Here is a 57,671-nt window from a genome sequence, read left to right as displayed (position 1 = left end):
ACGGACATGGCGCAGGAACTCGCGGACGTTCCGATGCTCGCCCACACGCACGGTCAGCCGGCCACGCCGACCACCATGGGCAAGGAAATCGCGGTGACCGCACACCGCCTGGCCCGCCAGTTCAAGCGGATCAAGGACACTGTCTACCTGGGCAAGATCAACGGTGCGACCGGCACCTACGCAGCCCACTCGGTCGCGGTTCCCGGCGCCGACTGGCCGGAGATCGCCCGCAGCTTCGTGGAAGACCGCCTGGGGCTTACGTTCAACCCGCTGACCACGCAGATCGAATCGCATGACTTCCAGGCGGAGCTGTACTCCGACATCGACAGGTTCAACCGGATCGCCCACAACCTGGCGACGGACTTCTGGACCTACATTTCGATGAACTACTTCAAGCAGATCCCCGTTGAGGGTGCGACCGGTTCGTCAACGATGCCGCACAAGGTCAACCCCATCCGCTTTGAGAACGCAGAAGCGAACCTCGAAGTGTCCTGCGCTCTGCTGAACACCCTGGCCGACACGCTTGTCACCAGCCGCCTGCAGCGCGATCTGACGGACTCCACCATGCAGCGCAACATCGGTGTGGCGTTCGGCCACTCGATCCTGGCGATGAACAACCTGGTCAAGGGCCTGAAGATGCTCGACATCAACCGCGACGCCCTCGATGCCGACCTCGAAAGCAACTGGGAAGTGCTCGGCGAAGCAGTCCAGTCGGTCATGCGCGCGGCCTACCTGCGCGGTGTTCCCGGCATGGAAAACCCCTACGAAAAACTCAAGGAGCTCACGCGCGGCCACCGCATCGGCCAGGCTGACCTGCAGGAATTCACTGCGGGCCTGGGTCTGCCGGAAGACGACGCCGAACGTCTGAAGGAGCTGCGCCCGCAGACCTACATCGGTCAGGCCCGCCAGCTTGCCGCCGATCACGCCGAACGCTGGAGCGCGCTGAAGAACAGCTGACCGTGCTGCCCACTGTCAGCTGACCCCAGCACAAACTGACGAGGTGCCGCTCACCTGGAGCGGCACCTCGTCAGTTTTTCTGTGCGTGCGGTTCTGTGTGTGTTTCGGTTCCGTGTGCGAGAACCGGATCACGAGGCCCGGCGTGCGGCCCGCTCCACGAGGAAGCGGTCATAGGCCAGCCGCACGAAGGACTCCGTGAAATCTGGGTGGTCGACGGTTTCGCGCAGCATGTCCGCGATTTCGTGGAAGTAGTCGGCGGCGTGCAGCGGCACAACCGCGAGTTCTTCCGCGACAGCGCGCGTGAAGACCGTCGTATCGAAGGTTCGTCCGTCAGTGAGTTCAACGCTGTTGCGCAGCCACTGCCACAGCTGACTGTGGGACAGTTCCGCCGCGGCGGTGCCGATGATTCGGCCGTCTTCGCGGTACTCGCCCAGGCCCGACAGGTAGGTGTCGGTGTAGCCGAGCACACGGCGGATGTTGGCGTGAACATCGTCGATGCTGATGTTCGGGATGCGGGCACTCACGATGAGGGCGGTGCGGCCGGGGTCTGTGGTCGGCTGGGTTTCGCCGGCGGCCACGTGGGCGCGGGTGGTGTTCAGGAGTTCGCGGGCTTCTTCGACGAGGGCCGGATCGCCCACGCGGATGCGGGTCATCTCAGGCCGCGTGGAATCGTATTCGGCGCTGAACAGGGCACCGTGTGCTGCGCTGAGAGCTGCCGCGCGGTCCAGCAGAGCGGTAACGGACGGTTCGTCGTAGTCAAGCGTCGTCCAGTCGTCGAACGAAATGTCTGCGAAGTCGCGGGCTGCGGAAATGAGCGAGGACATGTAGGCGCGCACACCGGTTGTGACGGTTTCGCAGTGCTCGCGCAGGGCGAAGAGGATGTCCTCAAGGAAAGAGGCACCGCCGAAGGTGTCCACCTGGACGGTGGCGCGGATGAAGCCGCGCTCAAAGCCCATGCGGTCTTCCGCGTAGGCGAAGACGCTGTTCCACAGGGCAGCTTCGGCTGCCGTTTCGATGCCCGGCAGGTGCACCCGCAGGTGTTCACCGCGCATGTACAGGCCGGCTGCGTTGTGGAAGAAGAACAAGCCGAAGTCAACCAGACCGGCAACTGAGCGGACGCGCCGACCGGAGTCGGACTCCCACACCAGGTGAGCTTCGCGGGCGTGGAGGTCACGCGGGCGGATGCTCACCTTCGGCATCTGCCGGGTGCGGATGCTTACCCGGTGACCGTTGTGCGGATCGACGGCGAAAGCCTCTCCCCGCACAACGGCCCTCAGGTTCTGCTGAGCGGTGACGACGTTCTTCCACCGGTGGCTCAAACCGGTGTGGAAGTCAGCCACCCACAGCTGTGCTCCCGAACGCAGCGCGTCGGAAATCTGCTGACCCAGAGCAGGAGCAACCACCTCGACAAAGCCGATGCTGCGGCTGTCAGTGCCACGCGAGGTGTCGCCCGAGATCCCGGCGGTGTGCGGGACGTCCGCGTCGGCAGTGCCAGCTGGGGTGTCTGGGGAGGAACAGACATCCTGACCGGCACCGACAACGCGGAAGCCCGGCATCGTGCGCGGATCTTCGTCGGACTCTCCCGAGGCGGACTGGACCGAGACCGGCTGCCCCGAGGCGGGCAGGCGACCCACGTCTGAACGCGACCGGGAGACCTGCCGACCGTGAAGCACTGTGCGCAGTTCGGTCTCGAACTCACTGTGCAGAGCCGCAGCGAACTCGAGAGCCGGAGTGGAGAGCACTCGGCCGAACTCGGAAGTCTGGGTTCCGCGGACAATCATGCGAGACACGGTGTGATCCTTTTCTGGGTTAACGTCGGCCCTGGCAGGGGCTGTGGCTTGGCTGCCTCCGTGGTGTGACTTGGCTGCCGCCGTGGAGTGGCTTGGCTGCCTCCGTGGCTGCCAGAGCCGACGTTCTAGGGGTTCTTCTGACGTGGGTCAGAACTGAGCGGACTCGGTGGAGCCCTTCATTGCGGTGGTCGAGGACTGCGGGTTGATGATGTTGGCAACCTGGTCGAAGTAGTCCACACCGACCTCGCGCTGGTGGCGGGTTGCGGTGTAGCCGCGGTCTTCGGAGCCGAATTCGCGTTCCTGCAGTTCGACGTAGGCCTTCATCTGTTCGCGGGCGTAGCCGTGCGCCAGGTCGAACATCGAGTAGTTGAGCGCGTGGAAGCCGGCCAGGGTGATGAACTGGAACTTGTAGCCCATCGCACCGAGTTCGCGCTGGAACTTGGCGATCGTGGAGTCGTCCAGGTGCTTCTTCCAGTTGAACGAAGGCGAGCAGTTGTAGGACAGCATCTGGTCCGGGTATTCGGCCTTGACCGCTTCGGCGAACTGCTTGGCGACTTCGAGGTCAGGCGTCGAGGTCTCCATCCAGATCATGTCGGAGTACGGAGCGAATGCCTTGGCGCGAGCAATGCAGGGCTCGATGCCGTTCTTCACACGGTAGAAGCCTTCCGCGGTGCGCTCACCCGTGATGTAGGGCTGGTCGCGCTCGTCAACGTCCGAGGTGATGAGGGTCGCTGCTTCCGCATCGGTGCGGGCGATGATGAGCGAGGGCACGTTCTCGACGTCGGCTGCAAGACGGGCCGTGTTGAGGGTGCGGATGTGCTGTGCGGTCGGGATGAGCACCTTGCCGCCCAGGTGGCCGCACTTCTTTTCCGAGCCCAGCTGGTCTTCCCAGTGGACACCTGCAGCACCGGCGTTGATCATGCCGCGCATGAGTTCGTACACGTTCAGCGTGCCGCCGAAGCCTGCTTCAGCGTCAGCGACGATCGGAGCGAACCAGTCTTCGACGGTCTTCTTTCCGTCGGCCGTTTCGATCTGGTCGGCGCGCATGAGGGCGTTGTTGATGCGGCGCACAACGGCGGGAACCGAGTTGGCCGGGTACACCGACTGGTCGGGGTAGGTCTGGCCTGCGAGGTTCGCGTCAGCGGCAACCTGCCAACCGGACAGGTAGATGGCCTTCAGACCGGCCTTGACCTGCTGGACGGCCTGGTTACCGGTAAGCGCGCCGAGTGCGTTGACGAAGTCTTCCGTGTTGACCAGTTCCCACAGGCGTTCGGCACCGTGGCGGGCGATGGTGTGCTCTTCGATGAGCGAGCCGCGCAGCTTGACGACGTCTTCAGCCGTGTAGTCGCGTTCGATGCCCTTCCAGCGGGGGTTTTCGTCCCAGTCCTTCTGGATTGCCGAAGCGTTGTGCAGGTCAGTCATGGTTTCTCCTTTGTGAGCCGTTGTGAGCCGTTGCACCGGGGAAGCTGGTGCCTCTGGGGCTGTGCCGTTGTGGCTGTGCCTTGGGCGGTGCTGCCGGTTCCGGTGTTGGATTCAATCTTTCTCTGTGATCCAGGTCTCCGGAAGACTTTCTGAGGAGAATTTCAGCTATTTTTCTGCTGTATAGAAATTACTGTCTTATTTTGCATTTGGTGCGATACTGGCCCTATGACGAGCTCACCTGAAAACAGCTTTCTGCCCTCCGGGGCCAGCCAGTCTGACCCTGCGGAAGCTGACGCCCTGTCCATTGGCCTCAACCTGCGGCACTACCGCGGGCAGGCCGGGATGACGATGGCGGAACTGGGTGCGCTCGTGGGGCGCGCGGCATCGCAGATCTCTGCTTTTGAAACCGGCAAACGCGCACCCAGCCTCGACATGCTCGGCACTTTGGCCAGCGCACTGGATGTTTCGGTTGACGACCTCCTCAACCCCACCCCGGCTGATCCTCGCGCGGCGCTGGAACTCGAAGTTGAGCGCCGCCAGAATTCTTCGCTGTACTCCGTCCTGGGCCTGCCGACTGTTCGGGCCAAATCACTGGGCAATGACGAACTCCAGGCGATTGCCTCATTGCAGCGAGCCCTGGCGACAGTCTTGGAACAGCGGGCCGCAACACCAGAGGAGGCTCGCCGAGCCAACCGAGTGCTGCGCGAAGAAATGCGCGCCCAAGACAACTATTTCCCGGACATCGAAGCCGCCGCAGCACAGCTGCTTGGCGCCATTGGGTCGGGCGACGGCCCCCTGTCACAGGCACAGACCGCCGCAATCGCCAACCACTTGGGCTTTTCCCTGCACTACGTGCCGGACCTCCCGGAGTCCACGCGGTCAGTGTCGGACACGCGCAATAAGCGGCTGTACCTGTCGAACGATTCACAGGCACTGGGCGATCCGCGCTCCCATGTGCTCACCGCTTTGGCGTCGCACGTGCTTGGCCACACGCCGCCGAAAAACTTCCAGGATTTCCTCCGCCAGCGCGTCGAAGTGAATTATCTGGCCGCAGCGCTGCTCGTGCCAGAAAAATCAGCCGTTGAACAGCTGCAGAACGACAAGAAAAACCGGCGTATTTCTATTGAGGAGCTGCGTGACCGTTTTTCGGTGTCCTACGAAACGGCCGCACACAGGTTCACAAACCTAGCTACGCGCCACCTGGATCTTCCGGTGCACTTCATGAAGGTCGCCAAGACGGGAACCATCCACAAGGCGTACTCAAATGATGGGCTACCCTTCCCCCAGGACCCCCTGGGGTCTGTCGAAGGGCAGTTTGCGTGCAAGCGGTTCACGTCGCGTGCCGTGTACCGGGTGGAAGACCGTTTCAGCCCGTATTTTCAGTACACGGACACCCCGGAGGGAACCTTCTGGTGCACCGCTCGAGTGCTGCCCGGAGGTGAGTACTCGATCAGCGTCGGCGTGCCGTTTGCCCACGTCAAGTGGTTCATGGGGCAGGAAACGCCCCACCGGTCGGTATCGAAGTGCCCGGACCCCAGCTGCTGTTCGCAGCCCCCTGAACAGCTCAGTGCCAAGTGGGAAGACGCCTCGTGGCCGGCAGCCCGAACCCACGCCTCGCTCCTTGCCGCGGTCCCACCGGGAGCGTTCCCCGGTGTTGACCGCACCGAGGTCTACGCCTTCCTCGAGCGCCACGCGCCGACGGACACGGCAATCAATGCGAACAATGCAAGCGCGCCGATGGACCAAAGGATCACGTCGAGGTAAGTGAAGTCGTAGAACTGCCCAGGGCCGCCATAGGCTGTGATGGGCAGAGAGAAGATCGACATGAGCGTCGGCAGTGACAGCACTGCAAACAGGGTGAACAGCTTCCACGGCTGCGCGCAGCCGCTCAGTTCACGGGCGCGCAGGGCGCACGTGAGCGCCGCGGTCATAAGCAGCAGCGCCAGGATCTGGGAGGCAGGGAAGGCCACATTGTTGTTGAGGATGCCTTCGAGGAAGACCCCGAACACAGTCACGGCAAGCACTGCAGCATAGAGAATCGCGCACAGAAGCCAGGCCGAAGCTTCGGCAGACAAGGCTGCGGGAAAGGCTGCGGCCAGGCAGATTGCTGCTGCAATGATGAGTGCCGGCAGGGCCACCAGCATGAGGAAGCCGGGAAATTCGCCGAACAGCGCCTTCTCTGCGCTGGTGTCAAGCAGCACAAGGACACTGCCGATAACCGCGGACAATCCTAAGCCGATGAGCGCGCCCTTGCGTCGCGAGGATTGGCCGTGCTGCTGCCCCGGTGCGGCGAGGACCATTGCGAGACCTGCCGCTGCGAACACGGCAGTTCCGATAAGGGCGAATCGGTAGGAAACAACGTCGAGGAGCCCATCACTGAAGCCGTTGATGCTTGCCGCAATGACAAACAGAGCCCCGGAAACAAGCCACAGTGAGCCACCGGGCTTTCTACTCGAATCACGCATTGATTTCCCTTTCCACACCGGGGAGCGCAGCTCTGGTTCGGTGCTTCTCTGCACTCAAGCTGCGCTTCTCAGCGGCGTTTCTCAGCGGCCTCGGCGCTCCTGTGCTGCCGAAGTCAGATTCGCTCAGCTTAACCTACAAGCGGCGAGTCAGCCGCGTTTTGCGGCGACGATTTCGCGAGCCTGAGCTACAGCGTCCGGCAGTGACGCGATGATGTAGTCGTCTTCGCGCAGTGATGACAGGACGCCAGTCGAGGTCGCCAGGTGTTTGTGCCGTTCTTGCAGACCCTTGACGATCACGGTGATCTTGCGCCTGCCGAAGACTTTGATGAGTTCGGCGAGCACGCGCGCTCCGGAAGAGTCCATGAACCGCAGCTGGGACAGTTTGAGGATGACGACGTCAACGTCGTTGATGCCCTCAATTGCTTCGACAGCGGTGAGGATGCGGTCGCCGATGCCGAAGTACAGCGCACCGTCGAAGCGGACGATCGCAATGTGCTTGTCTTCCGGCTGGTGGGGTTCGGGAATCTCTTCGTGTTCCACGGCAGCGGTTTTCGACAGGGCGCGCAGTGCGAACACTGCGGTGACCGCAATGCCGATGAGCACTGCGAAGATCAGGTCGAAGGACACCGTGATGAGTGCTGTCAGGGCGAAGATGAACGCGTCCTGCCGGCTGCTTCGGATGATCTTGCCGGCGTTGTGGTAGTCGACCATGTTGACGGCTGTCACCAGCAGAACACCGGCGAGCGCGACCATCGGGATCTGGCTGACCAACCCGGAGGCCAGGTAGACGACTCCGGCAAGGAAAAGCGCGTGGACGATGGCGGCCAGGCGGGTGCGTGCTCCCGCGCGGACGTTCACGGCGGTGCGGGCGATGGCACCGGTGGCGGGCATGCCGCCGAAGAAGCCGGAAGCGACCCCGGCCAAGCCCTGGCCGAGCAGTTCACGGTCACCGTCATAGGCTCCGGCCGATGTCATGCCGGAGGCCACGCGGGCTGACAGCAGGGATTCGATGGCGGTGAGTGCTGCAACCGCGAATGCGGGGCCGATGAGTGCTTGCAGCAGCGCAAGATCAGCGTCCGGCGCACTCGGTGCGGGAAGTGATGTGGGCAGTTCCCCGATCACGGCGAGAGGCGCCTCGACAACCTGAGCAATGACCGCTACCGCGATGATCGCGAGGATCGAACCGGGCAGACGTTCGTGCAGGCGGGTTGACCCGACCATGATGATGGCCACGACGGCGACCATGGCCAGCGACCACAGCATCTGGGTGGTGTTGATGTGGGCGAAGGATTGGACGGCCGCGATGATGGCATTCGTCGACTCTCCCGGCTCTGACCCCAGGGCCGCGGGCACTTGCTGCATGAAGATGATGATCGCGATGCCCAGCGTGAAGCCCTCGATGACGGGCCACGGGATGAAGGCGACCACGCGCCCCAGTTTGAGTACGGCGGCGGCGATCACCAGGATTCCGCCCATGATGGCCACAATCGGCAGTGCTTGATAGCCGAATTCGGTGGCGATCGGCAGGAGGATGACGACCATGGCGCCGGTCGGGCCGGACACCTGCACGTGGGAACCGCCGAAGATGGCGGCGACAAAACCTGCCACGACCCCGGTGATGAGCCCCATTTCGGCGGGTGCTCCACTGGCAATTGCGAAGGCGAGCGCCAAGGGGATCGCAACAATGCCAACGGTGATGCCGGCCATGATGTCGCGCAGCCAGCTGGAGCGCAGCTCAGCGTAGTCAGACAGGCGTGGGGACAGACGAGCCACTCGCAGTGCCGCTGCTTCTGCCCGCTGCCCCATGAATCTGCTCCTTGTGCCTGCGCTGTATCCGGTGTCTGCGCTGTGCCCGCGCGTCGAACCTGCTGCGGGCCCTGGTGAGGGACCCTCACCTGGAGTTTATAGGCGGACCGGGCAGGCACCTCGTGATGTGGTGCAGAAAACCACGAGGTGCCAGATGGCTCGGTCTTCTTTCGCGGGCGGGTGCGGGCCCGCTGGTGGCGCACCTGGTGGTGGGGCCATACAGTGAGGGCATGGATCCCAGAATTCACTTCTCAGCAGAGTCGCTGGCGAAGATCAAAGAGCGTATGAGCGGCGTTGAGCCGGACACTCCCCGACCGTCGGCCACCGTGATCTTGTTGCGTGATGGCGAGCGCGGACCGGAGGCGTACCTGCAGAAGCGCCAATCGTCGATGGTGTTCGGCGGCCGGCCCGTTTTCCCTGGTGGGAAGGTCGACGCTGCTGACAGTGCAGAAATTGATGCGTGGCATGGGCCCTCGCCTGAGGAATGGGCGCAGCGGCTGGGTGTCAGTGCGGATGAAGCGCGGGGCCTGCTGGTTGCGGCGGCGCGGGAGACTTTTGAAGAGTCCGGTTATCTGCTGGCCACGGCTGCTGATGGCGGCGAGCTGACCGCGCTGAACACTGATGAGTGGCGGGCTGACCGGGAGGCGGTTGATGCCCGAGAAATGTCCTTTGCTGATCTGCTGCGCAAGCACGGTTTGGTTCTGCGCACTGATTGGCTCACCCCGTGGAGTGTGTGGGTGACACCCGAGGTTGAGCCGCGCCGCTTCCATACGTGGTTCTTCTTGGCCGCTTGCCCTGTTGGGCAGGAGGTTCTTGGGGTGTCGGCTGAATCAACTGTCGACGGGTGGATCACGCCTGAAGACGCTGTGCGCAAGAGTGCCGCCGGTGAGCTGCAGCTGATGCCCCCTCAGCTGTGCACTTTTGTCGAACTGTACGGGCACGCTGGTGTTCGCGAGGTGCTTGCGGGCAATCGTGACGTGCTCGAGGTGCGGCCGTTCGTCGTGGAGAACAGCGACGGGTCGGGGCACCTGGAACTGCCGGAAAAGCTCATTCGTCTGGCTGACGAGGTGGGGCGGGCAGTTCTGTAGGGACGGGGCTGCCGTGCTGGGGACCGGGTCTATTTGTTCTTTTTTGCCCTCTTGGCTTCTCGGCGCTGCCGGGCTCGGGCACGTTTCTTCTTGCGAATGTCAACAACCCAACGCGGCACAAAAGGCCATGGCAGCGGGATTCCCAAAATGCCCGTCATGCCGATGACCGCGATGACGAAAACCGCCATGAACGGAAGAGCAATGATCGTTTCGAGGGGCTCAGGGAAGCTCATGCCACCCAGCAACAGCGCCACCCCGAGAACACCGAAGAACAGCGAACCGTAGGGAACCAAATACAGGGAGGCATCACGGTCCGTGACACCGCTCTCCGCCCCATTAGCCGAGTCGTACCACTTTTCGGTTTCAGGCTGTTTTCGTATGGCCTGCATGTAGTAGGTCCAGCCGAGACCCCCGCCGAGAATCAAGCCGAGCGCTAGAAGCAGCTCGGTGGTATCCAGACTCATTAAACGGTGACCTCCGGCGGATGCTTGGGGCGGTGCTGAACAAAAACCTACCAGCGTTCGGCGAGGGCCACCTAGCCAGAAGAATCAGAGCGCCGCGCCCTCCCGCCACAGGTGCGCAATGGAGAGGCTCGCCAGAAAGTCGACGTTCTTCATCGACTCACCGTGGGCCTGCTCGATCTGGCTTAGGCGATACCGCACGGTGTTCGGGTGAATGGACAGCGCTTCTGCGCACTTATCAACGCTCTGGTCATGCTGAATATAGGCGCACACCGTGGAGACCAGGTCCTGTTTGTCGGCGATGACGGCCGCAAACCGGTCGAACTGCGAATAGTCCAAACGCGAAGGACGCTGTGCCAGCAGCCACTCCAAAGGTCGAAGCTCAACAACGGTCTGCACTTTTCGCCCCCGGTTGATCGCCATCCGCTCAGCGCGGATTGCCGCTGCCGCATGATCCGGAACCGTGCCCAGGTCGTCGAACACCTCGGAAACCCCTGCCGATTCCACACCCTCGATCTCACGGAGAGCGTCCACAATGTTCAGGTCAGCGCTGATGAGCATGCGAAAGGTGGAGCGCTCATCCCCGCTGATTGACTGATGGATCAGCGCGATTCCCCCGTCGGCGGCCAACTTCTCGGTTTCTTCGACAAGCGAGGCCGGTTCGACATTCACCGTGCCGCGCACGTAGACCACGGGAGAGTAGACCGTGAACCCCAACCGCTCCAGACTGTCCCAGTAATACGGCACGCGCGCTGTCAGAACACCCGATTCCAGCTGGCGGAGAATCTGCTCGGACCAGCGCACACGCTCATAGGCAGCAAATGCTGCTACACCGTCAAGACTTGCCAACACTGCCTCAAGACGCTCAAGCAACCACAGGCCGTCATCCTGCATAAAACCTTCGTCCGACCCAACGAGAACCGCACAGTAGCGGCTGCCGCGAATCGTCACAGCGCGCACCAAAGCACGCCACCGCCCCAACTGCAGCTGCCCCTCGGCAATGCCGTTATCCAGAGAAGCCGCAAGCAGATGCACGGGCGCCCTCCCGGCAGCGCGAACAGGATTGGCCGAGTGGTCGAAGATAATCGCCCCGCCGTCGACATAGGCATTGAGCTGGCGAACTACAGCGCCCAGAGGATCGGGCGAACCCATGGCCCGCAGCAGGGCCTCAACAGCGGCGAGCCTTTCTTCAGCGTCCATGGCACCTCCCCTTTCGACGCCTTTGGAGAATCTACAAAAACGGCCGGGGAAGACTTCGTTTTCACCATTGAACCACGGTGTGCTCCGAACCACACTGGGAGGCACATCATGAAACAAAGGAGTATTCGTGAAACCACTTCGTGTCGCTGTCGATGTCGGAGGAACCTTTACCGACGTCTGTATTTTTGACGAAAAAACCAAGTCGATGCGCGTGACAAAAGTCCCGTCGACTCCCTCAAACCCCATGGAGGCCATTCTCAACGGCGTGAAGCGCGGTGAGATCAACCTCGAAGACGTTGAGCTTTTCTCCCACGGCACGACCGTGGCAACCAACGCGCTCATCACCCGGCGGTTCCCCGAGGCCGCGCTTGTCACCACGAAGGGCTTCCGGGATGTCATTGAGATCCGCGACGGCACAAAGGACGACCTGTGGGACGCCTACAAGGACGTGTCCCCGCCGTACATTCGCCGCCGCGACCGCTTCGAAGTCACCGAGCGGATCGATTACTCCGGCCGTGTTGTCACACCCCTGGATGAAGACGAAGCGGTCGAACTTGCCGGCCTGCTGCGTCGTCGCGGTGTGAAGACCGTTGCGGTGTGCTTCATCAATTCGTACGCGAATGCGGAAAACGAAAATCGGATGGTCGAAATCCTCCGTCGTGAACTTCCCGACGTCGCGGTGACGAACTCGGCGGAAGTGCTGCCGGAAATCTTCGAGCACGACCGCTTCACCACCGCCACGGCCAATGCGCTGCTGGGCCCGCTCGTGTCGGACTACGTCGAACAGCTTGACGAAAAGCTCACTGACGGCGGCTACGACGGTGACCTCCTGCTGCTGCACTCCGGCGGCGGATCCATGACTCCCCCGCTGGTGAAGAAGCTGCCGGTGCGCCTTGCCGCATCTGGCATTGCTGCGGGCGCCATCGCAGCCCAGCACGTCGCCCTGCAGTGCGGTTACGAAAACGCGGTCGGGCTCGACATGGGCGGCACCTCGACCGATATTTCTCTGGTCGACCGCGGCAACCTGCGCACCACCCACAGGTGGGAAGTCGAGTTCGGCCACCCCATCGTGTTCCCCAGCATCGAGGTACTCACCATCGGCGCCGGAGGTGGATCCCTGGCTCACATCGACATCGCCGGCTCCCTGCGCAACGGACCCCAGTCGGCCGGTGCTGACCCCGGTCCGGCCTGCTACAGCCTCGGCGGTGATGCCCCGACGAACACGGACGCCAACCTGTTGCTGGGACGGTTGGGCACAGACCTTGCCGACGGCGCTATGTCACTCGACAAGAGCCGCTCGAAGACCGTCATCGAGCGTGACATCGCGAAGCCGCTGAACATGGACACGGACGATGCCGCAGAGGCGATCCTCCAGGTTGCCAACGCCAACATGGCTGATGCTGTGCGCCTGGTGTCCATCCGCCGCGGGCTCGATCCGCGTGAATTCGCGCTTGTCGCATTCGGCGGTGCGGGTGCACTCCACGGTGCTGATGTTGCTCGTGAACTCGGCATCCCCGCCGTCATTGTTCCCCCGAACCCGGGCGTGCACTCGGCTATGGGCTGCCTGCTGGTCGACATCCAGCACGACCTGTCGGAGATGTTCGACGCTGACGCCAAGAACGCAGACACCGACGAACTGTCCGCCGCCTACGGTCGTTTGGAAGACGAGGCGTGGGAGCGACTGCGCGCTGAGGGTGTCGCTGCCGAAGACTCGACAATCCAGCGCGGCATTTCGATGCGCTATCACGGCCAGTGGCGTTCGCTGCAGGTGCCGATCACGCAGGAAGGCGGCCTGGCTGAGGCCATCCAAACCTTCCACGAAGAACACGAGCGCCGCTATTCGTTCCGTCAGGACGACAAACCGGTTGAGATCTACCAGATCCACGTCAAGGCCATTGGACGCACACCCAAGCCGAGCTTTGTTCCCGAAAAGGAGAAGACCACCTCGACTGCCGAACCGGTTTCCACCCGCCAGGTGCGCTGGAACGGTGAATGGACCGACACTCCCATCTACAACCGCGATGAACTCGGTTGGGGCATGGTGATCGAAGGTCCGGCCATCATCGATCAGCTGGACAGCACCACGGTCGTTCCGCCGTACTGCACGGCTGAAATCGACGAATGGCACAACATCCGCATCACTTTGGACAATGGAGTTGAAAAGTGACCACCGCACAGCACGAACTCGATCCAGTCACCTTTGAGGTTCTGAAGAACGCTTTTGCAACGAGCGTTGACCTCATGAGCGAGCAGATTCTTCGAACCTGCTATTCCTTCGTCATCTATTCGCGCGACTTCAGCTCTGCTCTGTGCGATGCCGAAGGCAACACGGTCATGCAGGGAAGCGGCGATATCGCCGTGCACGTCGGCACGCTGCACTTCCAGTGCAAGGCGGTGCTTGAACAGTTCGGCGATGACATCAACGAAGGTGACGTCTTTGCCGTCAACGACCCCTATCGGGGCGGCACGCACTTCAATGACGTGAGCTTCATCCGCCCGATCTTCGCAGAGGGCAAGATCATCGGCTACGCACAGAACAAGGGCCACTGGGCGGACATCGGCGGCAATGTGCCCGGTTCATTCGACGTCAATGCAACCGAGCACTTCAGTGAGGGCCTGCGCATCACGCCTGTGCGCGTATGGCGCAAGGGCGAGTTCCTTCACGATGTTGCTCAGCTTCTGGTGTCGAACACCCGTGATCCCGAAAGCGCTCTCGGCGACCTGCGTGCCCAGTCGAAAGCAACCGACGTGTGTGCCCGCGAAGTCATTCGCCTGGTCGACAAGTACGGCTTCGACACGGTGAAGGCCGCCATGCAGGAAACCCAGGACTACGTGTGCCGCACAGTTCTGGAGAACCTCAAGCAGCTGCCGCAGGGCACGTGGGAGACGACTGACTACCTTGACTTCGACCCGGCCCACGGCGAAGGCATGGTGCCGATCACGGTGAAGCTCACGCTTGATGACGAAGGCATCCACTATGACGTTTCGGGCGCACCTGCCGTGTCGACGTTCCTCAACTCCGGCTACGGCACCACGTTCTCGGCCATCTATGCGGGAACAAAGTCCTTCTTCCCCGAGGTGCCGCTCAACTCCGGCTTCTATGAGGCGGTGACCGCCGAGATCGGCGAAGAGGGCACTGTGATCAATGCCGGCTGGCCGCACGCTGTGACCGGCTTCTGCTCCGGTCCGTATGAAAAGGTCATGAACGCCTGCTTCGAACTGTGGTCTCAGGTCATGCCGGACCGTGCCATGGCATGCGCGTTCAACCTGGAGTATCTGCTGGTCGGCGGCCATGATGCGCGAACCGACGATGACCAGTACTTCATGTGGTACGACTGGATGGCCGGCGGCTGGGGTGGGCGCTCCACGAAGGACGGTTCGTCTGCCACCGCACCGGTTTTCGGCACGGGTCTTGCCGTGCAGCCGATCGAAGGTCAGGAGCGTTTGAGCCCGGTTCTCACAACCGAGCACGCCATCGCCACCGACTCCGGTGGACCGGGACAATTCCGCGGCGGATGCGGTATTTCGAAGGGCGGTATGCTCACCGATGCTGCGCGTACCGTCATGAGCTACTGCTGTGACCGCGGACGGTCTGTCACGTGGGGAATCAACGGTGGCCTGCCGTCGATTCCGCACGGCGTGTGGCTCAACCCTGACACTGAGGACAGCCGCTACCTGGGTGCCACGTTCTCGAATGTTCCGGTTGGTCCCGGTGACACGTTCACCCGTCCGTCTGCTGGCGGCGGCGGCTTTGGTGACCCGCTGAAGCGCAAGCCGGAGGATGTGCTTGAGGACGTCATCGACGAATACGTTTCGCTTGAGCGAGCCGAACTCGACTACGGCGTTGTCATCACGCCGATCGACCCTGAACTCGACAAGTACGAAATCGACTTCGATGCAACCGAAGCTAAGCGCGAAGAAATCCGCTCGCAGCGCGATGGCTGGTTGGAAGAAGACGCTTCGTCTGTGGCAGAGCGCTACAGCAAGGGCGATCTGAGCGTCCACGATGTCATCCGCCGCTACGGAGTTGTGCTCGACTGGGGCACCGGTGAGCTCTACCCGAAGACAACAGAGGAATACCGGGCGCTCATGCGCAAGCGCTCACAGACTCACTGGAGCTGACAGATTTGGAGCTGGCTTGGCCGGGATGTCCTCTGAGGAGGATGTCCCGGCCAAGTCGGTTCCACCTCGGCCGCCCTACTTGTTCTTTTCTGCCCTCTTCGCCGCCCTCTTGGCTGCTCGGCGCTCGCGGGCTCGGGCGCGCTTCTTCTTGCGGATGTCGACGACCCAGCGCGGCACAATAGGCCACGGCAGCGGGACTCCCATAATTCCGATCATGCCGATAACCGGAAGGGCGGCAGCCACTGCGTACACACAGAAAAGCACCGGTTTGACCGAGTCTGGGATAGTGAAGCAGGACAGCAGCATTAGGAACCCGAAAAGAAAGAAGAACAGTGAACCGAAGGGAACCAAATACAGGGAGGCATCGCGGTCCGTGACGCCGCTCTCCCAACCATCAGCCGAGTCGTACCACTCTTCGGTTTCAGGCTTTTTTCGTATCGCCTTCATGTAGAAGGTCCAGCCGAGACCCCCACCGAGAAGCATGCCAATGCCAAGCAGCAGAGCAGTCGGGTCCAGATTCATAGACGGTGACCTCCAGCGGATGCTTAGGGCGGTGCTGAACAAAAACCTACCAGCGTTTGGCCACCACACCCACCCCATGGAATGTTCTGGCGGGTGTCGTCGTTGCCCCGGTAGGCCCACCTAACCAGCGGCACACGCCAGCTCGGTGGGCACCCGAAACTCAATGCCACGGCGAAGCCCCGCACGGCATCGCCTGAACTTTAGGAGGGCTTATGGCTACGACGACCATCAACGTTTCCGGCCTCACCTGCAACCACTGCGTCAATGCAGTCAAGGACGAAGTCGGCGCAATCGACGGCGTGCAGTCCGTCAACGTCGAACTCGTCGAAGGCGGAATCTCCCCGGTCACCATCGAATCGGCCACACCGCTGGCCGAAGCCGACCTCAACGACGCAATCGACGAAGCCGGCTACACCATCGTCAAATGACCCCCACCCCAGCCGAACACCCAGACCCGATCGGAAGCTCCACCTCGGCAACACAAGTCCGGGAAGTCGACCTTGCCATTACCGGCATGACGTGCGCGTCATGCTCGTCACGGGTGCAGAAGAAGCTCAACCGGCTTGACGGGGTCGAGGCGGTGGTCAACCTGCCTCTGAACTCGGCTCACGTCGAGGTCAGCTCAGATGTCACCGACGAGGACCTCATCGCAGTGGTCGAAAAGACCGGCTACGGGGCGTCGGTGCAGTCCTTTGAGGACCCAGCAGACGAACCGGATCTCGCCTCCCGCTTCCGTACCCGCCTGATTGTCAGCGCAATCCTCGGGGCGCCGGTCATCGCCATTTCGATGGTCATGTCGTGGCATTTCCCAGGATGGCACTGGCTGATTCTTGCGCTGTCGCTGCCGGTTGTGACGTGGGGCGCGTGGCCGTTCCACGAGGCGGCGTTCAAGGCCGCACGCGGTTTTTCCTCCACAATGGACACCCTGATTTCAGTGGGTGTCATCACCGCGACCCTGTATTCGCTGTGGACTGTTTTCGCGCAGGCAGCGGCCGGAAATTGGGTTCTGCCGCACAATGCGCACGTGTGGTTCGAGGCCGCCGTCGCCGTCACAGTGTTCCTACTGGCAGGGCGCGTGCTGGAGCACCGCGCCAAGTCGAATGCCACGAAGGCGCTGCGTGAACTTATCAACCTGGGCTCAAAAGTGGCGCTGCTGGTTGAAACCGACGCTGACGGACGGGTCACTGAGCGCACTATCCCCGCTGATCAGCTGCGCGTGGGCGATGTTTTCCGCGTCCGCCCCGGCGAAACAATTGCCGCTGACGGCACAGTTGTCGGCGGTACTTCAGCCGTTGATGAATCCATGCTGACAGGCGAATCCGCACCCGTCGAGGTCACCGAGGGTTCGAAGGTCACGGGCGCAACCATGAACACCTCGGGCACTTTGACGGTGCGGGCCGATCGCGTCGGTTCGGACACCACTCTTGCCGAAATGTCCCGCCTAGTCGCCCGCGCCCAAACCGGCAAACCTGCCGCGCAGCGCATTGCCGATTCGATTTCCGCAGTTTTCGTGCCCACGATTTTGGGCATCGCCGTGCTCACCCTGTTGGGGTGGGGCATTATCGGCGGCGACTGGATTTACGGTCTGCACGCCGCGATCACGGTCGTCGTCATCGCCTGCCCGTGCGCGCTGGGACTGGCCACACCGACCGCGCTCGCAGTGTCGTCTGGCCGCGGTTCGCAGCTGGGCATTCTGGTCTCCGGACCCGAGACCATGGAAGCAGCCCGCACGCTCGACACCGTCGTGCTGGACAAGACCGGCACCGTCACCGAGGGCCGCATGCGGGTGGTTTCGCACGATCTGACACCTGACGATCTGACGCTCGCCGCCGCTGCCGAGAGTGCCAGCGAGCACCCGATCTCTCGCGCTGTTGTTCAGGCCGCTTCCCACATTGACGAGGCGGAGGCTGGCTCAGATTCGCCTGTTTCCGTTAGTCGTGAAGTCACCGATTTTGCGATCATCTCAGGTGGCGGGATCACTGCCACAGTTGATGGGCACAAGGTTCTCGTTGGAAGCTCGGCGCTTCTGGCTGACCAGGGTGTTGCTGTCCCGGAGGTTGCTGACCACCCGGCTGCGACTGAGGTTGCTGTTGCGGTTGATGGTGAATTCCGGGGCCGGGCCTGGGTGGCCGACACAATCAAGGACTCCGCCAAGCCTGCCATTGACGAACTGCACGAACTCGGTCTGCGCGCTGTTCTGCTGACCGGCGACAACCCGGTGTCCGCACAGGCGGTGGCTGACGCCATCGGCATTGACGAAGTCCACGCGGGTGTGAAGCCGGAGGACAAGTACGCGCACGTTCAGGCCCTCCAGACTGAAGGCCGCAGTGTTGCGATGGTCGGCGACGGAGTCAATGACGCTGCTGCCCTGGCCGGGGCGGATCTGGGCGTAGCGATGGGCACGGGAACCGATGTTGCGATTGCGGCTTCGGACATTACACTCATGCGTTCGGACCCACAGCAGATTCCGCAGGCTATCCGCCTATCCCACCGCACTGTTCGCAGCATTAAGCAGAACCTGTTTTGGGCATTCATCTACAACGTGCTGGCTGTGCCCATCGCGGTATCGGGCAAACTCGACCCCATGATCGCAGGGGCCGCCATGGCGTTCAGTTCAGTGTTTGTTGTGCTCAACAGCCTGCGGTTGCTTCGGTTCAAATAGCTGCTTGCACCAAGGATTAATCCGCACTCCCCGGTTTCGCTTCACTCACCCCAGGTGAGTGAAGCGAAACCGGGGAAAGAAAAAGAACGAGGCGGGCGCCTCGTTCTTTTTCTTATTCAAATCAGTCCATCACGGGCGAATCGGGATCATGGACGGTTTTGTCCTTCGACACGATGTAGTTCATGAGTGCGGCCAGACCAGTGACCACTATCGCCGTGACCGCGGTGTAGAGAAGCACCAGACCGAAGCGCTCGAACGACTGCCAGCCGCGGGTGAAGATCATTGTCAGCACGAACACAATGAGGCCCGTGATGATGCCGAAGGTGTACGTGTCCTTATAGGACACGGCCTTGGACGAACCCGAATGCTGTGAAACCGACGTGTCTTTTGCCATGCCGTCAAGTGTACGCGCGTCCGAATGGCAAGCACCGTTCGGCTGTGTCAGTGCCCCTGTCTAATATGTGACCCAGATGACAAAGCAGTCGCAGAAGGGACACCATGACACAGCACAGCTCAGCACGCGGCAACACGGAATCCGGCGCAGCAGGACCGCTGGCCGGACTGAAGGTCGTTGAGTTCACAGGACTGGGCCCGGGTCCGCACGCCGCGATGATCCTGGCTGACCTCGGCGCTGATGTTGTGCGAATCGACAGGCCGGGCAACGCCAAGAAATCTGACGTCACGGCGCGCGGCCGCCGGATTGTCGAAGCTGATCTGAAAGACCCTGCGGCCATCAAAGGCGTGCTCGAACTGCTCGATCGGGCCGATGTGCTCATTGAGGGCTTCCGCCCCGGTGTCATGGAGCGTCTTGGCCTGGGGCCGGATGTGCTTCTCGAACGCAATCCCGGCCTGGTGTACGGCCGTATGACCGGCTGGGGGCAGGACGGCCCGCTGGCAGACCGTGCAGGTCACGACATGGGCTACATTGCGCGCACCGGCATGGCCTCGCTCATCGGCAGCGCTGACAGCGCTCCCGTCCCGCCGCTGAACCTTGTTGGCGACTTCGGGGGTGGGTCCATGTTCTTGGTCACCGGCATCCTCGCTGCCCTGTTTGAGCGCAGCTCCACCGGGCGCGGCCAAGTGATCGATGCCGCTATCGTCGACGGCACGGCAACACTGGCCACCATGCTGTGGGCCCTGAAAGACACGGGCATGTGGCAGGACGCTCGCGGCCGGAACTTCCTCGACGGATCGCAGCCCTCGTACTCCTACTACCGAACCTCCGACGGCGAATACCTTGCGGTTGCACCACTGGAACCGCAGTTCTTCGAAGAGCTGCGCGAACACCTGGGGCTGCCCGAATGGACCCAGAAGGGCCGCTTCGACCCGCGGAAGTTCGACGAAGTCCACCAGCTCATCGCCGATACCATCGCACAGCACCCGCTGGCGCACTGGACTGAGGTCTTCGACCCCACCGACGCCTGCGTTGCCCCCGTGTGGTCCATGGAACAGGCACTGGACGACCCCCAGCTGAAAGCCCGGGGCACGTACACGGAAGTCGACGGCGTCACCCAACCGCGACCGGCACCTCGCTTCTCTGCCCACGGCCGTCTGGACCCCCGCCCGGTCAGCAAAGAAGCTCAGCCGATCGACACAGTCGTCCGAGGGTGGTCTGTCGACTAGAACTCAGTAGAATACCCATCGGAAAGGGGTGGGCATGCACATTGTCTTGGTCGAAGACGACGAAGTGATCCGCGAAACCACACAGCTGGCTCTGGAGCGCTTCGGCTACACGGTCACGACATTCGCAGACGGCCGCGACGGCTACGAATACGTGGCCGAACACGGCGCTGACGCCGTTCTGCTCGACCTCATGCTGCCCACTATGAACGGCGCGTCCATTACGCGCGCCATCCGCGAAAAGTCGACCGTGCCGATCATTGTGATCTCTGCGCGGTCTGACCCAATCGACATCGTCCAGGCGCTCGAAGCCGGGGCGGATGACTACCTGACGAAACCGTTCGACATGCAGGTTCTCAACGCCCGCATCCGCACTATCGTGCGCCGTTTCGTCACCGCGGGCACAGGAGCAATGGGCTTCGGCTCAGCACCCGTCGGACAGGACCCAGTGGAATCGCCCAGTGCGCACACAGCACCCACCGGCGGCACAAACACAGCGACCGCTCCGAAATGGGAGGGCCGCCGCAACGACACCGTGCCCATCCTCGGCACCGGTGCGATTCCAGAAGTCCTGGGCCCCACCCCGGGTCTGCAGGATCCGTCAAGCAGCACCTCGGAAGGAACTCCGAACCCTGCTGTAAGCCCTGAACCGCGCTCCACAACAACCAAGCTGGGTTCCCTCGAACTCGACAACAGCCGCCTGACGGTCACGGTCGACGGAAAAGAAGTCCACCTGACCCCCACTGAGCTGCGCATTCTTCTGCTGCTGACAGAAGACCCCAAACACGTCTACTCACGCGAAAAGATCGCAATGACGGTATGGGGCGGCGAATGGGCTGGCGATTCGCGTGTTGTCGACGTCCACATTCAGCGGCTGCGCAAGAAGATCGGCGCCCGCATGATCGAAACCGTCCGCGGCTTCGGCTACCGCTTTGCAGGCTGAGCCGTGTCACTGCGGCTGAAATTCGTCCTCGTCCTGTTCGCGGGCGTGGTGCTCACAGCGCTCATGCTCGGGGCGGTGGTGCGCTATACGTCGAGCAACACTGACGAGGCCCTGCTGCGCGAACAAGCCCAATGGAAGCTCGAACAGGCCCGCAGCGTCTACAGCGAAACGGGCAAACTTGTGCTGGATGCCCGCATCAACAGCGAGGATGTCCCGGAGGCCGCACGCGAATCCGCCCAGCAGGGACGGACCGCCACCGTGCACGGGACGCTGCCCAGAACGGGTGAGCCCGTGATGTGGGCGGCCACGCCCATCACCGTCGGCGGGGAAACCGCGGTGCTGTCGGTCTACCACTCCGCGGTGGAATACGAACGGATGCGCAACCAGTCCAGCACGACCATCGTCGTCGCGTCAGTCGTCGGCGCACTGCTCGTCGGCGGATTCGGGGCGCTCACAGTCGGAACGATTTCTGGCCGACTGACACGCGGGGCCGAAGTGGCCAGACAGATTGCCGCCGGCGACACTTCGGTGAAGATCGGCGATGTCATCACCAGCGGCCACGACGAAGTCGCCGACTTCGCTGATGCAGTCGATTCCGCACTCGCCCAGCTGTCAGAGCGCATCGACACCGAACAGCGCTTCACGGCAGACCTGGCGCACGAACTGCGCACGCCGCTGACCGGACTCATCACCGCCGCCGGCCTGCTGGAAGAAGACTCCAGACCGGCGGAACTGGTCAAGGAGCGAGCTCAGCGCCTGCAGGAGCTCGTCGAGGACCTCCTGGAGGTCTCCCGCCTGGAGGGCGGAGCCGCACACGTGGCCGTTCAGCCCATGCACGTTGCCACAACACTGCACGCACTCATCAGCAATCTGCGGTCATCCGGCGCAGTGGGCGACCACGTCATCAACTCCGACTTCGCGCTGGCTGACGTGACCATCAACACCGATCAGCGGCGCTTTGAGCGGATTGTCACCAACCTGGTCATCAACTCCATCAAGCACGGCGCCAACCCGATCACGGTCACCGCAACAGACACGGCCGTGCGCGTTGAAGACCACGGTCCCGGCTACCCCACCGACATCCTCACCATCGGCCCCACGCGCTTCTCCAGCGGCGGGGGCGGCGGCATGGGCTTAGGGCTCGTGATCGCTCAGGGGCAGGCGAAGCTGCTGGGCATGGACCTGGTGTTCGGCACCGGACAGGCCGGAGGCGCCAAGACCGACCTCAAATGGGGCAAAGACGCACTAGCCGGCTGAGGCAGGCTGACCCAGGCCAACCAAGGCTGAAGCAGGCACCCCACGGGGTGCGCCTCCGCACTGGGAACACGCGCCCAGCGCTCACTCGCTCAGGGCGATTGCCGCCTTGATGTGTCCGATGTGGCTGTAGGCCTGCGGTGTGTTGCCCAGGTGCCGTTCGGCAACGGGGTCGTATTCCTCCGGCAGCATGCCGGTGGGCCCGATGAGTGCTTCCATGCGGCTGAACAGGTTGCGCGCATCAGCGGTCCGGCCGACCATCTGCAGCGATTCGATCAGCCATGACGTGCAGATGTGGAAACCACCCTCAAGGCCCGGCAGGCCGTCGTCGTAGCGGTAGCGGAACACGGTGGGTCCTTCGCGCAGGCTGCGCTCAACGGCGTCGACGGTTGCGCGGAAGCGCTCATCGTCAGCCGGCAGCATGCCGGACAGTCCGACGAACAGGCACGCGGCGTCGAGATCGTCTTCGCCGTAGGCAACCGTGAACGCGCCGACCTTGGAATTGAAGCCCTTGGAGCAGACGTCGTTCTTGATGTCCTCGCGCAGCTGTTCCCAGTCAGCACCTGCGGGACGGCCGAACTCTTCGGCCGCTTTGAGCGCCCTGTCGACCGTCTGCCAGCACATGACCTTCGTGTACACGTTGTGCTTCGGTGCCCGGCGGGCTTCCCAGATGCCGTGGTCGGCCTGGTGCCAGCGGTTGGCGACCGCCTGCACGAGGTCTTCCAGCAGCTTCCAATGCGAATCCGACAGTGTCCCGTCAAAGCGGGCGAGGCTCACGATGAGGTCAGCAACCGGACCGAACACATCCAGCTGGACCTGGTGTTCAGCGGCGTTGCCCACGCGCACGGGCCTGGAACCGGCGTAGCCGGGCAGGTGTTCGAGAACGGCTTCTGTGACCAGCTGCGAACCGTCGACCGCGTACAGCGGGCGGAGTTCTTCAACTGTCATGTCCTGTTCGGCGGCCTGCGCGATGATGGCGTCAAGCCACTGCAGGAAACCGCGGGCCTCAGCCGCAGAGCCAAGATCAACAAGCGCCGAAGCGGTGAGCGCACCATCGCGCAGCCACGTGTAGCGGTAGTCCCAGTTGCGCACACCGCCGATGCCTTCGGGCAGAGAGGTGGTCGCAGCTGCCAGGATGCCCCCGGTGGGTGCGTGGCACAGCCCGCGCAAAGTCAGGGCGGAGCGCCCAACCCGATCGCGCGCCTTGGTGGGCAGGCTAAGCGCTTCGACCCATTCGCGCGATTCTTCTTTCACTGATGCGCGAACGGCGGCTTCGTCTTCAAGGACCGCAGCCGCAGTGTTTTCAGCTCCGCCGAGGATGAGCGCGAGCACCACCGGTGCGTCCTCTTTCAGTTTGACGCGGGCAATCGCGGTTTCGGATTCGCCGTCCTGGATGACTTTGAACTGCACGTCGGGTGCAACCAGCTCAACGGCTTCTGCCACACCGCGCACCCGCACACCGCGGTCGGTGAGCTTCAGACGTACGGGGTAGGCGCCGTAATCGGGCCGAGGCGCAAAGCGGATGAGCGCTTCCCCTTCGCCTTTGAGGGCGCGCACCAGAACGGCGGAGCCGGCTGGGTCGCCGTCGGCCACGGGTGTCAGGTAGTCGGTGACGGAAACCTGCTGCCAGCGGGTTTCGAGGATGTGCGTAGCGTCGCGGTAGCGCTGGGAAATGGGCAGTGCGTTCGGTTCGCGGGCCGGCACCACGGAGAAGTAGCCGGCGTCGTCGCTGCCGAGGATTTCCGAGAACAGGGAATCTGAGTGCGGCAGAGGGTGTGGCAGCCAGGAAATCTGTGCGGTCGGGTCGACCAGCGCGGTGGTTGTCCCGTTGGACAGCAGGGTGTAGCGCTCAATCGGCACCGCTTCTTTGCCGAACAGCCACGCGCGGCGCAGCGCAACAACCGAGGACAAGACGAGTGCCACCTCGTCAGGTCCGCTCAGCAGGAACCGAGCGGCGGTTTCCACACCGTTCCCGTTTTCGCCGTGTCGGTTTTCGGCTGCGACCTCTGTGACTTTCAGCCCCAGGTCGTCTTCGCCGAGTGAAGCGAAAGCCGGTTCGTCTGATGCGTCGTCGCCGATGTACAGCACGGTCGGCTGATCCAGGCGGCGGCGCAGTTTGTTCAGGGCGTCGCCCTTGGTGGAGTCGACCACTGTGAGGTCAACGACTTCTTTGCCGCGCACCGAACGCACACCCGACAGCGCTTCGAGGCGCGCCACGGCTTCTTCTGCCTGGCGGCGCTGTGGTCCTTCGAGGCCGCGCAGGTGGATGGCCGCACCGGAGGGTTTGGGTTCGATGTTGAGCGCAGGCATGGCCGCCTGGACCGAGGCCAGACCGTGGCGCAGGGTGGACAGCGCGTGCTGTTCTGACCGGCTGAGCGATTCTTCGAAGTCCGTGTCGGTTTCCCCGCCGTGAGAGCCGACCAGGTGGACTTCGCGTGGAAGCCGCGACATGGCGGCGAGGTCCCGCAGGGACCGCCCGGAAATCACTGCCGAGGTGGTGTTGTCGAGTTCTGCAAGGGCCCGCATGGCCTGTACCGATTCTTCTTTCGGGTAGGCGTGGGCGGGTGAATCGACGATGGGGGCGATGGTGCCGTCGTAGTCAGTTGCGACGAGGAGCTGTTCCGCGCGGGCCAGCTGCTGGATGATCCGGAAGAGCTCCGGGTCGAGTTTCCGCAGAGCGGTCTGTACGCCGATGCCGTGGGCGTCGGCTGAGCTGGTACCGATGTGCGCGTGGTTGCTCATTCCCCATCCTCGCTGATTGCGCCGGTGTTTTTCCTATTGTTGCGCGTAAAGCCGCCGACCGCATAGACCACGCCGATGATCGTTGCAGCCGCTCCGGTAAGGCCCATTTCCGACAGTGCCTTCATGTTCGATCCGGCGATCATGGCGATGGCCAGAAGCAGGTGGACGGCGGCGGCGATTGCGAAGTCGGTGGACATCCGCTGGTGTTTCACGCGCAGGTAGATCCACGCTTCGAGCAGTCCGTGCAGCAGCGCCCACACCATGATCGCCGCTCGCACTGCGCCGGCTTCAGACGCAAACAGCAGGAAGCCGGCTGCCGGCAGAACAACAACTGCTTGGCCCAGAAGCTTGGTGCGCAGGGCTGGGGTTTTCGCCGCCTGGCCCAGCAGCATGAGGGCCTGCACGACGATGTAGGCCAAGATGAGCAGCGCTGCTGTGCGCACTCCGACGGCAGTGTTGAAGGGGCTGTCGATCTGCACGCGCGGCCAGAACACCACGACGATTCCGAAGATGACCGACCACAGTCCCCGGGCGATCATCCACGTGGCTACGCGCCCGTAGTGGGTGAACTCGTTTTCTTTCGCCGCGGATGCGCAAACTTTCTGTGAGCCGCGGGTTTCTTCCGGGCTCGAAGCGTCACTTTCCGGAGACATGCAGCGTGTCGCCGTCCTGGGTCAGCTGAGCTTCTTCGAGTGATTGCTGGGCGGCACCGGAAATGAACGAGCCGTCCTTGGAAGAGAAGTGCGATGTGTGGCAGGGGCACACGATCTTTTCTTCGTCCACCTGGTTGACCAGGCAGCCCTGGTGGGGGCACACGGCGGAAAACGCTTTGAACTGTCCCTTCTCGGGCTGCACGACGACGAAGTTGTCCTTGATGATGCCGGAGCCTTCCGGGACGTCAGCAACGTTGACTTCGATTTCACCGAGGTCCTGGCTGGAGCAGGCCGCCAGAACGGTTCCTGTGGCTGCGACAGTTCCGATGACACCGGCGCTCTTGAAGACATCGCGCCTGCTCATGGTGGACATAGATGTTCCTTCCCTCGAAGTGTGTTAAGCCCAGCTTCGCACAGCCGGGTTCACGAAACCTGAGAGACCCCGCCGATGCTATTCGGTGAGATCCCCCGGTTTGTGCCCCAGGATCTCCTCGGCCCCGGACACACCTCGGAGCAGCTCCGGGTCAACCGGTTCATCCGTTTTGATGACGGTGAACTGGCCGGTCTGTTCGAAGATAACGCCGCGCACCTTTTCCGGCTGAAAGACCCCGTTTTGGCGCAGCGCGGCATAGAGGTCAACGCGGGCCAGGTGGGCTCTCTTGAGCTGGTCTTCCAGAACTTCGCCATTGGCCATGACGACGATGGGGTGCGGGGCTGTCCGCGACTGGGCGCCGAATCTGCGGTTGATGAACCGCATGAACGAGGCGAGCGTGAGGATGCACACCAGCGCGATCACACCGGTGGCCAGTGTGGGCTTATTGCCGAGGATGACACGGCCGGCAACCGAGCCGAGCATGATGACTGCGATTGTGTCGGTCATGTACAGCGATGACAGCGAGCGCGCCCCGTAGAGCCGCACGAGCAGCGCCAGAATGAAGTAGATGCCGATTGCCGCACCGATGATGAACGGGATTCGCCACAGTTCGATGCCGAGGTTCGCCGCGGTCTGCGACCACCAGCCAACGGGAGGCGTCATTCCTGTTCCTCATTTCTGTTCAGGGTGCGTTCGCTGCTCAGGGTGCGGCGGGTGATGGGCCGGATGGACCAGCTGCGCATGGATGAGGGTGCTCGCCAGCCGAAGCGCAGCGCAAGCAGGCGAAAGATGGTCACCATTGCGATGACGCCGACCTCAGACCACCAGGTGATGAGATCAGCCTGGTGGAGCCCAGCGGTGACTGCCGCACCGACGACGGCGGGGATGACGTAGAGGTCGGAGCTTTGGAACACGACGGGGACGCGGTTGGCGAAGACATCGCGCAGCATTCCGCCGCCCACACCGGTCATGAGTCCCAGCAGAACGGCCGACAGCACCGGCATGCCGTAGTGCAGGGCTTTTGTGGTGCCGATGACGACGAACACGCCCAGGCCGATCGCGTCGAAGAACACGATTCCGCGCTCAGCCTGCACAACGCGCGGACCGATCAGGTAGACGATGATGCCGGCGGCAATCGGGATGAGCAGGTAGACGGGATCTTTGAAGGCCGCCGGCCTGGTGGCCAGGATGAGGTCGCGGGCGATTCCCCCGCCGGTTGCGGTCAGCATGCCCAGCACGATTCCGCCGGTCAGGTCGATGTTCTTTCGCGACGCCAGAAGGTTCCCCGACAGGGCGAATGCGAGAACGCCCACCAAGTCGAGGATGTAGATGTACATGTCTGTCGACGGCATAGCGCCTCTATTATTGCTCGCTCGCCCTTTCGGTGCCGCCTGTCTCGTCCTTGAAGATCAGGCGGGAGGCGGGCGGCACCTCGACGGCTGTGTCGTCAGCGAAATCCGGTGGCCTAGTGTGTGGTGTGACGCACACAGCAGAAAGGCAGCAGAAAGGCAGCCATGTTCAAGCAGTCGGACAAGCTCAAAGACGTGCTCTATGACCTGCGCGGTCCCGTCCTGTCGGAAGCCCAGAAGATGGAGGCGGCGGGGCACAAGATCCTCAAGCTCAACATCGGCAATCCGGCTCCGTTCGGCTTTGAAGCACCCGATGCGGTGCTGGTCGACATGATCAAGCACCTGCCGGAAGCGCAGGGCTATTCGGATTCCCGCGGTCTGCCGTCGGCTCGCCGCGCGGTTGTGCAGTACTACGAAACCCGCGGGATCGAGAACCTTGATTCTGACGAGGTGTTCTTGGGCAACGGCGTTTCTGAGCTCATCACGCTGTCGCTGCAGGCGCTGTGCAATCCCGGTGACGAAATCCTGGTGCCCAGCCCCGACTATCCGCTGTGGACCGCCTCGGTCGCCCTGTCCGGCGGCACCCCGGTGCACTACCGGTGCCTTGAAGAAGACGGCTGGAACCCTGACCTTGAGGATCTCGAAGCGAAGATCACCCCGCGCACCAAGGGAATTGTGGTCATCAACCCGAATAACCCCACCGGTGCCGTGTATTCGCGTGAAACGCTTACGAAGATTGTGGAGCTGGCCGAAAAGAACGGGCTGCTGATCTTTGCCGATGAGATCTACGAAAAGATCACCTACGGCGATGCCGAAATGATCAACATGGCCTCCCTGACCGGCGAAGACGTGCTGTGTCTGACGTTCTCCGGACTGTCAAAGGCCTACCGGGTGGCCGGCTACCGTTCCGGCTGGCTGGCAATCACCGGGCCGGACTGGAAAGCCCAGGACTACATTGCCGGGATCAAACTGCTGGCCGATATGCGCATGTGCGCCAATGTGCCCGCCCAGTACGCGATTCAGGCATCCCTTGGCGGACGTCAGTCAATTGACGACCTCGTGCTGCCGCAGGGCCGCCTGGGTGCGCAGATGGAATTGGCCACCCGCAGGCTCAACGAAATCGACGGCGTGGACTGCGTGCCCGCCCAGGGTGCCCTCTACCTGTTCCCCCGTTTGGACAAGGATCGCTTCGGCATTGTCGACGACGAACAGTTCGCGCTGGATCTGCTGCGCGAACAGAAGATCCTCGTCAGCCACGGCACCGCCTTCAACTGGGAGGACACCGATCACTTCCGCCTGGTCACCCTGCCCAGCGTGACCGACCTCGCAGAAGCCCTCGACCGGCTTGAAGAGTTCCTGTCCAGCTACGACCAGAAGAGCATGCACGCATAAGCCGAGCGGCACCTCGGCGGGGGCTGCTCGACTATTCTGTACGGGAACGATTTCGAGGAGGCCCGATGTCCTGTTTCACGGTCGGTGTTGCCGGCGGCACCGGCAGCGGCAAAACAACGCTGACGCGAGCGCTGCTTGACCGGTTTTCCGGGCAGTCCTCGGTTGTCTTCATGGACAACTACTACAAGGACCAGTCGCACCTGACATGGGACGAACGGGTGGTGACGAACTACGACGCACCCGAAGCCTTCGATGTCGAGCTCATGGCCGAGCACCTGCGGCAGCTGCGCGCAGGGCAGGCGATTGACTGCCCGGTGTACAACTTCGCGGAACACAACCGGGCCGCTGAGACCATCCGGGTCGAGCCCTCCCCCGTTTTGGTTATCGAGGGGATTCTGCTGTTTGCACTGCCGGAGCTGACCGAACAGCTGGACCTCAAACTGTTCGTCGACACCGACGCCGACGTGCGGATTCTGCGCCGTATTCAGCGCGACGTGGTTGAACGCGGCCGGTCACTGGCTTCGGTCGAAGAGCAGTACCTCAAAACGGTCAAGCCGATGCACGAACTCTACGTGGACCCGTCAAAGCGCAGCGCGGACCTCATCATCCCCGAAGGCGGCCGCAACATCGTCGCCCTCGACACGCTCATCAACCGGATCGAACGCGAAGTCAGCTGAGCGGCTGCGGTTGGGCATTAAACAATGCGGCGGGAGCAGAACGCTCCCGCCGCATTGGTGTTTGGAAGTTCAGGCCAGCCCTTCAGATTCGAGCAGTTTCTTACGGCTCTGGTGGAACCTCTCCAAAACTGCCCAAGCCGACAATCCCAGAAAAAGAAGCAAGCCGACGGCGAACACTAGGAAGCGATTGTCCTGCCCCCACGCCAACAGCATCATCCCGAAGGCGACCGCAACGGAGAATATTGACCGCAAGGCGAAGCTGTTCCAGCAGTCCTTTTTCAATTCAGATATTCGCTCGGTTACATCTGATGGTTCAGTCATACGCGCTTCACCTCCCGAATTCCGTCAAGTGCTGCAGTTCCGGTAACTCCCAGGGATTTCCCGCCCTTACAAGTTCCGTGGGAAGACAGATAATCGGAAACTGCCGCCCTTATCTGAAGGCTTAGGCAAGCTGATGCTCACGCCGTTATCTGCGGTGAACGTTGTTACGGCCTCTCCGTTGAGGTACTCGTCTTTTTTCTCAAGGAGAGAATCGGCGAGAGCTTGGTACAGCTCCTCATGAGTCAGGCCAACTTCGTCAGAAGCTGAAACTTGGTTTACCTGAGGGGCGACATTAGCCGCACCCTCAACCAAAAATCGACGCCGCCGAAATGGCGGAGATGGCCACAGCAGTTGCAGTTCTTCTCTTCAGCATTTGGATACTCCTCACGCTTAACTGAAGCTTGCACTTTCAGACTAGACCTTGTGTCAACAGTTGAATTCTTATTTTCAGCAATCTCTTTCGGCTGTCGGCGCCGTTTGCCCCGCCCTTGAAGATCGGAACCCTGACCTTGCGCCTCAGCTAGCTTGGAGCCAATCGTTCAGCCCGCCCCGGCTTCTATCGGGAATGGGCTGGATCGCTTCTGATACGACATCGACAGCGTCTACGACCTCGCTTGGTAACGCGCGTCCATACGCCAACTGATACCAGTACCGACGAGCACGAACACGAAGAGAACCACAATACTTACACCGATTACCGGAACCGCCTGAGCAAGCGGGAAGAAACCATAGATTGCATATGCAATTGGGGCCAGGCCAAAGCTGATGGCGTAATCAAATGACGACACGCGCCCCATATGCTCATCTGCCACCCGTGTCTGCAATGCGGCTCCCCACAGGACACCCGAAACCTCGAAGCCTACGCCCGTCAGCGCTGAAGCTGCTGCAAGCAGAACAACGCTGTCCACTGTAATGGCGGAAATTATCTGAACGAGTGCCAGCGCGGCAAACAGCACACTGACCGTCAGCAGACGCTGCGGCTTGATCCTGAAAGAGACAAGACTGCCCAGCACGTAGCCGACTGTCAGTGCTGACATCATGATTGCCCAGGTGGGTGGTCCGTGTTCTTTTATGATGAACAGCGGTTGCGTAACATCAGCCGCTCCGGACTGAATCGCAAGGAACACACCCCAGAAGGGGATAGCAAAGAACAGCCAACTGTTCTGCGCCAGGGTCTGCTTCAAACCCGCTGAGTCGTTGCGGATGTCTGTCGGTGCAACCGCACGAGCAGTCACTCTGAGGCTCAATATCAAGAAACCGGCAACCAGGTTGAGCGCGACCACAATCCACAAAAGCACCTGGTACGACAGCATCGCACCGATAACCGCAGCCAAACCGGGACCGACAACCCCGGCAACATTGCGGAATGAGCGCACCATGGCATTTCCGTGAACAAGATTGTCCTTGTTCACGATCGACGGGAGCAGCGCATATAAGGACGGAGCTCCGACCGCCGTTGCGAAACCAGCGATGAGAGCTAGGAACTGGGCACGCCAATCGAGCCCGAAAACCGGAATGACAAACGCAAGCCCCACATCGACAATTGCGGCAGCGAAGGCTGAACTCGCAGCGACACGTGACCGGCTCCATTTATCTGCAATCACACCGCCGATGAGGGCGACGAGGAGGATGGGTGCCGTCCGGGCGGCAAGCGTCCAACCTAGGCCAGCTGTATCAGAATCCTCAGCGCCGAAGAACACCAAGCCCAGAGCCAGAAAAGAAGCCGCAAGCGCCTGCAGACCCTGCGCCCACGCTAAACGAGCGAGCCCCCCTGTTCCGACTATCGATTTTACCATCGGCCTCGGTTGTAGAAATATTATTTTACACCAGTTAGATCACTCGCGTATTGGACAGGGTCCACCACCTCTGCCAATCGAAAGGCCATTCTCCTGTCGATACACGGCGGACATTCTCCGCAGTGAATATCTTCAGTATGCGCGCAACTCCATGTTTGCTCAAAATCCACCCCCAGCATCTCGCCACGGGATATAACTTCGGCCTTCGTCATACCCAGATATGGAGTTTGGAAATTGATTTCGTATTGTTCCCCTTCACAGGAGCGCGTCAAATCTGAGAGTAGCTCAAAGTAGCTTCTATTATTATCTTGAAAATGAGAGTCGCCGTCGTGAACGGCGTAGTATACGTCCCGGGATCCGTGTTTCACTGCCCACGAGGCGGCAAGGGTAAGTGCAATTGCTGACCCGAATGGCTGAACATACGGATCTTCCTCAAGGCACATACCAAAGCCCTGAGCCTTTCTCATAAGCATCGGTTGAGGAAGACCATAAAAATTGCGCATGAAAGGCGCTATATCATATTCATGGAATGCAATCTGCCCTGCAAATTTTGCCGCAACGCTGCGCGCGAAGTCACCTCCCTTCTCATCGAAATTGAGGAACAGGGCATCTACTTCGATTCCTTGCTCAATGAGATCAAAAAGGAGCGTCGTTGAATCCGGGCCGCCAGAATACATCAGTACTGCTTTGTACGTCATGTAATGAGACTAACGGCTGGGGGGCGAGTATACAAGACTCCAAGGCACTGAAACACTTGAAACCATTGTGAGGCCAACCCTGTCAGACCAGTAGTCGTAAACGCCCGCAGTACCCAACGGCGCCCCGACGCCTCACCGTGAGGAATGTGTGTCTTCGCTCAGCCGGCCGTACAGCTGTCGGGTGACATCGTCCATGCCCCTGAAGTGCACCTCTGTGCCCAGTTCGGCGTACTTCGTGACAATCGCATCCAGCGCGGTGACGGTCGAGGCGTCCCACACCCGCGTCTTCGTCATGTCGATCACCACGAGGTCGGGGTCTTCTGAATAGCCGAACTGCGTTGTCAGGTCATTGCTCGAGGCGAAGAACAGCTCGCCGGTGACCGTGTAGCGGGCGCGCTCGCGGCCGCTGTCAGGATCACGGTCGAGGTGCCGCTCAACTTCCGCAAAGTGCGCCACCTTGCGCACAAAGAGGATCGCGGCTGCAATGACGCCGGCACCGACACCCACCGCCAGGTTGCCGCTGATGACGACGAACACGACGGTGATGAGCATGACCGCAGTTTCGGACTTCGGCATGCGCTTGAGCGTCTTCGGGGCGATCGAACGCCAGTCGAAGGTCTGGTAGACGACGATCATCATGACCGCCACGAGTGCTGCCATGGGTACCCGGCCGACGGTGTCGCCGAGTGTGACCACGAGGATCAGCAGGAAGATTCCGGACAGGAATGTGGAGATCCGCGTGCGGGCACCGGAGATCTTGACGTTGATCATCGTCTGGCCGATGACAGCGCAGCCGCCCATCGCACCGAAGAACCCGGAAACCATGTTCGCGATTCCCTGGCCCATGCTTTCGCGGACCTTCCGGGAGTGCGTGTCCGTGATCTCGTCAACGAGTTTCGCTGTCAGCAGCGACTCCAGCAGCCCCACGACGGCCATTGCCAAAGAGTAGGGCGCAATCGTTGTGAAGGTCTCCAGGGTCAGCGGCACATTGGGCAGGAAGAAGCCGGGTAGGCTGCTGGGCAGTTCGCCCTGATCACCCACGGTCGGCACGGTGATGCCAAACGACACCACCGCGGTCGTCATGAGCACGATTGTGATGAGGGGAGCCCACACGCTCGGCAGGAACCTGGGAATTACGATGAGCAGCACGAGTCCCGCTGCCACCAGCCAGTACACGGTGCTGGGCACATTGAACAGGTGCGGCAGCTGGGACATGAACACGAGGATCGCCAGTGCGTTGACGAAGCCCACCATGACGCTGCGCGGTATGAACCTCATGAGCTTCGGTGCGCCCAGCAACGCCAGTGTCACCTGGAAGATTCCGGCCAGGATGACGGTGGCGATGAAGTAGTCGAAGCCGTACAGGCGCGAAACCGGAGCGATGACGAGCGCAACCGCACCCGTTGCCGCGGAAATCATTGCGGGCCTTCCGCCGACGATCGCCGTTACGACCGCCATGATGAAGCTGGCGAACAGACCGACCTTGGGGTCGACACCCGCGATGACGGAGAACGCAATGGCCTCCGGAATGAGAGCCAGGGCCACCACCAGACCGGCCAGCACCTCGCGCGACAGAATCTTCGGCGAGCGCAGCGCTTCCATGACCGTCGGCTTGGCGCGATAGCGGTTCGGATCTTCCTGCAGCGGGGTGAGGGTTTCCATGACTCTAGGCTACGAGCCCGGCACGTCCGCAGTGCGCAAGAATGTCCGGCACACGCCCGATCGACTTTCAGCGCTTGGCTTCACAGACCCGTCTGCTGACCGAACCACGTCAGGTGATCGGCGAAAGCCGGCCGCCACACCTGCCACGAATGACCACCCGGATATTCACGCCACTCCAACTGCATACCGGCAGCCCGTCCTTCTTCATACAGCTTCTTCAGTTTGTCGCGGTAGCGCTGATCGTCTTTGCCGACCGAAAAGATTCCCCGCACGGATGGATAGCGGTGAGTTTTCAAAAGATCAGCCGGGTTGTTCTGACTGAATGCGCGCTCATCCCCGTGGAAAATCACATCGACAGCGCTAGCGGAACCTGAAAGCTTGGGAACGGCTTCACCGGACATATTGAGCACGAGCGAATACGCGTCGGGGTCTCGCGTCACAACCTGCAGCGCACACGTTCCACCGTTGGACAGGCCGCCGATCCCCCAGCGGGCTCTGTCATGAGTGACCTGCAGATTCTTTTCAATCCACGCAGGAACATCTTGCTGCAGGTACTCCGCCACATTTCCGGCGGCAGAATCCGAACACAATGGCCCGGTGATCGAATCACCCAGCTGATCAACCACAACCACCACGGGAGCCGCGCCCCCGTGGTCAGCCGCATAGGCATCGAGACTCACCTGCATTCGACCAGCATCAACCCACGTGCGCGGCGAGCCCGGTTGACCAGCCATAAGAACCAGGACGGGCAGGTTTCTGCCGTTTGCATGCTGATACGCCGGCGGCAGATAGATGACAGCCGGGCGCGGGTTCCAACCGGAACGCGCACCGGGAACTTTCGTTTCGATGAGGGTGCCGTGGCCAGGCACATGCCCCTCGACGGGGCCGCGTGGAACGTCGCGAAGACTGCCGTAGCTCTCACCCAAGCCAAAAGCCCCGGCCAGTGTCATGTATGCCCCGAACCGGGCATTCATAGCGCCCAGCATTCCCGCGGTGCTCAACAGCACTGCCACCGCGACCACGGAAGCCGTTGCCGTGCGCCCGAGCTTCCGCATCGGCAGCAGACGCAGGAGCCGCGAAAGGGGCGTGGTCTCCAGACCGACCAGCACTGGCCGCCGAGGCCACAGAGCCAACAGGGGAATGAAAACACCCACCCACAGCAGCGCCCAGACCATCCAGCCAAAAGGGTCAACAAAAGGCAGCCACAGAACATCGAAGACGAACCAAGCACCCACTGCGATAGCGGTGGGGACTGCGAGCACAAACACCCAGCCGGTCCGCGAGAAGTGGAGTCCGCGCAGCACAATGACAATGCCGATTGCCGCAGCAATCAAAACGGTGAAGACAACCTGGGGGCCCGCTCCCAGCAGATGAATGCCGTCCAGGGCATTCCGCAGCCAGATCATCGTCGGTTCTCTTTTCCCGATGACCGCAGCAGCTCAGAGCCCAATCGCACAGTTTCGCGCACGCTGAGATTGGGCAGGTAGGCGTGGCTGACAGCGCGGGCAGCACGCGCCAAGTCCGCAACTTCTGGTACCGCCAACCACATGGTTTCGGTGCGCGGCTGGAACTTGTGCTTGAACGCGTACAGCGAATTGAAGCCGTAGACCGGTTCCAGGCGAGAGCTCAGTGCGGCAAGCACCGAGTGAAGCATGCCGGGCTCATCGGCTTCCGTGACCAACGGCGCACCCGACAGCGACAGAACGCGCAGACCTTCGTCCTGCGCACCGATGATGGCCTGTGCAATGAGGAACTCCATAACCGGCCGGAAGCCGCCGTCGCGCCTGCGCATGAAGTCCAGCGTCAAACCGATGACCTTGCCGTCTTCGTACACGGGCATCCAAGATGTCACCCCGTGCACCGTGCGGTCCTGATCAACCGCGACAAGAAGGCGAACTTCGGGATCGTCGAGCTCAGCAACCCCGCCCAGCGTGAAGCCCATTTCCGGCAGCGGTTTCTGCTGTGCCCAGTGCTGCGAGATCGCCTCGATCTGATCCCGAATGGCCAGCGGAGCAGATTCCCACGTCATCCATTCGGCTTCGACGCCCTCCTTCTTCGCACGGTTAACGGCAGTGCGAACGTCCTGGAAGGCTTTGCCCTTGAACTCAACCTGGCCCAGGTCGACAACAGTTTCGGTTGCCACAGGAACACAGGACCAACCCCAGCTGCGGGCAACCTGCGCTGCGGAGTCGTGCACCGAGTAGAAGATCGGCACGAGGCCCTGCCGAACCGCCCAGCGAGAGAACTCGTCCATGACATCGGGAAGTTCGTCCGGGGTGCAGGCCGGATCTGTGACCGTGAGAGCAGCACCGTCGCGTCCCCGGAAGGCAACACCCGCCTGCCCGTTGTCGCTGATCCACACGCTGTTGTCTTTCCACGTGGTCATCCAGCCGAGAGTTCCCGCTCCCGCGCTGCGGACGATGTCCGGGTAGGAGACTGCTGCCTGGTCGCTGCTGTCGACCACACCCTTGGTGACCGCGCGCAGAGCAAACACGACGATGACCGCCCACGGCACCAAGGTGCCGATATCCAGAGCAAAGCGGCCCAGCGCATCGTCAGCGGTCAAGGGCCCAACGGTGCCCACAAGCCGCAGACCGGGCACGATGTGGATGATGTAGTCCCACACGAGCCTTCCGACTGTCGGGGCCTCACCAAGGTGGGAGCGCAGAAGCAGACCGGCTGCTACCGCGAAAAGAGCGCCCAGAACAACACCGGAAGATACGAGAAGCGTCAGCCTGCGATACCAGCCCGCAACAGGTTGAGCCGGGAACAGCTTCCACGCACACAGGACAGCGACAATGACCAGCAGCGGAATGACGATCGGCACGAACAGCTGCAGCCCCGGGCTGGCAGCAGGGTTGAGGCCCAGAGCGACGCCGGTTGCATCCCAGTAGTGGTACAGGCCGAAAATCGCCAACGAAGCGATGATCGAGCGGACGAGAATGTAGGCCTGCAGGAGCACCGTGCCGACGGCCGCAGCCTGGCGACCCCGGCGCAGTCCCGGCAAGAAGCTCAACTGGACGAGCCACGGCATGGCCAAGCGGATGACCGAACCCAGGCCGGTGCTGCGGCTGAGCGCTTCTGCCCGACGGCACGCCATTTCCGTTCCAGATGCGCACACCGCGTCGATCTGTTCGGGCGTGATTGAGGTTTCGAACAGGTACCGCACGGACGCGAGCGGGCCGATGAAGTATTCGGCGCGCATCGAGATGACCGACGCAGCGAATATCGCCACGATGCCGGTGACGATGAGTTCCCGTGCTTCGAAGCGGGATCCCACGCGGCGCTTGGGGATGGGTCCGCCGATCATGCGGCCGGCAGCAAGGCCAATGCCGACTGCCACCAGGTGTTCAAAGTCCCGCACTTCACCGGCACACGTGACCATGACGGCCAAATAGACGCCGACCAGCAGGATGACGCGTCGGCGCACGACCGCCTGGGTCAGCCCGGCTGCGGCTGTTCCCGTGGCAAACAGCCACGCGCCGACGGACGATGACGGGGTGGTCGCCAGAACCCGGAACCATTCGACGGGCGTGTGGGCGAGCGCGCCGGCAATCGCCGTGATGATGGCGATGGACACCGTGTGGCCGACAGTGCCGATGATGGCGTACCGCAGCGAACCGAGCCTGCGCTCAGCCCAGATGCCCACCGCAAGCACCACGACGATGACAACCGCAAGGTAGCCAGGGCCAACCGGGCCTATCGGCAGCAGTCGTTCGAGGATTCCGGGGCCCGCCACAGCCGTCGAGCCTTCGGTAGGCGATGCTCCTGCGGGAGCGTGCGCCGCTTTGCCGGTGAACTGCTGCAGAATCCATACGCCGAGCACCAGGACGGCGAAAGCTATGCTGACCGGTCCCGATCGCAGCCAATCGCGGCAGGCGCGCATGGCAGTGAGGCCCCGTTTCGACGTGGTTTCTTCTTTTTGCGGTGAACTGTTCATCAGGCCAAAATTCTATATTTCGGCACCGACTTGGATTATCAGGCTTCCCCGTATTCACGGCGAAGAGGCCGCCTGTGCTGCCGTAAATTCGCTGCCGGGAATCCTGCCGTGGAGACAGCGCCTGAGCTCTAGAATGAGGAGTGTGAACGGCAGACCACTATGACGACCGAATCTTCGCGCTCCATCACGCTCGCTGACGGCCGGATCCTCGTGTGGGACGAATGGGGCGATCCCGCGGGCACACCGCTTCTCTATGTCCACGGCACCCCGGGTTCTGGCCGTGAAGCGCAGGTGCTGCACCACGCGGCTGGATTTTTGGGAATCCGCATCATTGCCCCGCACCGGCCCGGATACGGCGGCTCCACGCACCTTCCGGGGCGAAGTGTTCTCGAATGGTCTGAGGACGCCTACACACTTCTCGATGAACTTGGCCTGCCCGCTGTCATGGTGTTGGGTTTCTCTGGGGGCGGTCCGCACGCGATCGCCTTTGCGCTGCGCTATCCGAGCCGGGTCAGCGCTGTGGGCTTGGTTGCGTCTGCCGGTTCGCCTTCTGGCTTTTCTGCTCTGCTCCCGCGAGGCGCCTGGACGGTCGGCATGCCGGTTCTGGCTGGTCTTCTGGGGCTGCCCAGGCTGGGCCGGCGGCTGATTGCCCGTTCTGGCAGGCGCCGCAGGTCGATGCGTGCGGCGACTATCTTCAGTGCTTCTTTGGACACTGCCGTCGGTCAGGGGCGCGAACAGCTGCGCGGTGCTGTGCGTGATTCGTGGGCGATCTACGGTCCGTGGAGCCGCTTCTTGAACTGGAACCAGAAGGGTCTTCCACCGTTTCTGCTGTGGCACGGCGCTGATGACACTACGGTGAAACCGGAAGTCAGCCACCGCATCAGCCGCGCGCTCGCCGGCTCGAAGCTGACGATTCTGCCCGATGTGGGCCACGTCAACGCGCTGTCTGACCACGGAGCGGAGATCCTGTGCGAACTGAAACAGGCCGCGGAATCCAGGCCCTGAGAAAAAGTCAAACGATCGTTTGGTTTGTGTTAGCTTAGACACAAACTGCTCCCCAGATCGGAGGACACCGATGTCAGACGCGTACATCTATGACGCGGTGCGCACCCCGCGCGGTAAGAACCGCGGCGGCGCACTGCACGGAACCAAGCCAATTGACCTCGTGACCGGCCTCATCGACGCCGTTCTCGAACGCAACCCCCAGGCTGACCCCAACCAGATTGACGACATCGTGCTCGGCGTTGTCACCCCGGTTGACGAACAGGGTGCCGTCATCGCCCGCACCGCAGCCATCGCGGCCGGCCTGCCCGACACCGTGGCAGGTGTCCAGCTCAACCGGTTCTGCGCCTCGGGCCTGGAAGCCGTCAACACGGCCGCCCAGAAGACCTCGGCCGGCTGGGACCAGCTGGTGCTCGCCGGCGGTGTCGAATCCATGTCCCGCGTCCCCATGGGATCCGACGGCGGCGCATGGTCAGAAGACCCGCAGACGGCCTACCACTCCTACTTCGCCCCGCAGGGCATCGGCGCTGACCTCATCGCCACCACGGAAGGCTTCAGCCGCGAAGACTGCGACGCATACGCCGTCGAATCGCAGAAGCGCGCCGAAAACGCCTGGCAGAACGGCTACTTCGACAAGTCGATCGTCCCCGTGAAGGACATGAACGGCTTCACCGTTCTGGCAGAAGACGAACACCGCCGCCCCGGCACCACCGTGGACGACCTCGCAAAGCTCAAGCCCTCCTTCACCAAGCTCGGCGAAGAAGTCGGCTTCGACGCTGTCGCACTGCAGAAGTACGCACACATCGAAAAGATCGACCACGTCCACCACGGCGGAAACTCCTCCGGCATCGTCGACGGTGCCGCGCTGACCCTGGTCGGCAACAAAGCCATCGGCGAAAAGCTCGGCATGAAGCCGCGCGCCCGCATCGTCGCCACCGCCGTCACCGGCTCGGACCCGACGATCATGCTGACCGGCCCCACCCCGGCCACCGAAAAGGTGCTCAAGACTGCGGGCCTGAAGGTTGAGGACATCGACCTGTTCGAACTCAACGAAGCGTTCGCGGCCGTTGTGCTCAAGTGGATGAAGGACCTCAACATCCCGCACGACAAGGTCAACGTCAACGGCGGCGCCATCGCCATGGGCCACCCGCTGGGTGCCACCGGCGCCATGATCCTGGGCACGCTGCTGGACGAACTCGAGCGCCGTGACCTCAAGCGCGGCCTCGCCACCCTGTGCATCGGCGGCGGCATGGGCATCGCAACCATCATCGAGCGAGTCTGAGGGGAAAAACCATGACTGAATACACCGGATACGACTGGTCGCAGAGCCCCGACGGAATCGTCACCATCACAATGGACGATCCGAACAGCGGCGCCAACATCATGAACCAGCACTTCCTCACCTCGCTCGAAGGGACCGTCGAGCGTCTGGAAGCGGAAGTCGACTCGATCACCGGCGTCATCATCAAGAGCGCCAAAAAGAAGATCTGGTTCGCAGGCGCCGACCTGACCGGCTTCCTCAACATGCCTCAAGAGGCTCTGGAAGCCGAATTCGAAAAGCTTGAATACACCAAGGCCCTCATGCGCCGTCTGGAGCAGCTGGGCAAGCCGGTTGTCGCAGCCATCAACGGTGCGGCACTCGGCGGCGGCTTCGAACTTGCGCTGGCCTGCCACCACAGGATCGCCGCATCTGACAACGGCCGCATCCAGCTGGGTCTGCCCGAAGTCAGCCTGGGCTTGCTGCCCGGCGGCGGCGGTGTCACCCGTGTCACCCGCATGCTCGGCCTGCAGAAGGCACTCCAGAACGTCATCCTGCCGGCTAAGCCGTTCGACCAGGAAAAGGCACTGGCCATCGGACTGATCGACAACGTCGTTCCGCTGGACCAGATGGACGAAGCCGCTCGCGCTTGGATCAAGGAAAACCCGGCACCCGTCAAGCCGTGGGACGAACGAGGCTTCAAGATCCCCGGCGGTGCTCCGAAGGACAACCAGGGTCTGGTTGCGGCTCTGCCCGCCCAGCTGCGCAAGCAGCTCAAGGGTGCCCCCATGCCGGCGCCGCTTGCCGCAATGTCAGCGGCAGTCGAAGGTGCCCGCGTGGACTTCGACACCGCCTCGACAATTGAGTCGCGCTACCTGATCAGCCTGCTGGCGCACCCCACGTCGACCAACATGATCACGGCGTTCTTCTTCAACATGCAGGCCATCAAGGCCGGCAAGTCCCGCCCCGAGGGCTTTGAGAAGTTCCAGGCCACCAAGGTCGGTGTTCTCGGTGCCGGCATGATGGGTGCCGCAATCGCCTACGTCAGCGCGAAGGCCGGCATCGACGTTGTGCTGAAGGACGTGTCGAAGGAAGCAGCCGAAAAGGGCAAGGACTACGCCCGGAAGCTCGAAGCCAAGGCGCTTGAGCGCGGCCGCACAACCGAAGACAAGTCGCAGGCTCTGCTCGACCGCATCACCACCACCGGCGACGCGGAAGACTTCAAGGGCGTTGACTTCGTCATCGAAGCTGTTTTCGAGAACGTCGATGTCAAGCAGCAGGTGTTCCAGGAAATCCAGGATGTTGTCGAACCCGACGCTGTTCTCGGTTCCAACACCTCGACCCTGCCGATCACCACGCTGGCAGAAGGTGTCGAGCGCAAGGAAGACTTCATCGGCATCCACTTCTTCAGCCCGGTCGACAAGATGCCGCTGGTGGAGATCATCCGCGGCGAGAAGACCTCGGACGCTGTGCTTGCGAAGACCTTCGACTTCGTTCAGCAGATCCGCAAGACCCCGATCGTGGTCACCGATTCGCGCGGCTTCTTCACCTCGCGCGTCATCGGCACGTTCCTCCTGGAAGCCATCGGCATGGTCGGCGAGGGTGTCGAACCGCAGATGATCGAACAGGCTGCCCTGCAGGCCGGCTACCCCGCTGGTCCGCTGCAGCTAATGGACGAACTCACACTCACCCTGAACAAGAAGATTGCGGACGAAACCCGTGCGGCCAACCAGGCTGAGGGCAAACGCTTCGAAGAGTTCGGGCTGGACGTTGTCGAGTGGATGATCAACGAAGGTCGCACCGGACGCAAGGACGGCGCAGGCTTCTACGAATACGAAGACGGTCAGCGCGCCCGCCTGTGGCCGGGCCTGCGTGAGAAGTACAACTCCAAGCACGAAGGCGTCGACATTCACGAACTTGGTGAGCGCATGCTGTTCGCTGAGGCAATCGACTCCGTCAACTGCCTGGAAGAGGGCGTTCTCACGACCGTGGCCGATGGCAACATCGGTTCGATCCTCGGCATCGGCTTCCCCGCCTGGACCGGTGGTGTGCTCCAGTACATCAACGGCTACCCCGGCGGCATGAAGGCCTTTGTTGCTCGCGCTGAAGAGTTCGCACAGAAGTACGGCGAACGCTTCGCACCCTCGGAGTACCTCAAGAAGCGCGCAGAGGCCGGCGAAGCCTTCCTCTGATCCGCGTGTAGTGCACGTTCCTGCACGAACTGAACCAGCTGCGGGGGCGGTTGCGGACTTTTCCGCAGCCGCCCCCGCAGCTGTTTTTCTGCTGACTGGGTGGATTAGGGAGGCAAAGTCGCCGTTTTTTCCTCGATTGCGCGATTAAATGCACAGCTGCCGAGGTGCCTGTCGCCTTTCGTCCTAGACTTTCGGCATGTTCTCCTACTGTCTTCCCTCGCAGGTCACCGTTGCCGGCCGCGCTTTCTCCATCACCAAGGCGACGAAGAACGATGTCCGGCCCATCGTCGAGCTTCTGACCGACGACGTTCTCGGGGTCGGCCGTGAAGGCTGGCAGGAGAATGCCGAAGCCTATGAGCGGGCCTTCGACCTCATCGAGGCGAGCCCAGACAATGCCCTCCTGACCGTGCGAGAGGCGCGCGGCGCCTCGTCAGAAGAATCCAGTGAAAGTGAGCCCGTCCCGCTCGCCGGGACGTTCCAGATGACGTTCCTGCCCGGCCTCAGCCGGAAGGGCATGTCGCGCTTGCAGGTGGAGGCCGTCCGCGTGGCGGACGACTACCAGAGCATGGGACTGGGCAGCGCGCTCATGAGGTGGGCAATCGACTGCGCCCGACAGTCCGGGTGCGGGCTTGTGCAGCTGACAACCGACAAGACCCGCGCCGACGCCCACCGGTTCTACGACCGGCTGGGCTTCGAGGCCACCCACGAGGGCTACAAAATCATCCTGTGATGGCTCAGCCGGAGTCAGCCCGTGAACGCCCGGACCGCCAGGTAGAACACGCTCGGACCCAGCAGGCAGCCCAGGCCGGTGTAGAAGGTGGCGGTCATCGCGCCATAGGGAACCAGGCGTTCATCGGTGGCGGCGAGCCCTGCGGCTACACCGGAGGTTGTGCCCATGAGTCCGCCGTAGATCATGGCGGACTTCGGGTTGTTCAGGCCAATGAGCTTCGCGGCGAACGGTGTGCCGATCATGACAAGCACCGACTTCACCAGGCCGGCGGCAACCGACAGGGCGATCACAGTTTCAGATGCGCCGACTGCGGTTCCGGTGACGGGGCCGACGATGTAGGTGGCGGCTCCCGCACCCATCGTTGCGATCGATTCTGCGTCCCGGTAGCCGAAAGCAAGCGCCACGCCGGCGCCGACGATAAACGACAGCACAACGCCGATGATGAGCGACAGAGCACCGGGCAGTCCGGATCGTTTGAGTTCGCGCACGTCAATGCCGTAGGCGGTTGCCACGATCGCGAAGTCGCGCAGCATTGACCCGCCCAGCAGGGCCATACCGCCGAATATGGCGATGTCGGAAATGCCCTTCTTGCCGCCGGTGGCCAGGCCGCCGAAGTAGGCGAGCACCAGGCCTAAGACGATTGCGATGGCCGAAGCCTGCAGGCGTCCTTTTGTGAGGGTTTTCGACAGCCAGCCGGAGACGATCATGATGACTGCGACGACAACGAATGCCACCAGCAGGTCGAGGTCTTCAAGAACTGAAACAACAGCGTCGAGCATCAGCGACCCCTGCCTTCCGTGGCTTCGGCTGATTCGGCTTCCTCAGTTGGCTCTTCAACGTCTGGCAGAGGCTCGGACGGTGCACCGATTTTCGACAGCAGCGGCACCATGGCAAGGCTGACGACAGTGGCAGCTACACCGGCGGCCAAGGCGACCGGACCAGCGCCAACGGCCGCGTACACGTTTTGGATTGCGGCCATGGCAACGACGATGGGGATGTACATGGCGTTCCAGAACAGGACGCCGTGTTCGGTGGGGGCGGGCAGTTTGCCTTTGCTGCGCAGCCAGGTGGTGAGCGCAATCAGCAGGATCATGCCGAAGCCCACACCTCCGACGTTGGCATCGACGCCCAGAAGCTGGCCGAGGATTTCACCGATGATGGTGCCGGCCAGCACGCTTGCGGCGAGCGCGGCGACTCCGTACAGAATCATCGCTCGCTCCTTTCGGATTGATGGTTAGCGGAGTGACGGTTGAAGACTGTGACAGCACACATAAAAAGCCGGTCCGCGGTGGGCGGACCGGCTTTCAGCTCAACTAGTTCAGTTGGTGGTCTTTGCCAGCTGATCAACCTTGGACTGGTGCGCAGCGTGGTTGAAGAACGCGCGGCGACCGAGTTCGTAGATCCAGCAGATAACCCAACCGACTGCGACACAGAGTGCGGGCAGAATAACCCACGAGGCGGCGAAGACAATGAGGGCGATGATGGCACCGATGACCTGCATAAGTGACCTCTTCACTAAAGCGGATTAGGACGTTTGGCCTCAGTCTACCCCGTCCAGCGTTTATCCACACTTTTCTGGGTGGGCTCTCAGGTGCCGGTTCGGTAACGTTCCGAGGCCCGAGGTGCCGCCCACCTCCCGCTGCCAGGTGCCGCTCGCTGGCCGGCACCAAAGTCGCAGCCCGTCACCTCGGCATGTTTGCAAAGCGCGACTTCGCGCCCTGGAACGCGACGGTGATTTCGCCGGTGGGTCCGTTTCGGTGCTTGGCGACGATGATCTGCGCTTCACCTGCCGACGGCGATTCGGGATCGTAGACGTCTTCGCGGTGGATCAGCAGAACCATGTCGGCGTCCTGTTCGATCGAACCGGATTCACGCAGGTCGGACACCATGGGGCGTTTGTCGGTGCGCTGTTCGGATGAACGGTTCAGCTGGGACAGTGCGATAACGGGGACTTCGAGTTCTTTGGCCAGCAGTTTGAGCGAACGGGAGAATTCGGAGACTTCCTGCTGGCGTGATTCGACGCGCTTGCCGGAGGTCATGAGCTGCAGGTAGTCGATGACGACCATTTTGAGGTCGTGCTGCTGTTTGAGTCTGCGGCACTTGGCCCGGATTTCGGTGAGCGCCATGTTTGGGGAGTCGTCCATGTACAGCGGGGCGTCGTTGATGCGTCCCATGGTGTTGGCCAGGGTGGTCCAGTCGCGGCTCTGGTCGAGGTCGCCGTGGCGCAGGGCCTGCAGTGGGATGCCGGATTCGGCTGACAGCAGGCGCATGGTGAGTTCCTGCCGGCCCATTTCCAGCGAGAAGATGACGGTGGTCTGGCTGTTGTGAATGGCGGCGGAACGGGCGAAGTCCAGGGCCAGCGTTGATTTGCCCATACCGGGCCGGGCGGCGATGACGATCATCTGCCCGGCGTGCAGGCCGTTGGTGAGTTCGTCGAATTCGTAGAAGCCGGTGGGTACACCAATGGTGTCGCCGTCGTGGGCTCCGGAGCGCTCGATTTCTTCGACCGTGGGCCCCAGAACTTCTGACAGCCGCACGTAGTCTTCCGATGCGTTGCGTTCGGTGACGGAATAGATTTCGGCCTGAGCCCGGTTGACGAGGTCTTCTGTGTCGCCCTCTGCGTCGTAGCCCATCTGCACAATGCGGGTGCCGGCCTCGACGAGTTTGCGCAGCATGGCCTGTTCGCGAACGATGTTCGCGTAGAAGCCGGCGTTGGCCGCTGTGGGCACGGACGAAATGAGGGTGTGCAGGTAGGCGGGGCCGCCGATCCGGGCGATGGATCCGGCTTTGGACAGGGCGTTGGCCACGGTCACGGCGTCTGCTGGTTCGCCGGCGGCGTAGAGGTCGAGGATGGTGTTGTAGATGGTTTCGTGCGACGGGATGTAGAAGTCGTCGCCGCGCAGGAGTTCGACAACGTCCGCAATTGCGTCCTTTGACAGCATCATGCCGCCGAGCACGCTGGCTTCGGCGTCACGGTCCTGCGGTGGTGTGCGCAGACCTGCGTCTGCGTGTTCCCATGTGTTGTCGGCCATCAGTCTTTCTCCCCCTACGCGCGGGCTTCCCCGCGGCTCACCATCATAGGGCCACCCACGGACACGTCCGGTCCGGTCCTCTCACGAGGTGGAGGGCGCCTCCTCCGCCCCGCCCGGTTGGGCTGGGCTCACCTGGTCAGCAGCAGGCTCAGCCCCCTATGAGCACTGCGACGGTGTGGATGAGCAGACCGGCAAGGCAGCCGATGACGGTTCCGTTGATGCGGATGTACTGCAGGTCTTTGCCCACGTAGAGTTCGATCTTTTCAGCAGCTTCGCGTGCGTCCCAGCTGGCGATCGTGTCCGATATGACGCTGGTGAGCTCACCGCCGAAGGACTCCACGCCGTCGGCTACGGCGACGGCCAGTGTGTGGTTCCACTTGTTCGCAAAGGCTTCGTCGTCTGTCATGCGGGCGGCGAATTCGGCCAGCCCGTCCCGCAGCTTCTGCTGGACGGTGCCGTCGGCGTCAAGCACGGATTCGCGCAGAAGGCGGGATGTCGATTCCCACATGGCAACAGCCGAGGTGACCACCGCCTCGCGCGACAGCATGTCAGCCAGGGTCGCCTCGACCCGCTCAGCCAGTGAGGATTCCTCTTGCAGCTGCGTTCCGATGCCGGTCAGCCATTCGTTGAGCGCTCCGCGAGCGCGGTGGCTGCGGTTGTCGCGCACATCGGCGATCCAGCCGACGATTTCGCGGTGCAGTTTGTCCGACACCATGCGGTTGGCGAACCTGGGCACCCATTCGGGGGCGCGCTGGCTGACGATGTCATCAACCACCTGCGGGTTGTACAGCAGCCAGGAGTGAGCTTCCCCGGCAACGAGGTCGACCAGGTGTTCGTGCGCACCATCGGCGACGATCTCCTGCATGAGGCGGCCCAGCACAGGTGCTTTGCGCACTTGGATGAGCCGGGGAACGAGGACGTCGCGAGTGAGGTCGGCAACGGCGTCGTCGTCAACCCGATCGAGCACGTACTGCAGGCCCATGCCTGCTCGGCGAACCACCGCATCCTGCGATGAGGGTTTGCTCAGCCATGCACCTACCCGCTGTGTGACGCGAGCGGATTCCACCTTTGGAGCGACGGTGTCGTAGGTGAGGAAGTTCGATGCGACAAACGCCGACAGGCTTTCGCCGAGCACATCCTTTTTGCGCGGAATGATCGCGGTGTGCGGAATCGGCAGACCAAGCGGGTGGCGGAACAGCGCGGTAACGGCAAACCAGTCAGCAAGAGCACCGATCATGGCCGCCTCGGAACCGGCTTTGACGAAGCCCCACACACCCGTGCTGTCGGTGAAGATGACGGTGGCCAGCCAGATGAGCGCCGCGGCCACCAGAAGGCCGGTGGCCAGGGTGCGCATGCGCCGCAGGGCTATGCGGCGGTCTTCTTCTGTCACGGGTGTGTTCTGCTGAGTGCTCACACGCTCATTCTTCCAGTGATCGCAGGCTCGGTCAGCCGCAGCCGCCGGTCACCCCGGCCGCGAACGGCAACCTCTGGCACTGGCGAAGCCGCCTCACGTGAGGATCAGACTCCACGTCCCTGCCGCGACGGCCGCTCCAATGGCTGCAACACTCATAAGAACCCCAACCACAACAATCACTGCGTCCCGCGGATGAAAGCGCGACTGGCGCAGCTGGGTACGACGGCTGGTGCCAAAACCCCTGCCCTCCATGGCCATCGCCAGGCGGGTACCGCGGCGGATTGCCTGGACGAGCAGCGCAAATGCCACCGGAACCACTCCCCCAAGCCGGCGCAGGAGCGTGTCGGGGCCGACACCTCGGGCGCGGCGGGCAAAGGACAGCGTCTGCCATTCGGCCGTGAACAGCGTGACCAGGCGAGTGGCGGCGAGCGCTGACATGACGAACCGCTCCGGCAGGTGCAGCTTCTGCACGAGTGCGTCGGCGAGGTCGGTGGGGTCGACGGTCGATGCGATGGCGATTCCGGGCAGGGCGAGCGCCAGCACGCGCACGCCGATTGCGGTACCGGATGCCAGCGATCCGGTGGTGATGAGCAGCGGGCCGATGTGCACCAGCACGTCGCCGGTTTTCTCCGCCAGGATTGTTGTGGCCCAGGCGGCGATGAGGGCCGCGCCGGGCAGGAACCACAGGCGTTTGAGCATCGCGCCGATCCGCAGGCCCGTCAACGGCAACAGGAGCACCTGCAGGGCCAGCATGACGGATGCGCTGACGATGTCGATGCTGAACAGCACACCGCACATGAGGATGAACGCGAGCGCCATCTTCGACAGCGGGTTGGCGCGCAGAAAGGCGGTGCGCCGGCGGATGGGCACCAGCAGATCCACCTGCACGGGGGCTGCTGAGCGGGGCAGGATCACGGCACGAGGCGCAGCCTGGCTGCCCGCCGCACCCTCACCGGGTGCTGGGGTCGGCTGGGCGGTGGTGTTTGGAGTGTTGTCAGGCGAATTCACAGCGCACCGCCCCCAGGGTGTCGATGAAGGGTTCGTCGTGGCTGACGGTCACGACTGCTTGGCCGGCGCGCAGTTCGTCGATGACGAGTTCGGCGAGCGCTCGCCACGTGCGGGCGTCTTGGCCGAAAGTGGGTTCGTCGATGATGAGGATGCGCGGCCGGGCAGCGAGCATTGCGGCCACTGACAGGCGGCGCTTTTCACCGCCGGAGAGCTGCTGCGGATGGATGTCAGCCAAGTGTTCTAGCCGCAGTGCGGCAAGGAGCTGTTCGGCGCGGTCGTCTGCCGCTTGGGGATCCCAGCCGGCTCGCTGTGGGCCAAACCGCAGTTCGTCAAGCACAGTTGGCCGCAGGAATTGGTGTTCGGGTTCTTGGAACACCATGCCGATGCGGGGCACGAGTTCGCGGGAGCTCCACCGGAAGGGGTCACTGTGTTTGGGTGGGCGGACTGTGCCGTTGAGGGTGGTCAGCTGGTCTGCCGCGGTGAGCTGGCCGTAGGCGGGTTTGAGCAGACCGGCCAGGGTCAGCGCGGTGGTGGATTTTCCGGCACCGTTGCGGCCGGTCAGGGCGAGCGCTGTGCCGGCGTGAATCGCCGCAGTCAGTTCGGCGACGGGTTCGCTGTTTTCACGCTGAACGCCCAGGCCGTCGGCGGTCATGAGAACGTCGCCAACAGTCGGCACGTACGGCGTGGGCAGGGCTGCGTCGGGCAGCCACAGGCCGGCCGCTTCCAGTGAGGGGCGCAAGGCTTGGTCGCTCAGGATGGTGTCGGGGCTGCCATCGGCGAGCACACCGCCGGGACCCAAGACCACAATCCGGTCGACGTGCTCGGTCCACACCGGCAGGCGGTGTTCGACGATCAGCATGGTGGCGCCAGTGGCTTCTTGCGCGGCGATGATGGAGTCGCGCACGGATTCGACGGCTGCCGGGTCGAGGTTGGCGGTGGGTTCGTCAAGCACCAGCAGGCCCGGCTGCATGGCGACGACCCCGGCGATGGCCAGGCGCTGTTTCTGCCCACCGGACAGGGCTGCCGTCGGGTGAGTCAGCGGGACGTCGAGGCCAACAATGTCGAGGGCTTCGGGGATTCGGCGGGCGATGTCTGCAGCGGGGATGCCGACATTGGCCATGCCGAAGGCCACGTCGTCGCCGACTTCGGCGAGGATCACCTGCGAATCCGGGTCTTGCAGCACAAGCCCGGAGATTCCGCGGGCAGGGTCCGGTGGGAGGCCGTCAACCAGGAGTTCGCCGAACTGTTCGCCGGATTCATCAGGCAGGACACCGGCAACGGCGTGAAGGAACGTCGATTTTCCAGCGCCGGAACCGCCGACCAGCAGAACTTTCTGGCCGGCTGGGATTTCAAGGTCGAGGTCGGAAACGGCCGGTTCGGCACGGCCGGAGTGGTACCAAGTGAACCCGCGGGCGGACACTGCCGCGGGTCGGGATGACGAGGTGGTGGTCACGAATCTGCGGGACTTTCGCTTTCTGAGGGGCTCCCCCGGTGACCTGCACCTTCGGGTGAGGAGGCGGCGTGAGGTGGGCGGCGCCTCGGGCGCGGGTCGGTGCCGGATGCGAATCCGGTCAGCACTCCGGTCCGGCGGATGGCGCGGTAGACGAACCAGCCGCCCAGGCCGGCGAATACGGGTCCGGAGACCAGGGCGCAGGCGGCGAAGACCAGCTGCCATTCGAGGGCCCAGCCGGCGTTCCAGAAGATGTTGTCGGTGATGGACACCGAAATAGCGGGTGCTAGGCCGGCGAGCACGGAAATGCCGAGGGTGTAGCGGCGGTAGCGGGTCAGGGCGAAGACGAGTTCGGTCATGATGCCCTGGCACAGGCCGGTGAACAGGATGACCGGGCCGAAGACGGAACCCAGGAGGGCTTCGGTTGCTGCGGCGATGAGTTCGCACACGATCGCGGCGCCGGGTTTGCGGATGATGAGTGCCCCCACGGGCCCGGCCAGCAGGTAAAGGCCGCCGACTAGGCCCGTGGTTGGTGGGAACACGAGGTTGAACGGGACGTCGATGATGGGCCGCAGGGACGTCCACGCGAAGTACACGGCACCGAGTGCGACGGCGAGTACCGCCGCGACGATGATGTCAACGGTGCGCCATGTGAGGCTGCGTGTGGGCGTGGTGTGTGCGGTGTGGGTCATCGAGGTCTTTCAGTTCATGTGCGGTTGGGGGTTGTGTGCTGGCGGGGTGTGGTTGTCATTCGCCCGGAAGCGAAGGCTGACAGTGCGCCTGTGGGCACGATTGCCTTCCACAGGAGCCATGCACCCAATCCGGAAATGATAATGCTGGAGGCGATTCCGCACACGGCGTAGACGACCTTGAATGTCATAGCCCATTTGGCGTAGTACATGACTATTTCGCCGACCACCAGGGCGACGCCTGCGCCGAGGCCGGACAGGAGCATGACGGGCAGGTTCCACTTGCGGTAGAGGAAGGCGAGGAACACGATTTCGGCGCCGGCTCCCTGCAGGAGGCCGGAGATGATTGCGTTTGCGCCAAAGTGGGAGCCCAGTACTGCTTCGACGGCGGCGGCGAGTGTTTCGGCGATGATGGCGGCGCCGGGTTTGCGGACGATGATTCCGGCGAGTGGCCCTGCGAGCACCCAGATGCCGCCGAACAGACCGACCAGCGGTGGGAATGCGACGGTCCAGAGTTCGAAGACGCCCCAGATGGCGGCGACTCCCCAGAAGATGACGCCGACTGCTACTGCGATGACCACGGTGACGATGATGTCAACGGTCCGCCAGCGCAGGCTGGTTTTTGTTTGGCGGTTCTGCGGCTGTGGGTTTTTCGTCTGTGATGACGAGGTGGTGTTCGGGTTGCTTGGGTTGGTGTGGTGTCCGGGCTGGACACGGTTGTCCTGTGTCATGAGTCCTCCTCAAGGCAAGGAGGGGTCAAGAGTGTGCTCGACTTCCTTCGCCGGTGCTAACCGGGCAGGTTCGAGGGTCTGCGGCATCGCACTCTCAGCGCCCTTGTTCGGATCTCTAGGTTTGATCCGAGGCGCTCCCCTGTCGTACGGCCGATACCTTAGCAAGGACAGTGCGCTGGCGCACAGGATTGGGTGGTCTGGCGGGTTCTGGGTGGACCGTTGAGGTGTCGGCCTGGTTGCAGCAGCGGTCTGTTCGGCAGGTCTTATTGAACCGCCTTGGCAGCTTCGAACAGCCGCGCTGGCATTGGTCGTTCAAGTTCCCACACGATCTGCATGGGTTTTTCGCTCTCGTGACTGACATACCGCGCATTACCCAGGCAGGTGTACGGTTCGGTTCCGATCTCACCGACCTTGGATTCACGCACAAACAGCACGACGTTCGAACCATCACGTTCGTGGTTGATGTACCTCTGTCCAGTGGGTGACTCAGCCCTCGTCAAGCTCTGTGATTCCCAGTGGAAAAGCGTTTCCGTCAACGCGTAGTCGCGGTACATGGTGCTTGGCGAATAGTCAGCTGCCGACTTGTTCAGGGTCACCAGAAGGATGTCGGTTTTCAGTTCGGGAACCCATTTGACGCCTTCGCGGATACTGCCGGGTTTTTCGCTGTTGAGTGATCCCACACCCAGGCCGGCAAACAACTCTTCACGTGAGTACGTTGCGTGACTGCGGATCGGGTGAGTGTCCAGACCACCACTTAGGGGTTGCGGGACCACCCGCGAACGGGACTCTTGGAACTCGATGATCTGGTCCAGTTCGTCACGCACATAATCAGCACGCAGGAGGTGTTCGAGTCCTGCTTCAATGCCCTCCGAGTGCCCGCTTGGCCAGAACGAGTAGTACAACATGAGTGCCAGCGGATCCCGCGCAAGCTCGGGTGTTACAGCGTCTGCGTTCAGAACTCGCCGATAGCCGCGGAACCTATCCGGGTCATCAACGTGCACAAAACTGCGCATCCGCTCAAGCAGAAGCTGTTCGGCAACACTGGGGCGAAAACTGCCTCGCGTATTGGCCCAGGCTTCATATTGCTGCCACGAGTTGGGCCCGGTTACCCCTCTGTACGTGCGTTTGGCGCTGGCTTTATATACAGCTGAGAGATCGCGATCCGTCCTATCGAGGTACTCCTTCAGCCGCAGGCCTTGCTGTCTCTCAATCTCTGAAGAGTTTTCGTGAACATCCGCCAGGAAGGCACCGATCTTCATGTCAAGCTGACTCTTCAGGTTGCTCACAACCTCTTCCTGCACCACTGAGTCGAGCACAATCTGCGATCCCGCCGGCAGGAACGGGAACCCTTTCTTGGCTGCTTGTTGGAGACTCTTTCGCCCTTGACCCGTGAGCGCACGCAGTTTGATGTCAAAGCGGAAATTCTTGTGCTGGTGACCAACGAAGTCGAGGACCGTAAGGACCGACTTGTTTGGAGAGCGGCGTAGGCCGCGGCCCAGCTGCTGCATAAAGATGGTGGCCGACTGGGTTGGGCGCATCATGAGGATGGTGTCGATCGCAGGCAGGTCGAAGCCTTCGTTGAATATATCGACAGCCATGAGGCAATTGAGTTCGCCACGAGCAAGTTTTTCGATGGCTTCAGTCCGAATGCTTGGATGTGTTTGTCCCGTGACAGCTTCGGATGGGATACCAGCTTCGTTAAAGACTCGCGTCATGTACTCGGCATGTTCAACAGACACACAGAAGCCGAGGGCTTTCATAGTGCTGGTGTTAGAGACGATGTCGGTGGTTGCCTCAATGATCTTCCGGGCACGGGCATCATTGCCTGTGTATAGCTTGTTCAGGCCGGAAACACTGTAACCACTCGCTGTGAACTGAACATCGGACACATCGACACCATCGGCAATCCCGAAGTAGTGAAACGGCACTAGGAGGTCGTTATCTAACGCTGTCCACAGTCTGAGCTCGCTGGCGATGCGGCCGCCGAAATAGTGCGCAACAATGTTCTGCCCGTCCGCCCTTTCGGGGGTCGCGGTAAGGCCAAGAAATTCGCGGTACTCAGTGAAGTGGCTGATGAGCCTGCTGTACGAATCAGCCATGCCATGATGAAATTCGTCAATGATGATGACGTCAAAGTGTCCCGGCGCAAAGCGGGAGAGTTGTTCTTCTTTCGAGAACGATTGAATCGACGCAAACACATGATCCCACGCTGTGGGTTGGTACCCGCTCGAGAAAAGTTCACCGAACGACCCATCGCCCAAGACATCGCGGAAGGTCCGTAGGGATTGTTCGAGAATTTCTTGCCGGTGAGCAATGAACAGCAAGCGTGGACGCGGTCCGTCGGTGTCCTGACACAAACGGCGGTAGTCCAACGCCGCAACCACGGTTTTACCCGTACCAGTTGCAGCCACCACGAGGTTCTTGTGAATGTCCAAAACCTGGCGCTCGTGTTGGAGGTCATCCAGAATGATGGCTTGGTGCGGGTAGGGGCGCACGTCGAGCGAACTAGCCAACAGCGAAGTAGGAGTTTTATTCGTTGAGCTTTCGTTGAGTGCCTTTTCGAGGCGTTCACCGTCAGCTTCTGGATCGTACGGTTCGAACGTCGGCGACTGCCAGTAGCTTTCAAAGGTTGCTTCGAACTTTTCGACCAGTTCCGGTGTTTGTACCCGCGAGGCGCGAACATTCCATTCGAGGCCATCAACCATTGCCGCATGGCTCAAGTTTGAGCTTCCGATGTACGCAGTGTCATAACCCGTGTTCCGGTGGAAAATCCATGCCTTGGCATGCAGCCGGGTTGTCTTGTTGTCGTAGCTGATGTGGACTTCGGCCCCGCAGTTCTTGACCAGGAAGTCGAGCGCTTTCTTTTCAGTGGCACCCATATAGGAGGTTGTGAGTACCCGCACCGGTACTCCCCTGCGCCGCAGATCGAGCAGCTGATCGTGAATAACACGAATGCCTGACCACTTGATGAACGACATGATGATGTCGACCCGATCTGCACTCTGCATTTCGCTTGTAATTACGGGGCCCAGACTGGGATCGCTCGAAGCGTTCGTCAGAAGTGCGACATCTGACAACGGAATGCTCGGAGGGGTAGGTGGCGGAAGAGGCGGCCTCGCCACACCCATTAGCTGCCTGGGCTTGTGCCCCGTAGACAGCTGACCCTCTTCTGGTAGCGTCCGGATGCCCGCCAGAATCGTGTTCACGAACTCAACGCGCTGCTCCGTTGTATTCAATGCCTTCAGTTGGTCTTCGACCTGCTGCGCAACATAGCGCGACAAAACGTGCGGAAGGTCAGCTTCATCAATTGTCCGTAGATCGCTTTCGAGACGATTTTCATGTTCTTGCAGAACACGCTCGAGCCCTGTGGTCACAAGGCTTTCGTACAGGCCTGGCTGCAGTTTCGGAACGTTCATGATTGGCCTTCCACCGGGAATCCGCTTTGTTCAATCGTTTGCAAAGCGGGAAGATCGGGCTTTGCCCACGTGACAGTGGCAAAGTCTTCGGGTGCCAGCCACTGAAAAGCATCGTGATCCGTGCTCGAAGAAATATCCGCTGAGGTTGTCACCCAATAGCAGGCAAGGTCGATGTTGTTTGTGCCGACCGGAGTAACTTCACGCGTGACAAGGTCGCCGACTACCGCGTCGGTCAATCCAAGCTCTTCCTTGAGCTCACGAGCCAGGGCCACCCGAGGGGCTTCCCCGGACTCGACTTTTCCACCAGGGAATTCCCACTGCCCACCGGCAGACTTTTCCGGTTTGCGCCGGCACGCCAAAACTTGCCCTTCGCGGTGAATGACCGCCCCAACGACACGGATTGATGTGCTCATGCTCACACAGTAGCGGCAGGCACTGACATAAGTTAGACCGCCGACAGGATCTGCTCGCCCAGCACGAACACCGCCATCGCCAGAACGAACACACCGAAGCCCCTCTTGAGCTTCCTTTCGGGCACTTTGCCGATGAACGACGCCCCGATCATCGAACCCACAATCGACAGTCCCGTGAACACCAGCGTGAACACCCACGGGATCTCCGTCTGCCCCAAGTGACCAAGCAGACCGGCCGCTGACTGCAGCGCAATGATGTACACACTCGTGGCCACCGCAAAGTTCATACCCAAACCGCCCACCAGGGCGAGCGCCGGCACAATGAGGAACCCTCCCCCAGCGCCAACCAGACCGGCAATCACACCGATCATCGTGCCCAGCACAACCACCAACCACACCTTGGGGCGGCGTTCGACAGTGTCACCTCGGCGACGGCGAATCATGCCGATACCAGCAGCAAACATCACCGTCCCGAAGATCAGCATGAGCACAGTCCCCGGCAGATACCCCGACAGCTTCCCACCGAAAAACGAACCCACCATCGAACCGAGCGCAAAAACCGTCCCGATCTTCCACTGCACCCGATCGCTGAACGCATGCCGCACCGCGCTGATCAGCGACGTTGTCCCCACAATGAACAACGACATCGCAATCGCCTGCTCCGTTGGGAACCCCGCCGCATAGGTCAGGATCGGCAGCGTGAGAATCCCACCCCCACCGCCGAACAGCCCAATCGTCACCCCGACAAGCAAAGCCAGGATCAAAGCGACAACGATCGGCGCAGTCACAGTCATATCCGCTGCATTCCACTTCCCAACGACACCGGCAGGTCACTCCCAGGCTACGCCCCTCACGAGGTGGAGGTTCAGGAACCGGGCAGCGGCACCTCGTTATTCATCTGGCCGGCACCGGCCGGCCACTCAGTGAGCTTCCCGGTGCGTGCGCGCCACCCAGATGCCGCACAGGCCCGAAATGAGGCAGCCGGCAACCAGGTAAATCGCAACACCCAGCCACGAACCGTTGCCGATTGCCACCAGCCACGTGGCAATAAACGGCGTGAACCCACCCGCAATAGCGGCCGCCACCTGATAGGCGGTTCCAGCACCCGAATACCGGAACTCAGCCGGGAACATCGAAGCGAAAAGCGGCTGCTGAACAGCCACAACAGCATCGTGGGCGATGTTCACCAAAATGATCGCGCAGATGACAATGCCGATGAACGCACCCTTGTCCAAGGCGAAGAAGAACGGGAACGCAAAAACCACACCGACAACCACACCGAACAGGTACACGCGCATACGGCCGAACCTGTCAGCGAGGTAGGCAAACAGCGGGATCGTCAAAATGCCCAAACCGCCCACAAACAGATTGACGTTGAGCATGGTCTGGCGCTCAAAGCCCAGGTTGTCGACAGCAAAGGCGAGCGCGAACGTTGTCACAACGTACATCGAGAACAGCTCGATGAACCGCAGACCGATGATCTGCACCAGCTGGGCCGGGTAGCGGCGGACCGCCTCAAACAACGGCAGACGCTTAGGTTCGTCCTCTTGCTGCAGGCGCTTTTCGACCTGTCTGAATTCTTGGGATTCTTCTACCCCGGCGCGGACCCACAGGCCCAACGCCACCAGCAGGGCGCTGAAGATGAACGGGATGCGCCAGCCCCAAGCCGTGAACGCCTCGTCAGACAGGACACTGTTGAGAAGTGACACCGCTGCGGTCGACAGGAGCAAGCCCACCGAATAGCCGATCTGCACACCGGACGAAAACAGTGCACGCAGGCCCCGCGGAGCGTTCTCAACGGCAAGCATTGCCGCACCACCCCACTCACCGCCGACGGCCAAGCCCTGCACACAGCGCAGAACAACCAGAAGCAGCGGAGCCACCCAGCCGATCTGCGCATATGTGGGCAGCAGACCGATGAGGGCGGTGGCAACACCCATGATGGTCATCGTCCACACGAGCATCCGCTTACGCCCAATGCGGTCACCGAAGTGGCCGAAGATAATGCCGCCCAAAGGCCTGAACAGGAAGCCCACACCCAGGGTTGCGAAAGCCGCCAGACGCGATGCGACGGGGCTCGACTCCGGGAAGAACACCTGCCCAAGCACAGTTGCTGCCACCAGGCCGTAGAGCAGAAAGTCGTACCATTCGACGACCGCGCCGACGAATGAACCCAGTGCGGCTCTGCGACTCTGCGCTGCAGACGGAGTGCTCATAGCTGTCCTTCCCTATTCTGTGAACCGGTTAATTGTGGCAGAAGTCACTAGGTCGGCTGCGGTGGTGTCCAACTGGTGGGCGTATGGCCGACGATGCACGCGGGAAGGTGGTCGCCGCGGCCCTTCTGGCGGCCAAACTCACGCAGCGGCGGGCTGTGCTGGGGTGGCTGGGGCCCTTCTGGCGGCCAGACTCACGCAGTAATGC

General features: G+C 62.1%; 48 protein-coding genes (1 of these 48 only partly in view). 16 read left to right on the top strand and 32 right to left on the bottom strand.

Annotation, left to right across the window (positions count from 1 at the left end):
• Window positions 1-957: the 3' portion of an adenylosuccinate lyase gene (purB, locus tag Bravens_RS09885; protein ID WP_062022976.1), read on the top strand. 477 nt of this gene lie to the left of the window's left edge; only the last 957 of its 1,434 coding nucleotides appear in the window; its start codon lies beyond the left edge, outside the window; the stop codon is at window positions 955-957.
• 128 nt (window positions 958-1,085) lie between these two features.
• Here the strand turns inward: purB and Bravens_RS09880 are convergent, their stop codons facing one another.
• Both Bravens_RS09880 and aceA read right to left on the bottom strand, forming a co-directional pair.
• Window positions 1,086-2,738, bottom strand: coding sequence for an aldolase/citrate lyase/malate synthase family protein (locus Bravens_RS09880; protein ID WP_062022973.1), 1,653 nt, complete (start codon window positions 2,736-2,738; stop codon window positions 1,086-1,088).
• A gap of 156 nt (window positions 2,739-2,894) precedes the next feature.
• On the bottom strand, window positions 2,895-4,169 hold the full coding sequence (gene aceA / locus Bravens_RS09875; protein WP_062022969.1) for an isocitrate lyase: 1,275 nt from the start codon (window positions 4,167-4,169) through the stop codon (window positions 2,895-2,897).
• Window positions 4,170-4,394: 225 nt separating this feature from the next.
• Here aceA and Bravens_RS09870 point away from each other — a divergent pair, with 225 nt between their 5' ends.
• On the top strand, window positions 4,395-5,933 hold the full coding sequence (locus Bravens_RS09870; RefSeq protein WP_062022966.1) for a helix-turn-helix transcriptional regulator: 1,539 nt from the start codon (window positions 4,395-4,397) through the stop codon (window positions 5,931-5,933).
• On the opposite strand, the gene Bravens_RS09865 is transcribed toward Bravens_RS09870, so the two are convergent.
• On the bottom strand, window positions 5,840-6,634 hold the full coding sequence (locus tag Bravens_RS09865; protein ID WP_061944690.1) for a hypothetical protein: 795 nt from the start codon (window positions 6,632-6,634) through the stop codon (window positions 5,840-5,842). The genes Bravens_RS09870 and Bravens_RS09865 overlap by 94 nt on opposite strands.
• Before the next feature lie 147 nt (window positions 6,635-6,781).
• Window positions 6,782-8,440: a SulP family inorganic anion transporter gene (locus Bravens_RS09860; RefSeq protein ID WP_062022963.1), complete on the bottom strand. Its 1,659-nt coding sequence runs from the start codon at window positions 8,438-8,440 to the stop codon at window positions 6,782-6,784.
• A 230-nt stretch (window positions 8,441-8,670) separates the two neighbouring features.
• Between Bravens_RS09860 and Bravens_RS09855 the strand changes: the two genes are divergently transcribed.
• Window positions 8,671-9,528 (top strand): NUDIX hydrolase, encoded by an 858-nt coding sequence (locus tag Bravens_RS09855; RefSeq protein WP_062022960.1) that lies wholly within the window; start codon window positions 8,671-8,673, stop codon window positions 9,526-9,528.
• Between the two features lie 29 nt (window positions 9,529-9,557).
• Here the strand turns inward: Bravens_RS09855 and Bravens_RS09850 are convergent, their stop codons facing one another.
• Together Bravens_RS09850 and Bravens_RS09845 are read right to left on the bottom strand one after the other, a co-directional pair.
• The gene (locus Bravens_RS09850; protein WP_062022957.1) at window positions 9,558-9,992 is read right to left on the bottom strand and encodes a hypothetical protein; all 435 of its coding nucleotides are present in this window, start codon (window positions 9,990-9,992) and stop codon (window positions 9,558-9,560) included.
• An 84-nt stretch (window positions 9,993-10,076) separates the two neighbouring features.
• Window positions 10,077-11,189: a PucR family transcriptional regulator gene (locus tag Bravens_RS09845; protein ID WP_062022954.1), complete on the bottom strand. Its 1,113-nt coding sequence runs from the start codon at window positions 11,187-11,189 to the stop codon at window positions 10,077-10,079.
• 127 nt (window positions 11,190-11,316) lie between these two features.
• On the opposite strand from Bravens_RS09845, the gene Bravens_RS09840 reads away from it, so the two are divergent.
• Complete coding sequence (locus Bravens_RS09840) at window positions 11,317-13,356, top strand: hydantoinase/oxoprolinase family protein (RefSeq protein WP_062022951.1); 2,040 nt, start codon at window positions 11,317-11,319, stop codon at window positions 13,354-13,356.
• Window positions 13,353-15,311, top strand: coding sequence for a hydantoinase B/oxoprolinase family protein (locus Bravens_RS09835; protein WP_062022948.1), 1,959 nt, complete (start codon window positions 13,353-13,355; stop codon window positions 15,309-15,311). Before Bravens_RS09840 ends, Bravens_RS09835 begins: the two co-directional genes overlap by 4 nt.
• Before the next feature lie 75 nt (window positions 15,312-15,386).
• Here the strand turns inward: Bravens_RS09835 and Bravens_RS09830 are convergent, their stop codons facing one another.
• A complete protein-coding gene (locus Bravens_RS09830; protein WP_062022946.1) occupies window positions 15,387-15,833 on the bottom strand; it encodes a hypothetical protein in 447 nt (148 codons plus the stop codon).
• Between the two features lie 212 nt (window positions 15,834-16,045).
• Between Bravens_RS09830 and Bravens_RS09825 the strand changes: the two genes are divergently transcribed.
• Together Bravens_RS09825 and Bravens_RS09820 are read left to right on the top strand one after the other, a co-directional pair.
• Entirely contained in the window at window positions 16,046-16,261 is a 216-nt protein-coding gene (locus tag Bravens_RS09825; RefSeq protein WP_019174271.1) for a heavy-metal-associated domain-containing protein, read from the top strand.
• On the top strand, window positions 16,258-18,495 hold the full coding sequence (locus Bravens_RS09820) for a heavy metal translocating P-type ATPase (RefSeq protein WP_082791130.1): 2,238 nt from the start codon (window positions 16,258-16,260) through the stop codon (window positions 18,493-18,495). The genes Bravens_RS09825 and Bravens_RS09820 overlap by 4 nt, the downstream gene beginning before the upstream one ends.
• 121 nt (window positions 18,496-18,616) lie before the next feature.
• On the opposite strand, the gene Bravens_RS09815 is transcribed toward Bravens_RS09820, so the two are convergent.
• Window positions 18,617-18,889, bottom strand: coding sequence for a hypothetical protein (locus Bravens_RS09815; protein WP_019174269.1), 273 nt, complete (start codon window positions 18,887-18,889; stop codon window positions 18,617-18,619).
• A gap of 104 nt (window positions 18,890-18,993) precedes the next feature.
• Here Bravens_RS09815 and Bravens_RS09810 point away from each other — a divergent pair, with 104 nt between their 5' ends.
• Genes Bravens_RS09810 through Bravens_RS09800 form a run of 3 tightly spaced genes read left to right on the top strand, consistent with a single transcriptional unit; the run spans window position 18,994 to window position 22,315 of the window.
• Window positions 18,994-20,118, top strand: a complete 1,125-nt coding sequence (locus Bravens_RS09810) for a CaiB/BaiF CoA transferase family protein (protein WP_062022943.1) — start codon at window positions 18,994-18,996, stop codon at window positions 20,116-20,118.
• 34 nt (window positions 20,119-20,152) lie between these two features.
• Window positions 20,153-21,058 (top strand): response regulator transcription factor, encoded by a 906-nt coding sequence (locus tag Bravens_RS09805; RefSeq protein WP_062022940.1) that lies wholly within the window; start codon window positions 20,153-20,155, stop codon window positions 21,056-21,058.
• A gap of 3 nt (window positions 21,059-21,061) precedes the next feature.
• The gene (locus Bravens_RS09800; protein WP_062022938.1) at window positions 21,062-22,315 is read left to right on the top strand and encodes a sensor histidine kinase; all 1,254 of its coding nucleotides are present in this window, start codon (window positions 21,062-21,064) and stop codon (window positions 22,313-22,315) included.
• A gap of 81 nt (window positions 22,316-22,396) precedes the next feature.
• Here the strand turns inward: Bravens_RS09800 and otsB are convergent, their stop codons facing one another.
• The 5 genes from otsB to Bravens_RS09775 all read right to left on the bottom strand — a co-directional run bounded on the left by otsB (window position 22,397) and on the right by Bravens_RS09775 (window position 27,432).
• Window positions 22,397-25,054 carry a trehalose-phosphatase gene (otsB, locus tag Bravens_RS09795; protein WP_082791129.1) on the bottom strand — a complete coding sequence of 886 codons (2,658 nt, stop codon included), beginning with the start codon at window positions 25,052-25,054 and terminating at the stop codon, window positions 22,397-22,399.
• The gene (locus Bravens_RS09790) at window positions 25,051-25,707 is read right to left on the bottom strand and encodes a hypothetical protein (RefSeq protein WP_062022935.1); all 657 of its coding nucleotides are present in this window, start codon (window positions 25,705-25,707) and stop codon (window positions 25,051-25,053) included. Before Bravens_RS09790 ends, otsB begins: the two co-directional genes overlap by 4 nt.
• Window positions 25,691-26,080: a QcrA and Rieske domain-containing protein gene (locus tag Bravens_RS09785; protein WP_062022932.1), complete on the bottom strand. Its 390-nt coding sequence runs from the start codon at window positions 26,078-26,080 to the stop codon at window positions 25,691-25,693. The genes Bravens_RS09790 and Bravens_RS09785 overlap by 17 nt, the downstream gene beginning before the upstream one ends.
• Window positions 26,081-26,158: 78 nt before the next feature.
• Window positions 26,159-26,743, bottom strand: coding sequence for a DUF421 domain-containing protein (locus Bravens_RS09780; protein ID WP_061944642.1), 585 nt, complete (start codon window positions 26,741-26,743; stop codon window positions 26,159-26,161).
• Window positions 26,740-27,432: a trimeric intracellular cation channel family protein gene (locus Bravens_RS09775; RefSeq protein ID WP_062022929.1), complete on the bottom strand. Its 693-nt coding sequence runs from the start codon at window positions 27,430-27,432 to the stop codon at window positions 26,740-26,742. The genes Bravens_RS09780 and Bravens_RS09775 overlap by 4 nt, the downstream gene beginning before the upstream one ends.
• A gap of 162 nt (window positions 27,433-27,594) precedes the next feature.
• On the opposite strand from Bravens_RS09775, the gene Bravens_RS09770 reads away from it, so the two are divergent.
• Window positions 27,595-28,821, top strand: a complete 1,227-nt coding sequence (locus Bravens_RS09770) for a pyridoxal phosphate-dependent aminotransferase (protein WP_062022926.1) — start codon at window positions 27,595-27,597, stop codon at window positions 28,819-28,821.
• Window positions 28,822-28,886: 65 nt separating this feature from the next.
• The gene (gene udk, locus Bravens_RS09765; protein ID WP_062022923.1) at window positions 28,887-29,498 is read left to right on the top strand and encodes a uridine kinase; all 612 of its coding nucleotides are present in this window, start codon (window positions 28,887-28,889) and stop codon (window positions 29,496-29,498) included.
• A 69-nt stretch (window positions 29,499-29,567) separates the two neighbouring features.
• Here the strand turns inward: udk and Bravens_RS09760 are convergent, their stop codons facing one another.
• The 6 genes from Bravens_RS09760 to Bravens_RS09735 all read right to left on the bottom strand — a co-directional run bounded on the left by Bravens_RS09760 (window position 29,568) and on the right by Bravens_RS09735 (window position 37,915).
• Window positions 29,568-29,819: a hypothetical protein gene (locus tag Bravens_RS09760; RefSeq protein WP_062022920.1), complete on the bottom strand. Its 252-nt coding sequence runs from the start codon at window positions 29,817-29,819 to the stop codon at window positions 29,568-29,570.
• Between the two features lie 602 nt (window positions 29,820-30,421).
• Window positions 30,422-31,615, bottom strand: coding sequence for an MFS transporter (locus Bravens_RS09755; protein ID WP_062022917.1), 1,194 nt, complete (start codon window positions 31,613-31,615; stop codon window positions 30,422-30,424).
• 20 nt (window positions 31,616-31,635) lie between these two features.
• Window positions 31,636-32,313: a 7-cyano-7-deazaguanine synthase gene (locus tag Bravens_RS09750; protein ID WP_082791128.1), complete on the bottom strand. Its 678-nt coding sequence runs from the start codon at window positions 32,311-32,313 to the stop codon at window positions 31,636-31,638.
• Between the two features lie 132 nt (window positions 32,314-32,445).
• Window positions 32,446-33,975 carry a SulP family inorganic anion transporter gene (locus Bravens_RS09745; RefSeq protein ID WP_062022912.1) on the bottom strand — a complete coding sequence of 510 codons (1,530 nt, stop codon included), beginning with the start codon at window positions 33,973-33,975 and terminating at the stop codon, window positions 32,446-32,448.
• 80 nt (window positions 33,976-34,055) lie between these two features.
• Window positions 34,056-35,381: an alpha/beta hydrolase gene (locus Bravens_RS09740; RefSeq protein WP_062022909.1), complete on the bottom strand. Its 1,326-nt coding sequence runs from the start codon at window positions 35,379-35,381 to the stop codon at window positions 34,056-34,058.
• Window positions 35,378-37,915 (bottom strand): bifunctional lysylphosphatidylglycerol flippase/synthetase MprF, encoded by a 2,538-nt coding sequence (locus tag Bravens_RS09735; protein WP_062022906.1) that lies wholly within the window; start codon window positions 37,913-37,915, stop codon window positions 35,378-35,380. The genes Bravens_RS09740 and Bravens_RS09735 overlap by 4 nt, the downstream gene beginning before the upstream one ends.
• A 159-nt stretch (window positions 37,916-38,074) precedes the next feature.
• On the opposite strand from Bravens_RS09735, the gene Bravens_RS09730 reads away from it, so the two are divergent.
• From Bravens_RS09730 to Bravens_RS09715, 4 genes are all read left to right on the top strand, one after another.
• Window positions 38,075-38,920, top strand: a complete 846-nt coding sequence (locus tag Bravens_RS09730) for an alpha/beta fold hydrolase (protein ID WP_062022903.1) — start codon at window positions 38,075-38,077, stop codon at window positions 38,918-38,920.
• Window positions 38,921-38,990: 70 nt separating this feature from the next.
• A complete protein-coding gene (locus Bravens_RS09725) occupies window positions 38,991-40,199 on the top strand; it encodes an acetyl-CoA C-acetyltransferase (RefSeq protein WP_062022900.1) in 1,209 nt (402 codons plus the stop codon).
• 11 nt (window positions 40,200-40,210) lie between these two features.
• Complete coding sequence (locus Bravens_RS09720) at window positions 40,211-42,367, top strand: 3-hydroxyacyl-CoA dehydrogenase NAD-binding domain-containing protein (protein ID WP_062022897.1); 2,157 nt, start codon at window positions 40,211-40,213, stop codon at window positions 42,365-42,367.
• A gap of 196 nt (window positions 42,368-42,563) precedes the next feature.
• Window positions 42,564-43,097, top strand: a complete 534-nt coding sequence (locus Bravens_RS09715) for a GNAT family N-acetyltransferase (RefSeq protein WP_062022895.1) — start codon at window positions 42,564-42,566, stop codon at window positions 43,095-43,097.
• A 14-nt stretch (window positions 43,098-43,111) separates the two neighbouring features.
• Here Bravens_RS09715 and madM read toward each other — a convergent pair whose 3' ends face one another.
• From madM to shiA, 13 genes are all read right to left on the bottom strand, one after another.
• Complete coding sequence (madM, locus tag Bravens_RS09710; protein ID WP_062022892.1) at window positions 43,112-43,876, bottom strand: malonate transporter subunit MadM; 765 nt, start codon at window positions 43,874-43,876, stop codon at window positions 43,112-43,114.
• Window positions 43,876-44,307 (bottom strand): malonate transporter subunit MadL, encoded by a 432-nt coding sequence (gene madL, locus Bravens_RS09705; RefSeq protein ID WP_082784810.1) that lies wholly within the window; start codon window positions 44,305-44,307, stop codon window positions 43,876-43,878. Before madL ends, madM begins: the two co-directional genes overlap by 1 nt.
• A gap of 108 nt (window positions 44,308-44,415) precedes the next feature.
• Window positions 44,416-44,598: a hypothetical protein gene (locus Bravens_RS09700; RefSeq protein ID WP_061944600.1), complete on the bottom strand. Its 183-nt coding sequence runs from the start codon at window positions 44,596-44,598 to the stop codon at window positions 44,416-44,418.
• Window positions 44,599-44,779: 181 nt separating this feature from the next.
• Window positions 44,780-46,129 carry a replicative DNA helicase gene (gene dnaB, locus Bravens_RS09695; protein ID WP_019174251.1) on the bottom strand — a complete coding sequence of 450 codons (1,350 nt, stop codon included), beginning with the start codon at window positions 46,127-46,129 and terminating at the stop codon, window positions 44,780-44,782.
• 148 nt (window positions 46,130-46,277) lie between these two features.
• The gene (locus Bravens_RS09690; protein ID WP_062022889.1) at window positions 46,278-47,543 is read right to left on the bottom strand and encodes a DUF445 domain-containing protein; all 1,266 of its coding nucleotides are present in this window, start codon (window positions 47,541-47,543) and stop codon (window positions 46,278-46,280) included.
• A 93-nt stretch (window positions 47,544-47,636) separates the two neighbouring features.
• A complete protein-coding gene (locus Bravens_RS09685) occupies window positions 47,637-48,551 on the bottom strand; it encodes an energy-coupling factor transporter transmembrane component T family protein (protein WP_062022886.1) in 915 nt (304 codons plus the stop codon).
• A complete protein-coding gene (locus Bravens_RS09680) occupies window positions 48,538-50,004 on the bottom strand; it encodes an ABC transporter ATP-binding protein (protein ID WP_062022883.1) in 1,467 nt (488 codons plus the stop codon). The genes Bravens_RS09685 and Bravens_RS09680 overlap by 14 nt, the downstream gene beginning before the upstream one ends.
• Complete coding sequence (locus tag Bravens_RS09675; RefSeq protein WP_062022881.1) at window positions 50,001-50,693, bottom strand: ECF transporter S component; 693 nt, start codon at window positions 50,691-50,693, stop codon at window positions 50,001-50,003. The genes Bravens_RS09680 and Bravens_RS09675 overlap by 4 nt, the downstream gene beginning before the upstream one ends.
• A gap of 14 nt (window positions 50,694-50,707) precedes the next feature.
• Window positions 50,708-51,421, bottom strand: a complete 714-nt coding sequence (locus tag Bravens_RS09670; RefSeq protein WP_082791127.1) for an ECF transporter S component — start codon at window positions 51,419-51,421, stop codon at window positions 50,708-50,710.
• Window positions 51,422-51,684: 263 nt separating this feature from the next.
• Window positions 51,685-54,837: a DEAD/DEAH box helicase gene (locus tag Bravens_RS09665; RefSeq protein ID WP_062022878.1), complete on the bottom strand. Its 3,153-nt coding sequence runs from the start codon at window positions 54,835-54,837 to the stop codon at window positions 51,685-51,687.
• Complete coding sequence (locus Bravens_RS09660) at window positions 54,834-55,250, bottom strand: (deoxy)nucleoside triphosphate pyrophosphohydrolase (protein ID WP_062022875.1); 417 nt, start codon at window positions 55,248-55,250, stop codon at window positions 54,834-54,836. Before Bravens_RS09660 ends, Bravens_RS09665 begins: the two co-directional genes overlap by 4 nt.
• 32 nt (window positions 55,251-55,282) lie before the next feature.
• Window positions 55,283-56,044 (bottom strand): sulfite exporter TauE/SafE family protein, encoded by a 762-nt coding sequence (locus Bravens_RS09655; protein WP_082791126.1) that lies wholly within the window; start codon window positions 56,042-56,044, stop codon window positions 55,283-55,285.
• A 126-nt stretch (window positions 56,045-56,170) separates the two neighbouring features.
• Entirely contained in the window at window positions 56,171-57,466 is a 1,296-nt protein-coding gene (gene shiA / locus Bravens_RS09650) for a shikimate transporter (RefSeq protein WP_062022872.1), read from the bottom strand.
• Window positions 57,467-57,671: the final 205 nt, after the last annotated feature.

The organism is Brevibacterium ravenspurgense (genome assembly GCF_001584615.1).
Lineage (GTDB): Bacteria > Actinomycetota > Actinomycetes > Actinomycetales > Brevibacteriaceae > Brevibacterium > Brevibacterium ravenspurgense.
Note: the sequence above shows the minus strand (reverse complement) of the source record. Positions and strands in the feature narration are given on the sequence as shown.

Bases quoted from the DNA above. Each gene is read 5' to 3' on its own strand.
- Bravens_RS09785 (WP_062022932.1), bottom strand. From the start codon at position 26,080: ATGTCCACCATGAGCAGGCGCGATGTCTTCAAGAGCGCCGGTGTCATC.
- Bravens_RS09825 (WP_019174271.1), top strand. From the start codon at position 16,046: ATGGCTACGACGACCATCAACGTTTCCGGCCTCACCTGCAACCACTGC.
- Bravens_RS09675 (WP_062022881.1), bottom strand. From the start codon at position 50,693: ATGACCCACACCGCACACACCACGCCCACACGCAGCCTCACATGGCGC.
- Bravens_RS09715 (WP_062022895.1), top strand. From the start codon at position 42,564: ATGTTCTCCTACTGTCTTCCCTCGCAGGTCACCGTTGCCGGCCGCGCT.
- Bravens_RS09770 (WP_062022926.1), top strand. From the start codon at position 27,595: ATGTTCAAGCAGTCGGACAAGCTCAAAGACGTGCTCTATGACCTGCGC.
- Bravens_RS09870 (WP_062022966.1), top strand. From the start codon at position 4,395: ATGACGAGCTCACCTGAAAACAGCTTTCTGCCCTCCGGGGCCAGCCAG.
- Bravens_RS09745 (WP_062022912.1), bottom strand. From the start codon at position 33,975: ATGGAAACCCTCACCCCGCTGCAGGAAGATCCGAACCGCTATCGCGCC.
- Bravens_RS09725 (WP_062022900.1), top strand. From the start codon at position 38,991: ATGTCAGACGCGTACATCTATGACGCGGTGCGCACCCCGCGCGGTAAG.
- Bravens_RS09735 (WP_062022906.1), bottom strand. From the start codon at position 37,915: ATGAACAGTTCACCGCAAAAAGAAGAAACCACGTCGAAACGGGGCCTC.
- Bravens_RS09750 (WP_082791128.1), bottom strand. From the start codon at position 32,313: ATGACGTACAAAGCAGTACTGATGTATTCTGGCGGCCCGGATTCAACG.
- Bravens_RS09775 (WP_062022929.1), bottom strand. From the start codon at position 27,432: ATGCCGTCGACAGACATGTACATCTACATCCTCGACTTGGTGGGCGTT.
- Bravens_RS09865 (WP_061944690.1), bottom strand. From the start codon at position 6,634: ATGCGTGATTCGAGTAGAAAGCCCGGTGGCTCACTGTGGCTTGTTTCC.
- dnaB (WP_019174251.1), bottom strand. From the start codon at position 46,129: ATGGCCGACAACACATGGGAACACGCAGACGCAGGTCTGCGCACACCA.
- Bravens_RS09740 (WP_062022909.1), bottom strand. From the start codon at position 35,381: ATGATCTGGCTGCGGAATGCCCTGGACGGCATTCATCTGCTGGGAGCG.
- Bravens_RS09760 (WP_062022920.1), bottom strand. From the start codon at position 29,819: ATGACTGAACCATCAGATGTAACCGAGCGAATATCTGAATTGAAAAAG.
- Bravens_RS09665 (WP_062022878.1), bottom strand. From the start codon at position 54,837: ATGAACGTTCCGAAACTGCAGCCAGGCCTGTACGAAAGCCTTGTGACC.
- Bravens_RS09805 (WP_062022940.1), top strand. From the start codon at position 20,153: ATGCACATTGTCTTGGTCGAAGACGACGAAGTGATCCGCGAAACCACA.
- shiA (WP_062022872.1), bottom strand. From the start codon at position 57,466: ATGAGCACTCCGTCTGCAGCGCAGAGTCGCAGAGCCGCACTGGGTTCA.
- Bravens_RS09830 (WP_062022946.1), bottom strand. From the start codon at position 15,833: ATGAATCTGGACCCGACTGCTCTGCTGCTTGGCATTGGCATGCTTCTC.
- Bravens_RS09730 (WP_062022903.1), top strand. From the start codon at position 38,075: ATGACGACCGAATCTTCGCGCTCCATCACGCTCGCTGACGGCCGGATC.
- Bravens_RS09820 (WP_082791130.1), top strand. From the start codon at position 16,258: ATGACCCCCACCCCAGCCGAACACCCAGACCCGATCGGAAGCTCCACC.
- Bravens_RS09855 (WP_062022960.1), top strand. From the start codon at position 8,671: ATGGATCCCAGAATTCACTTCTCAGCAGAGTCGCTGGCGAAGATCAAA.
- udk (WP_062022923.1), top strand. From the start codon at position 28,887: ATGTCCTGTTTCACGGTCGGTGTTGCCGGCGGCACCGGCAGCGGCAAA.
- madM (WP_062022892.1), bottom strand. From the start codon at position 43,876: ATGCTCGACGCTGTTGTTTCAGTTCTTGAAGACCTCGACCTGCTGGTG.
- Bravens_RS09850 (WP_062022957.1), bottom strand. From the start codon at position 9,992: ATGAGTCTGGATACCACCGAGCTGCTTCTAGCGCTCGGCTTGATTCTC.
- Bravens_RS09700 (WP_061944600.1), bottom strand. From the start codon at position 44,598: ATGCAGGTCATCGGTGCCATCATCGCCCTCATTGTCTTCGCCGCCTCG.
- Bravens_RS09670 (WP_082791127.1), bottom strand. From the start codon at position 51,421: ATGACACAGGACAACCGTGTCCAGCCCGGACACCACACCAACCCAAGC.
- madL (WP_082784810.1), bottom strand. From the start codon at position 44,307: ATGATTCTGTACGGAGTCGCCGCGCTCGCCGCAAGCGTGCTGGCCGGC.
- Bravens_RS09655 (WP_082791126.1), bottom strand. From the start codon at position 56,044: ATGACTGTGACTGCGCCGATCGTTGTCGCTTTGATCCTGGCTTTGCTT.
- Bravens_RS09755 (WP_062022917.1), bottom strand. From the start codon at position 31,615: ATGGTAAAATCGATAGTCGGAACAGGGGGGCTCGCTCGTTTAGCGTGG.
- aceA (WP_062022969.1), bottom strand. From the start codon at position 4,169: ATGACTGACCTGCACAACGCTTCGGCAATCCAGAAGGACTGGGACGAA.
- Bravens_RS09720 (WP_062022897.1), top strand. From the start codon at position 40,211: ATGACTGAATACACCGGATACGACTGGTCGCAGAGCCCCGACGGAATC.
- Bravens_RS09790 (WP_062022935.1), bottom strand. From the start codon at position 25,707: ATGTCTCCGGAAAGTGACGCTTCGAGCCCGGAAGAAACCCGCGGCTCA.
- Bravens_RS09810 (WP_062022943.1), top strand. From the start codon at position 18,994: ATGACACAGCACAGCTCAGCACGCGGCAACACGGAATCCGGCGCAGCA.
- Bravens_RS09660 (WP_062022875.1), bottom strand. From the start codon at position 55,250: ATGAGCACATCAATCCGTGTCGTTGGGGCGGTCATTCACCGCGAAGGG.
- otsB (WP_082791129.1), bottom strand. From the start codon at position 25,054: ATGAGCAACCACGCGCACATCGGTACCAGCTCAGCCGACGCCCACGGC.
- Bravens_RS09780 (WP_061944642.1), bottom strand. From the start codon at position 26,743: ATGACGCCTCCCGTTGGCTGGTGGTCGCAGACCGCGGCGAACCTCGGC.
- Bravens_RS09880 (WP_062022973.1), bottom strand. From the start codon at position 2,738: ATGATTGTCCGCGGAACCCAGACTTCCGAGTTCGGCCGAGTGCTCTCC.
- Bravens_RS09815 (WP_019174269.1), bottom strand. From the start codon at position 18,889: ATGGCAAAAGACACGTCGGTTTCACAGCATTCGGGTTCGTCCAAGGCC.
- Bravens_RS09845 (WP_062022954.1), bottom strand. From the start codon at position 11,189: ATGGACGCTGAAGAAAGGCTCGCCGCTGTTGAGGCCCTGCTGCGGGCC.
- Bravens_RS09860 (WP_062022963.1), bottom strand. From the start codon at position 8,440: ATGGGGCAGCGGGCAGAAGCAGCGGCACTGCGAGTGGCTCGTCTGTCC.